Source organism: Pseudomonas fluorescens group sp., assembly GCF_020093335.1.
Taxonomy (GTDB): domain Bacteria; phylum Pseudomonadota; class Gammaproteobacteria; order Pseudomonadales; family Pseudomonadaceae; genus Aquipseudomonas; species Aquipseudomonas petroselini.
The window spans coordinates 57,672-113,615 of sequence record NZ_JAIOKW010000014.1 but is presented as its reverse complement, the minus strand read 5'-3'; the positions used below and the strand labels follow the sequence as shown (position 1 = coordinate 113,615).

General features: G+C 59.7%; 57 protein-coding genes, 2 tRNA genes and 4 pseudogenes (2 of these 63 running past the window's edge). 25 read left to right on the top strand and 38 right to left on the bottom strand.

Annotation, left to right across the window (positions count from 1 at the left end):
* Positions 1-1,118, bottom strand: partial view of an OprD family porin gene (locus K7431_RS16845; RefSeq protein WP_012722078.1) — the 5' portion only. 202 nt of this gene lie to the left of the window's left edge; only the first 1,118 of its 1,320 coding nucleotides appear in the window; the start codon lies at positions 1,116-1,118; its stop codon lies beyond the left edge, outside the window.
* 223 nt (positions 1,119-1,341) lie between these two features.
* Between K7431_RS16845 and K7431_RS16840 the strand changes: the two genes are divergently transcribed.
* The 3 genes and pseudogenes from K7431_RS16840 to K7431_RS31165 all read left to right on the top strand — a co-directional run bounded on the left by K7431_RS16840 (position 1,342) and on the right by K7431_RS31165 (position 3,098).
* Positions 1,342-1,674, top strand: a complete 333-nt coding sequence (locus tag K7431_RS16840) for a DUF2790 domain-containing protein (RefSeq protein WP_012722079.1) — start codon at positions 1,342-1,344, stop codon at positions 1,672-1,674.
* A gap of 107 nt (positions 1,675-1,781) precedes the next feature.
* A pseudogene (locus tag K7431_RS31170) lies at positions 1,782-2,558 on the top strand (PAS domain-containing protein); the annotation flags it as partial.
* A gap of 108 nt (positions 2,559-2,666) precedes the next feature.
* Entirely contained in the window at positions 2,667-3,098 is a 432-nt protein-coding gene (locus K7431_RS31165; RefSeq protein WP_370636111.1) for a methyl-accepting chemotaxis protein, read from the top strand.
* A gap of 115 nt (positions 3,099-3,213) precedes the next feature.
* Here K7431_RS31165 and K7431_RS16830 read toward each other — a convergent pair whose 3' ends face one another.
* Positions 3,214-4,023 (bottom strand): AraC family transcriptional regulator, encoded by an 810-nt coding sequence (locus K7431_RS16830; RefSeq protein ID WP_012722081.1) that lies wholly within the window; start codon positions 4,021-4,023, stop codon positions 3,214-3,216.
* Positions 4,024-4,173: 150 nt separating this feature from the next.
* Here K7431_RS16830 and K7431_RS16825 point away from each other — a divergent pair.
* Positions 4,174-4,254: pseudogene (locus K7431_RS16825) on the top strand (lysine transporter LysE); the annotation flags it as partial.
* A gap of 43 nt (positions 4,255-4,297) precedes the next feature.
* Positions 4,298-5,392, top strand: coding sequence for a D-alanine--D-alanine ligase (gene ddlA / locus K7431_RS16820; protein ID WP_012722082.1), 1,095 nt, complete (start codon positions 4,298-4,300; stop codon positions 5,390-5,392).
* Positions 5,393-5,546: 154 nt separating this feature from the next.
* On the opposite strand, the gene ggt is transcribed toward ddlA, so the two are convergent.
* Complete coding sequence (gene ggt / locus K7431_RS16815; RefSeq protein WP_012722083.1) at positions 5,547-7,376, bottom strand: gamma-glutamyltransferase; 1,830 nt, start codon at positions 7,374-7,376, stop codon at positions 5,547-5,549.
* Between the two features lie 208 nt (positions 7,377-7,584).
* Between ggt and K7431_RS16810 the strand changes: the two genes are divergently transcribed.
* The gene (locus tag K7431_RS16810; protein WP_012722084.1) at positions 7,585-11,910 is read left to right on the top strand and encodes an AvrE-family type 3 secretion system effector; all 4,326 of its coding nucleotides are present in this window, start codon (positions 7,585-7,587) and stop codon (positions 11,908-11,910) included.
* Between the two features lie 84 nt (positions 11,911-11,994).
* Here K7431_RS16810 and K7431_RS16805 read toward each other — a convergent pair.
* Positions 11,995-12,071: transfer RNA gene (locus K7431_RS16805), tRNA-Met, on the bottom strand.
* A 191-nt stretch (positions 12,072-12,262) separates the two neighbouring features.
* Positions 12,263-12,814 carry an RNA polymerase sigma factor gene (locus K7431_RS16800; protein ID WP_012722085.1) on the bottom strand — a complete coding sequence of 184 codons (552 nt, stop codon included), beginning with the start codon at positions 12,812-12,814 and terminating at the stop codon, positions 12,263-12,265.
* A gap of 263 nt (positions 12,815-13,077) precedes the next feature.
* On the opposite strand from K7431_RS16800, the pseudogene K7431_RS16795 reads away from it, so the two are divergent.
* From K7431_RS16795 to sctU, 9 genes and pseudogenes are all read left to right on the top strand, one after another.
* Positions 13,078-13,632 (top strand): annotated as a pseudogene (locus tag K7431_RS16795) (HrpJ domain-containing protein); the annotation flags it as partial.
* Positions 13,629-13,793 (top strand): annotated as a pseudogene (locus K7431_RS16790) (EscN/YscN/HrcN family type III secretion system ATPase); the annotation flags it as partial. The pseudogenes K7431_RS16795 and K7431_RS16790, both read left to right, overlap by 4 nt.
* The gene (gene sctO / locus K7431_RS16785) at positions 13,780-14,208 is read left to right on the top strand and encodes a type III secretion system stalk subunit SctO (RefSeq protein WP_012722086.1); all 429 of its coding nucleotides are present in this window, start codon (positions 13,780-13,782) and stop codon (positions 14,206-14,208) included. The pseudogene K7431_RS16790 and the gene sctO, both read left to right, overlap by 14 nt.
* A 188-nt stretch (positions 14,209-14,396) precedes the next feature.
* On the top strand, positions 14,397-14,663 hold the full coding sequence (locus tag K7431_RS31160; protein WP_327193832.1) for a type III secretion system HrpP C-terminal domain-containing protein: 267 nt from the start codon (positions 14,397-14,399) through the stop codon (positions 14,661-14,663).
* Positions 14,660-15,673 carry a FliM/FliN family flagellar motor switch protein gene (locus K7431_RS16775; RefSeq protein ID WP_012722088.1) on the top strand — a complete coding sequence of 338 codons (1,014 nt, stop codon included), beginning with the start codon at positions 14,660-14,662 and terminating at the stop codon, positions 15,671-15,673. Before K7431_RS31160 ends, K7431_RS16775 begins: the two co-directional genes overlap by 4 nt.
* Positions 15,670-16,323, top strand: coding sequence for a type III secretion system export apparatus subunit SctR (sctR, locus tag K7431_RS16770; RefSeq protein ID WP_012722089.1), 654 nt, complete (start codon positions 15,670-15,672; stop codon positions 16,321-16,323). Before K7431_RS16775 ends, sctR begins: the two co-directional genes overlap by 4 nt.
* 7 nt (positions 16,324-16,330) lie before the next feature.
* A complete protein-coding gene (sctS, locus tag K7431_RS16765; protein ID WP_012722090.1) occupies positions 16,331-16,594 on the top strand; it encodes a type III secretion system export apparatus subunit SctS in 264 nt (87 codons plus the stop codon).
* Positions 16,595-16,604: 10 nt separating this feature from the next.
* The gene (gene sctT / locus K7431_RS16760; protein WP_012722091.1) at positions 16,605-17,393 is read left to right on the top strand and encodes a type III secretion system export apparatus subunit SctT; all 789 of its coding nucleotides are present in this window, start codon (positions 16,605-16,607) and stop codon (positions 17,391-17,393) included.
* Positions 17,390-18,487: a type III secretion system export apparatus subunit SctU gene (sctU, locus tag K7431_RS16755; protein ID WP_012722092.1), complete on the top strand. Its 1,098-nt coding sequence runs from the start codon at positions 17,390-17,392 to the stop codon at positions 18,485-18,487. The genes sctT and sctU overlap by 4 nt, the downstream gene beginning before the upstream one ends.
* Here sctU and K7431_RS16750 read toward each other — a convergent pair whose 3' ends face one another.
* From K7431_RS16750 to K7431_RS16660, 19 genes are all read right to left on the bottom strand, one after another.
* On the bottom strand, positions 18,488-18,838 hold the full coding sequence (locus K7431_RS16750) for a hypothetical protein (RefSeq protein WP_012722093.1): 351 nt from the start codon (positions 18,836-18,838) through the stop codon (positions 18,488-18,490).
* 11 nt (positions 18,839-18,849) lie between these two features.
* Positions 18,850-19,053, bottom strand: a complete 204-nt coding sequence (gene hrpT, locus K7431_RS16745; RefSeq protein WP_012722094.1) for an HrpT family type III secretion system protein — start codon at positions 19,051-19,053, stop codon at positions 18,850-18,852.
* Entirely contained in the window at positions 19,050-21,089 is a 2,040-nt protein-coding gene (sctC, locus tag K7431_RS16740) for a type III secretion system outer membrane ring subunit SctC (protein ID WP_370636107.1), read from the bottom strand. Before sctC ends, hrpT begins: the two co-directional genes overlap by 4 nt.
* 116 nt (positions 21,090-21,205) lie before the next feature.
* A complete protein-coding gene (locus K7431_RS16735) occupies positions 21,206-21,598 on the bottom strand; it encodes a hypothetical protein (protein WP_012722096.1) in 393 nt (130 codons plus the stop codon).
* Position 21,599: 1 nt separating this feature from the next.
* Positions 21,600-21,815 carry a hypothetical protein gene (locus K7431_RS16730; RefSeq protein WP_012722097.1) on the bottom strand — a complete coding sequence of 72 codons (216 nt, stop codon included), beginning with the start codon at positions 21,813-21,815 and terminating at the stop codon, positions 21,600-21,602.
* A gap of 106 nt (positions 21,816-21,921) precedes the next feature.
* Positions 21,922-22,497, bottom strand: a complete 576-nt coding sequence (gene sctL / locus K7431_RS16725) for a type III secretion system stator protein SctL (RefSeq protein ID WP_012722098.1) — start codon at positions 22,495-22,497, stop codon at positions 21,922-21,924.
* Positions 22,497-23,078: a hypothetical protein gene (locus tag K7431_RS16720; protein ID WP_012722099.1), complete on the bottom strand. Its 582-nt coding sequence runs from the start codon at positions 23,076-23,078 to the stop codon at positions 22,497-22,499. Before K7431_RS16720 ends, sctL begins: the two co-directional genes overlap by 1 nt.
* Positions 23,068-23,883: a type III secretion system inner membrane ring lipoprotein SctJ gene (sctJ, locus tag K7431_RS16715; protein ID WP_012722100.1), complete on the bottom strand. Its 816-nt coding sequence runs from the start codon at positions 23,881-23,883 to the stop codon at positions 23,068-23,070. Before sctJ ends, K7431_RS16720 begins: the two co-directional genes overlap by 11 nt.
* A complete protein-coding gene (locus K7431_RS16710) occupies positions 23,868-24,341 on the bottom strand; it encodes a putative type III secretion protein (RefSeq protein WP_012722101.1) in 474 nt (157 codons plus the stop codon). Before K7431_RS16710 ends, sctJ begins: the two co-directional genes overlap by 16 nt.
* Complete coding sequence (locus K7431_RS16705; RefSeq protein WP_043204746.1) at positions 24,341-24,532, bottom strand: hypothetical protein; 192 nt, start codon at positions 24,530-24,532, stop codon at positions 24,341-24,343. Before K7431_RS16705 ends, K7431_RS16710 begins: the two co-directional genes overlap by 1 nt.
* A gap of 187 nt (positions 24,533-24,719) precedes the next feature.
* Complete coding sequence (locus K7431_RS16700) at positions 24,720-25,637, bottom strand: sigma-54-dependent Fis family transcriptional regulator (RefSeq protein WP_012722102.1); 918 nt, start codon at positions 25,635-25,637, stop codon at positions 24,720-24,722.
* A gap of 301 nt (positions 25,638-25,938) precedes the next feature.
* Positions 25,939-27,039, bottom strand: a complete 1,101-nt coding sequence (gene ychF / locus K7431_RS16695) for a redox-regulated ATPase YchF (protein WP_012722103.1) — start codon at positions 27,037-27,039, stop codon at positions 25,939-25,941.
* Positions 27,040-27,060: 21 nt separating this feature from the next.
* Positions 27,061-27,645 carry an aminoacyl-tRNA hydrolase gene (gene pth, locus K7431_RS16690; RefSeq protein WP_012722104.1) on the bottom strand — a complete coding sequence of 195 codons (585 nt, stop codon included), beginning with the start codon at positions 27,643-27,645 and terminating at the stop codon, positions 27,061-27,063.
* A gap of 168 nt (positions 27,646-27,813) precedes the next feature.
* Positions 27,814-28,416 carry a 50S ribosomal protein L25/general stress protein Ctc gene (locus K7431_RS16685; protein ID WP_012722105.1) on the bottom strand — a complete coding sequence of 201 codons (603 nt, stop codon included), beginning with the start codon at positions 28,414-28,416 and terminating at the stop codon, positions 27,814-27,816.
* A 137-nt stretch (positions 28,417-28,553) separates the two neighbouring features.
* On the bottom strand, positions 28,554-29,495 hold the full coding sequence (locus K7431_RS16680) for a ribose-phosphate pyrophosphokinase (protein ID WP_003208392.1): 942 nt from the start codon (positions 29,493-29,495) through the stop codon (positions 28,554-28,556).
* A 46-nt stretch (positions 29,496-29,541) separates the two neighbouring features.
* Positions 29,542-29,616: transfer RNA gene (locus tag K7431_RS16675), tRNA-Gln, on the bottom strand.
* Between the two features lie 36 nt (positions 29,617-29,652).
* A complete protein-coding gene (gene ispE / locus K7431_RS16670) occupies positions 29,653-30,504 on the bottom strand; it encodes a 4-(cytidine 5'-diphospho)-2-C-methyl-D-erythritol kinase (protein ID WP_012722106.1) in 852 nt (283 codons plus the stop codon).
* A gap of 1 nt (position 30,505) precedes the next feature.
* Entirely contained in the window at positions 30,506-31,123 is a 618-nt protein-coding gene (lolB, locus tag K7431_RS16665) for a lipoprotein insertase outer membrane protein LolB (protein WP_012722107.1), read from the bottom strand.
* Between the two features lie 4 nt (positions 31,124-31,127).
* Positions 31,128-32,852 (bottom strand): tetratricopeptide repeat protein, encoded by a 1,725-nt coding sequence (locus tag K7431_RS16660; RefSeq protein ID WP_012722108.1) that lies wholly within the window; start codon positions 32,850-32,852, stop codon positions 31,128-31,130.
* Positions 32,853-33,034: 182 nt separating this feature from the next.
* On the opposite strand from K7431_RS16660, the gene hemA reads away from it, so the two are divergent.
* From hemA to K7431_RS16630, 6 genes are all read left to right on the top strand, one after another.
* Positions 33,035-34,324 carry a glutamyl-tRNA reductase gene (gene hemA / locus K7431_RS16655; protein WP_012722109.1) on the top strand — a complete coding sequence of 430 codons (1,290 nt, stop codon included), beginning with the start codon at positions 33,035-33,037 and terminating at the stop codon, positions 34,322-34,324.
* Positions 34,321-35,403 carry a peptide chain release factor 1 gene (prfA, locus tag K7431_RS16650; RefSeq protein WP_012722110.1) on the top strand — a complete coding sequence of 361 codons (1,083 nt, stop codon included), beginning with the start codon at positions 34,321-34,323 and terminating at the stop codon, positions 35,401-35,403. Before hemA ends, prfA begins: the two co-directional genes overlap by 4 nt.
* The gene (gene prmC, locus K7431_RS16645; protein WP_012722111.1) at positions 35,404-36,234 is read left to right on the top strand and encodes a peptide chain release factor N(5)-glutamine methyltransferase; all 831 of its coding nucleotides are present in this window, start codon (positions 35,404-35,406) and stop codon (positions 36,232-36,234) included.
* Positions 36,228-36,983, top strand: coding sequence for a molybdopterin-synthase adenylyltransferase MoeB (locus K7431_RS16640; protein WP_012722112.1), 756 nt, complete (start codon positions 36,228-36,230; stop codon positions 36,981-36,983). Before prmC ends, K7431_RS16640 begins: the two co-directional genes overlap by 7 nt.
* Positions 36,976-37,770: a glutamate racemase gene (murI, locus tag K7431_RS16635; protein ID WP_012722113.1), complete on the top strand. Its 795-nt coding sequence runs from the start codon at positions 36,976-36,978 to the stop codon at positions 37,768-37,770. Before K7431_RS16640 ends, murI begins: the two co-directional genes overlap by 8 nt.
* A gap of 112 nt (positions 37,771-37,882) precedes the next feature.
* Positions 37,883-38,401, top strand: a complete 519-nt coding sequence (locus K7431_RS16630; RefSeq protein WP_043204758.1) for an acyloxyacyl hydrolase — start codon at positions 37,883-37,885, stop codon at positions 38,399-38,401.
* Positions 38,402-38,537: 136 nt separating this feature from the next.
* On the opposite strand, the gene K7431_RS16625 is transcribed toward K7431_RS16630, so the two are convergent.
* The 12 genes from K7431_RS16625 to K7431_RS16570 form a co-directional block, all read right to left on the bottom strand.
* Complete coding sequence (locus K7431_RS16625; protein WP_043204759.1) at positions 38,538-38,843, bottom strand: YkgJ family cysteine cluster protein; 306 nt, start codon at positions 38,841-38,843, stop codon at positions 38,538-38,540.
* 54 nt (positions 38,844-38,897) lie between these two features.
* A complete protein-coding gene (locus K7431_RS16620) occupies positions 38,898-39,377 on the bottom strand; it encodes a DUF2878 domain-containing protein (protein ID WP_012722116.1) in 480 nt (159 codons plus the stop codon).
* On the bottom strand, positions 39,370-40,641 hold the full coding sequence (locus K7431_RS16615) for an SAM-dependent methyltransferase (protein WP_012722117.1): 1,272 nt from the start codon (positions 40,639-40,641) through the stop codon (positions 39,370-39,372). Before K7431_RS16615 ends, K7431_RS16620 begins: the two co-directional genes overlap by 8 nt.
* Positions 40,628-41,437, bottom strand: a complete 810-nt coding sequence (locus tag K7431_RS16610; protein ID WP_012722118.1) for a DUF1365 domain-containing protein — start codon at positions 41,435-41,437, stop codon at positions 40,628-40,630. Before K7431_RS16610 ends, K7431_RS16615 begins: the two co-directional genes overlap by 14 nt.
* On the bottom strand, positions 41,434-42,681 hold the full coding sequence (locus tag K7431_RS16605) for an NAD(P)/FAD-dependent oxidoreductase (protein ID WP_012722119.1): 1,248 nt from the start codon (positions 42,679-42,681) through the stop codon (positions 41,434-41,436). The genes K7431_RS16610 and K7431_RS16605 overlap by 4 nt, the downstream gene beginning before the upstream one ends.
* Positions 42,678-43,460: an SDR family NAD(P)-dependent oxidoreductase gene (locus K7431_RS16600; RefSeq protein WP_012722120.1), complete on the bottom strand. Its 783-nt coding sequence runs from the start codon at positions 43,458-43,460 to the stop codon at positions 42,678-42,680. The genes K7431_RS16605 and K7431_RS16600 overlap by 4 nt, the downstream gene beginning before the upstream one ends.
* Positions 43,457-43,879 carry a nuclear transport factor 2 family protein gene (locus K7431_RS16595; protein ID WP_012722121.1) on the bottom strand — a complete coding sequence of 141 codons (423 nt, stop codon included), beginning with the start codon at positions 43,877-43,879 and terminating at the stop codon, positions 43,457-43,459. Before K7431_RS16595 ends, K7431_RS16600 begins: the two co-directional genes overlap by 4 nt.
* Positions 43,872-45,317: a deoxyribodipyrimidine photo-lyase gene (gene phrB, locus K7431_RS16590; protein WP_012722122.1), complete on the bottom strand. Its 1,446-nt coding sequence runs from the start codon at positions 45,315-45,317 to the stop codon at positions 43,872-43,874. Before phrB ends, K7431_RS16595 begins: the two co-directional genes overlap by 8 nt.
* Positions 45,318-46,247, bottom strand: a complete 930-nt coding sequence (locus K7431_RS16585; protein ID WP_012722123.1) for a MerR family transcriptional regulator — start codon at positions 46,245-46,247, stop codon at positions 45,318-45,320.
* 3 nt (positions 46,248-46,250) lie between these two features.
* The gene (locus tag K7431_RS16580; protein WP_012722124.1) at positions 46,251-47,210 is read right to left on the bottom strand and encodes a YbgA family protein; all 960 of its coding nucleotides are present in this window, start codon (positions 47,208-47,210) and stop codon (positions 46,251-46,253) included.
* A gap of 111 nt (positions 47,211-47,321) precedes the next feature.
* Positions 47,322-47,537 (bottom strand): TIGR02450 family Trp-rich protein, encoded by a 216-nt coding sequence (locus K7431_RS16575; protein WP_012722125.1) that lies wholly within the window; start codon positions 47,535-47,537, stop codon positions 47,322-47,324.
* Positions 47,534-48,520 carry an NAD(P)/FAD-dependent oxidoreductase gene (locus K7431_RS16570; protein WP_012722126.1) on the bottom strand — a complete coding sequence of 329 codons (987 nt, stop codon included), beginning with the start codon at positions 48,518-48,520 and terminating at the stop codon, positions 47,534-47,536. Before K7431_RS16570 ends, K7431_RS16575 begins: the two co-directional genes overlap by 4 nt.
* A 209-nt stretch (positions 48,521-48,729) precedes the next feature.
* Here K7431_RS16570 and K7431_RS16565 point away from each other — a divergent pair, with 209 nt between their 5' ends.
* Entirely contained in the window at positions 48,730-49,629 is a 900-nt protein-coding gene (locus K7431_RS16565; RefSeq protein WP_012722127.1) for a TIGR01777 family oxidoreductase, read from the top strand.
* Positions 49,630-49,643: 14 nt separating this feature from the next.
* A complete protein-coding gene (gene hemH, locus K7431_RS16560; RefSeq protein WP_012722128.1) occupies positions 49,644-50,669 on the top strand; it encodes a ferrochelatase in 1,026 nt (341 codons plus the stop codon).
* Positions 50,670-50,729: 60 nt separating this feature from the next.
* Here the strand turns inward: hemH and K7431_RS16555 are convergent, their stop codons facing one another.
* Both K7431_RS16555 and algW read right to left on the bottom strand, forming a co-directional pair.
* Positions 50,730-52,826, bottom strand: coding sequence for a TonB-dependent siderophore receptor (locus tag K7431_RS16555; RefSeq protein ID WP_012722129.1), 2,097 nt, complete (start codon positions 52,824-52,826; stop codon positions 50,730-50,732).
* A gap of 112 nt (positions 52,827-52,938) precedes the next feature.
* Positions 52,939-54,093 carry a Do family serine endopeptidase AlgW gene (algW, locus tag K7431_RS16550; protein WP_012722130.1) on the bottom strand — a complete coding sequence of 385 codons (1,155 nt, stop codon included), beginning with the start codon at positions 54,091-54,093 and terminating at the stop codon, positions 52,939-52,941.
* Between the two features lie 101 nt (positions 54,094-54,194).
* Between algW and K7431_RS16545 the strand changes: the two genes are divergently transcribed.
* Together K7431_RS16545 and cysD are read left to right on the top strand one after the other, a co-directional pair.
* Positions 54,195-54,953, top strand: coding sequence for a Nif3-like dinuclear metal center hexameric protein (locus tag K7431_RS16545; RefSeq protein ID WP_012722131.1), 759 nt, complete (start codon positions 54,195-54,197; stop codon positions 54,951-54,953).
* 136 nt (positions 54,954-55,089) lie between these two features.
* A protein-coding gene (gene cysD, locus K7431_RS16540; protein WP_012722132.1) for a sulfate adenylyltransferase subunit CysD crosses the window boundary here: on the top strand, positions 55,090-55,944 show its 5' portion. 63 nt of this gene lie beyond the right edge of the window; only the first 855 of its 918 coding nucleotides appear in the window; its start codon is at positions 55,090-55,092; its stop codon lies off the right edge, out of view.

Here is a 55,944-nt window from a genome sequence, read left to right as displayed (position 1 = left end):
TACACCGCGTTGGCGTTGCTGTAGTCGGCGCCAGTGCCTTTGCCATAGCGGGTCATGAACGACAGGCCGGGGATGCCGAACGCCTGCATGTCCAGGTCGTAGCGCACCATCCACGAACGTTCCTTGGGCGAGTTGAAGTCGCTGTACTGGATCGAGTTGTTCAGGAAGATTGAGTCCGACTGGCGCAGGTAATCGAAGTCGTCATCGCCGTTGTTGCGCTGGTGTGATACGGCCAGGCTGTGGGCACCGACCTTCACCCCAAGCCTTGCGCTCCAGATGTTGTTGTCGAATTCACCCAGGCGTTTCTTACCTTCGTCCACGGCTTTGTAGTAGTTGAAGTCGCCGAACAGCGAGACGTCTTCATTCAGCGGATAACTGGCGGCGCTGCCGACGTAGTACTGGTCCCAGGCATCCTTCAGGCGGCTGCTGTAGAGGCTGACACTGAGGTGTTTGTTGACGCTGTAATCACCGCCGAAATAGCCGACCCAGGGCGAGTCGACCTGCCCCGCGTAGAAGGTCGCAAAGCCTTTGTTCATGCCGCTTTCGGTCGGTTGGCTCATGCCGCTCAAGCGTCCGCCCTGCAGGGTCAGGCCCTCCAGGCTGGTGTTTTGTGCGGTCACGCCACGAAAGCTTTCCGGCAAGACGCGCGAATCGCCGTAAGCCACCACCGGGGTCAGCGGGAATACGTCGCCGGCCTTGATCACGGTATCCAGCACACGCAATTTCGCGGCGCCGCCGAATTTGCTGTAGTTGTCCTCGGGGTGGTTTTCGCTGTCCACCGGTAGAACGCCGAACGAACCCTTGCCGCCGCTGCGACCGGTGCCCGAGTCGAGTTTTACCCCGACCATGGCGAACGCATCCAGGCCGAATCCTACGGTGCCTTGGGTAAAGCCGGATTCGAACTTGCCGATCAAGCCCTGGGCCCAGGCTTCGGAATAGCCATTGCCGGTGGGGCTGGACTGGCCCTTGCGGTCATCGCGGTTGAAGTAAAAATTACGCGCCAGCACGTTGAAGCTGCTGCCTTCGATAAAACCTTCGGGTTTGTCTTCCACGGCCACGGCGGCCAGGGGCAAGGCGGCGCACAGTGAAAGGGGAAGGCTGAAGTGACAGATACGCATGGTTTGCTCCTCGGTAATGGCAGTTATCAGCTTCTTATGAGCGGGCGTTCTTATTGATCTGGCCCGGGCTGATAGTTGCAAACCGTGGATAACGATGAAGTGGCAAGAACATTACAATTCTGGAAGCTCACGCGTATCTAACAAATAAGTAATGTTCTGGTGAAGGTGGCGTCAGGGTCCGCTAGTTAGTCTCGGCACTTAACGATCAGTCGAGGAACTAACCATGAACTTTTATACCGTTGGCCTGGGTGTGTTAACTGCAATCTTGTCGTTCGGCGCATTGGCCGAAGGTGGGGGCGACCGTACGTTTGCGCTGATGATGGAGCGCAATCAAAAAGCCATGGCCGACTACGCGGCCAAGAAAGGCAAGCAGGCACCTGAGGTACAGGCCTATCGCTATGGCATGGCGCTGGACATCGCCAAGGTGGTCAATGTCACGCCGCCGATCCGCTCGTGCAACCCGGTGCCGTCGCGCATGACCTATGAAGACTCCAGCGGCAAGCTCAATACCCTTGAGTATCAAGTGATGGGTGTGTGCCGAAATAACGGCAGTTGATGGATCCAAAAATATAGTTGGGGCCGGGGCTCAAGCCCTCTTAAGAAAATCCTGGAAGCGCCGATGCAGGTCAGATTCATCTCCCCCCATTTGGTCATCGGTGCCCCATGTTTAACACCCGTTTGAAGCAGGAGCTGTCGGCTCTTCGCGAAGAATTGTCCAGCTTGGATCAGGTCAAGGAGAGCCTGGAAAGTGAAATGCTGTGCCTGACGCTGGACGCCGAAGGCCGGGTGGAGTGGGCGAATGCCAACTTCCTGCAGGAATTGGCCTACCAGAGTGGCCACCTGTTGGGGCGCGCGATTGAAGACCTGGTGCCGACGCATGTGCGCCAGGATGAATACCAGCTGCGCTTCAAGAACGCCCTGCTGCGCGGTGAGCATTTCGCCGGCACCGTGCGCCTGATGCGTGGCAATGGCCAGGAAGCCTGGCTGCGCTCGATTGTGCAACCGGTGCGCAGTTCCGATGGGCGCATCAAGCATTTTTCGATGTATTCCAGCGACCTCACCCGCACCATCGAGGCCTCCCGCGAGCATGAAAACCTCATGAACGCATTGGTGCGCTCTACGGCCGTGATCGAGTTCGACCTGAACGGCCACGTGCTGACCGCCAATGACCGTTTTCTCGGCGGCATGGGTTACAGCCTGGCGCAGATCCAGGGCAAACATCACCGGATATTCTGCGAGCCGGAGGAATACAACAGCACCGAGTACCAGGACTTCTGGAAACGCCTGAACGCCGGTGAGTTCGTCGCGGCGCGCTTCAAGCGGGTCGACAGCCATGGCCGTGTGGTGTGGCTGGAAGCGACCTACAACCCGGTGCTGGACGCCAATGACCGGCTGTACAAAGTGGTCAAGTTCGCCACGGTGATCACCGACCAGGTCAACCAGGAACAGGCGGTCGCCGAAGCGGCGAGCATTGCCTACAGCACCTCGCTGCAGACCGACAATAGCGCCCAGCGTGGTACGACTGTGGTGACCCAGGCCGTGGATGTGATGCGCGACCTGGCCAGGCACATGCAACAGGCCGGCGACGGCATCGAGGCGCTGAACGCTCAGTCTCAAGTGATCGGCAGCATCGTCAAGACCATCAGCGGTATTGCCGAGCAGACCAACCTGCTGGCGCTCAACGCTGCCATCGAAGCGGCGCGCGCCGGTGAGCAGGGCCGTGGTTTTGCGGTGGTGGCCGATGAAGTGCGGCAGTTGGCATCGCGGACCAGCAAGGCGACCGAAGAGATCGTCGGCGTGGTACGTCAGAACCAGGACATGGCGCGTGAGGCGGTGGCCCTGATGACCGACGGCCGCCTGCAAGCCGAGCAAGGCCTGGCCCTGGCCGCCGAAGCAGGCACGGTGATCGTGGAAATCCAGGACGGCGCCCAAAAGGTGGTCAGCGCAGTCGGGCAGTTTGCCAACCAACTGTCCACCTGACCCGTGGGGCGCTTGTTTGAGGTTGCGTAGGTTTTTTCCGCGCCGAAAGCCGCCTGCGCTGTTGTGCTCCTGATGCCCTGCGCAGCCCGCACTGAGCGCATTTCACGTCGGGATTTCAGCGCCCGAGCATCTTCACCCAACGCGACGGTGGCATGCCGTAGGTGCTGCGAAATTGCCGGGTCATGTGGCTTTGGTCGGTGAAGCCGGCGGTCAACGCCGCGTCCACCAGCGATTGGCCCTGGGCGAGCAGGCTGCGCACCAGGTCCAAGCGGCGCATGGTCAGGTAGCGGTAGGGGCTGGTGCCGAACAGCAAGCGAAAATCCCGTGACAAGGCCCAGCGGTCGCGGCCGGCGTGGTCGGCCATTTCATCCAGGGTGATGCTGCGGCCCAAGGCGCTGTGGATAAATTCCCTGGCGCGTTCGGCGGCGACGTAATCGAAGGCCTTGCGGCTGACGATCCCACCCGAGACGTTGCTGAGCGCGTGGGCCAGGTCGAACAGGGCGTCCTGCTCCTGCAACGGGTCGAGAGGGTTATCCAGGTTCTGCAGCAGCACTTCGCTGGCACGAAACAGCCTGGGGTCCGTGGAGAGGCCACTGGGGATAAACGGCAACGGCTTGCCGCCGAGGATCTGCTGGATCAGCGACGGCTCTACGTAAATCATCCGGTACTTGAAGCCCTCGTCACTGCCGGCGTGACCATCATGGGTTTCATCGGGGTGCAGCACCATGGTCATGCCGGGCAGGCTGTGGATCATGTCGCCGCGATAGTGAAAGCTTTGCACGCCAGTCAAGGTCCGCCCGATGGCGTAGGTGTCATGGCGATGCGGGTCGAAGGCGAAACCGGCAAAGTACGCCTCGATACGGTCCAGGCCACTGGCATGCGGGGCGCGGTGCAGCCAGTCGAGGGTGGCGGTGGGTTTGCCCATGGTGACTTGTCACAAAAAAGAGGTGGGAACACGTTAACTGAGTCTGCACCCCTTGTCTGCCGGGGTCTTGTACGATTGTGCAGGGCGGGTGCGGGGCCCATGATCGCTGTTCCTGCCTTGTGCTGATGGACCTGCCGCCCATGGAATTCCTCAACACCGCGCAATTGGCTCGACCGCTTTGCCGGCGGTTGCTACGTGCTGTTCGGTGCACATTTGGTAGCGAACCGCTGACGGCCCGTGGTAAGAAGCCTTACTTTCAACAGTGAGGCCGATCATGAGCAAGGTGCGGGTAGGTATTATTTTTGGTGGCCGTTCGGCGGAGCATGAAGTCTCGTTGCAATCGGCGCGCAATATTGTCGATGCACTCGACCGTACGCGCTTCGAGCCGGTCCTGATCGGTATCGACAAGGCCGGCCACTGGCACCTCAACGACACCTCGAACTTCCTGCTCAACCAGGAAAATCCGGCCCTGATCGCGCTCAACCAGTCCAATCGCGAACTGGCTGTAGTGCCCGGCAAGGCCAGCCAGCAACTGGTGGAAACCTCAGGCACGGGCCTGTTGGAACATGTCGATGTGATCTTCCCCATCGTCCACGGCACCCTCGGCGAAGACGGCTGCCTGCAAGGGCTGTTGCGCATGGCTGACCTGCCTTTCGTCGGCTCCGACGTACTTGGCTCGGCGGTGTGCATGGACAAGGACATCAGCAAGCGCTTGCTGCGCGATGCCGGCATCGCCGTTACCCCGTTTATCACGCTGACCCGCAGCAATGCCACGCGCACGTCCTTCGATACGGCGGTGAACACGCTCGGCCTGCCGATGTTCGTTAAACCGGCCAACCAAGGTTCGTCTGTAGGCGTGAGTAAAGTCGGCACCGAAGCCGAGTACCACGCTGCCGTTGAACTGGCCCTGGGCTTTGATGAAAAGGTGTTGGTTGAGTCCGCCGTAAAGGGCCGTGAAATCGAATGCGCCGTGTTGGGCAATGAGCACCCCATCGCCAGCGGGTGTGGTGAGATCGTGGTGAGCAGCGGTTTCTATTCCTACGACAGCAAATATATCGACGACCAGGCCGCCCAAGTGGTGGTGCCGGCCGCTATCAGCCATGACGCCAGCGAGCGCATTCGTGGACTGGCCATTGAGGCGTTCGAGGTGCTGGGCTGTTCCGGTTTGGCGCGGGTCGACGTGTTTCTCACCGACGACGGCAACGTGCTGATCAACGAAATCAACTCACTGCCCGGCTTCACCCGTATCAGCATGTACCCCAAACTGTGGCAGGCAGCGGGCATGAGCTACAGCGAACTGGTGAGCCGCTTGATCGAGCTGGCGCTGGAACGGCATGCGGGGCGCAAGGGGTTGAAGATCAGTCGCTGACCCACCCCGGGGGCCATGTAGTGAGCGGGCTTGCCCCGCGCTGGGCTGCGAAGCAGCCCTAAAACCATCCACCTCAAATTTTACTGACCCACCTCAGCGGTCCTCCTAGGGCTGCTTCGCACCCCCGCGCGGGGCAAGCCCGCTCACTACATGTTCAGTCGCCGACTGCTTCGCCTTCACGTCGAGGGTCGGCGCCGCCGCTCAGCGACACCTTGCCTTGGGCATCCCGCGTGCGGACGATGGCCTGTATGCCGCTGGTCATATCGATCTCGCTGAGCATATGGCCCTTGTCCTTGAGTGCCTGCTTCAACGCTGGGCTGAACATACCGGTTTCCAGCTCGGTCGCACCGTTGCGACTGCCGAAATTGGGCAGGCTGATCGCGGCCTGGGGGTCGAGTTTCCAGTCGAGCATTGCCACCAGGGACTTACTCACGTACTCGATGATTTGTGAGCCGCCGGGCGAGCCTACCGTGGCCAGTAATTCGCCGCTTTTGCGGTCGAACACCAGGGTCGGCGCCATGGCCGAACGCGGGCGCTTACCGGGCTCCACACGGTTGGCAACACGTTGGCCGTCCTCTTCGGGGATGAACGAAAAGTCAGTCATCTGGTTGTTGAGCAAAAAGCCCTGGACCATGACGTGGGAGCCAAACGCTGCTTCCACCGTCGTGGTCATCGAGACGGCCCCGCCCTGGTCGTCCACCGCCACCACTTGCGACGTGGAGATGCGCAGCGGCGAACGGTCCGGCGCGTACGCCACCTGGATGCCTTCAGGCGTGCCCGGCTTGGCGATGCCCATGCTGCGCTCGCTGATCAAGGCGGCCCGTTTGGCCAGGTAGTCCGGGGCGACCAGGCCAGCGACGGGCACAGGGACAAAGTCCGAGTCGGCCATATAAAGCGCGCGATCAGCGAAGGCCAGGCGACCGGCTTCGGCGAGCAGGTGCACGGCTTCGGGTGTGGGTTCCAGGCCTGCGGGTGATGGGCTGTTCACGGGTTGCATCGCGGCGATGGCCAGGCTTGGATCCTGGGCTTGCAGTGCTTGCAAGGTACCCAAGATTTGCGCGATGGCGACCCCGCCCGAGGACGGTGGTGGCATGCCACAGACTTTCCATTGCTGGTAGTCAGTACACAGCGGCGTGCGTTCCTTGGCGGTGTAGCCCTTCAGATCCGCCACGGACAGGCTGCCCGCATTGCGATGGCGCTGCACCTTGCTGGCGATCTCCTCAGCGATCGAACCGTGGTACAGCGCGTCCGGTCCCTCCTTGGCGATGCGTTTGAACACCTCGGCCAACGCCGGGTTTTTCAACAGCGTACCGGTGGCTTTCGGCGTGCCGTCGGCATTCAAAAAGTACGCCGCCATTTCTGGCGATTGCGCGATGTAGCGGTCGGCCGCGATCAAACTGTGCAGGCGCGCAGAGATCGCGAAGCCGTTTTCCGACAGCCGGATTGCCGGTTCGAACAGCTTGGCCCATTGCAACTGGCCCGTCTTCTTGTGTGCCATCTCGAGTGCACGTAGTACCCCAGGCGTACCGACTGAGCGCCCGCCCACCTGTGCGTCGGGAAACGCCATCGGCTTGCCGTCGGCCTTCAGGAACAACCGCTCGGTCGCCCCGGCCGGTGCGGTTTCACGGCCGTCATACGCATGCACGTTTTTGCCGTCCCACAGCATGATGAACGCGCCGCCGCCGATGCCGGATGATTGCGGCTCTACCAGCGTCAGCACCGCCTGCATCGCAATCGCCGCATCAATCGCCGAACCGCCCTGGCGCAACATCTCGCGCCCCGCCTCGGCGGCCAGGGGGTTGGCCGCTGCTGCCATATGGCGCTCGGCGTGTTGGGCCGTCAGGTCGGTACGATAGCCGGAACCCAGCTCGGGTGCCGGCGGCTGTTTGTTGACGGGGGAATGGCAGGCAGTGAGCGCGAGGGCTGCGGCAATCACTGACAGTTGACGGCGGGAAATTGAAAACACGCGCTGAACTCCGTTCATTTTGAGAATGATCTGTTGTCCTTGGGGACTGCGTTTTACCGGTAAATCGTGCCGTGCGGGTTGGCTCCGTGTGGCGGGAAATCACCCGCGTACAGGTGAACGGTTTGTTCGAGTGCATGAAGCTGCCGTCGTGATTAGTCACACGTGGAACCAAATAAAGCCGGGGCCCACTAGACAGCTGTGATTGATTTCGTTCGGGAGCACTACCATGCACATAGAACTCGACCCTCTTAAGAAATTACAGCACGACCTTAGCAAGTTTTTGCCGAGGTGGAGCCAGGAGTCCCACCCGCGCAGCCCCCCGCCATTGTTGCCGAACATGTCGCTGAACCACTATCGAACGCTGCAACCGACCTCGATGCAGTTCGATGTCGGTCTCAAAGACGGGAAGGTACAGGCTGATACGACCCTGGCAGGGCGTGATATTGCCCATCACCTCAACCAACCGAATAAACATTATGTGACCGACGGTCCTTCTGCCGCTGGCAGCCAGACCTTGCGGATGAAGGATGAGCGCCAGTATCTGTTCCATATTCAGTCCACGCCGGCGGTTGCTGCGGTGTTCAAAAGCAGTCTTCCTGATGCTTCCGGCGCTGCCGTCGATAGCCCCGGTCGTGCTCATATCGGGAGTGTCAGCGCTGTTCAAACGACTGTAGAGGGCCAGCAGTTCCGTCTGGAGGGCAGGCGACTGTTTCGCTTTGAACCCCTCACGTTGTCCTGGACGCCCGACGCGGATGCCCGTGCATTCAGCCGTATTGGCCTGACGAAAGAAGGGCAGTTGCTGAAGACCCCCGAGGGGTTTGCAGACAGCAGCGCGCAAGGGCGCATGACGGCGCTGCTGAGTCAGTCCCAGCAGGGTTCGTGCGTGCATCTTCAGGGCGTTGGCGGGCAGGTCCTGCACCCCGTCGATGAGGCTGGATTAGCTGTGCAGCTCACGCGTATTGGGTTGTCGGGAAGCACGTTGTACGGCGCTACCTCGGACGGTGAGTGCGTCTTTGCAGACCTGCGCACGGCGCAAGGTCACGCGCTGCCGATGGTCCCGCAACCGGTCGACTCGCTGGAGCGGGCGTTGAAGGGGGCCGTCAGTGTGGAAGGGTTCTTTCATGATGACGCGGGGCAACTCAATGCCCAGGTTCGCGACGCACGCCAGCAATTGCACAGCGTCCCCTTGAGTGAGGGCAACGCACTCAGCCCGCAATGGAACCTCAGCGATGTGCTGGTCAAGGGGATCGAAAAAGGTCTGCCGCTGCCCAGCCTGCAGGCGCTGGCGGCGGCGGTTGATCTCGGGCAACGGGGCAAGGTTGCGCTGGATGCCGGCAGTCTGCTGACGTGGGATGACGCGGCCCAACGCTGGGAAAACACGGCCCAACCGGATCTCGAGCATCTGGAGCGGGGGCTGGATGGTCGCGCCTATGTACTGCAAGACGGGCAGTTGAAAGCGGTGGCCATCAGTAAAGTGCGCGACCCGTTGATTGAAGGGGCCAGCCATGATCTGGCGGCTCTTCCTGCGCCGCGCCCGCACGTCTCCCTGGACGAGGTACTCGCGGGGGATAGCCACCGGCGCGTGACGGGATTCGCCGTGGCGGATGGCCGTAACTTTGTCACCGTGGACCAGGATAACCAGCTTCAGGTCCATCAAGACGGGGTCTCCAGGCCGTTGCCCCTGTCCCCGCCGATTGACATAAAGACACTGGCGTTGGATCACGAGGGCAATCTTTATGCGCACACCCGGGGTGGCGAGTTGTTCAAGGCGGATCATCAAGCCTGGCAAGGCAATACCGCGATTGCGCAAAGTTGGCGCAAGGTTGAACTCCCGGATCGACAACCTTTGGAGTCGCTGCGGATGGGCGCCGATAAGCACTTGGTGGGCGGGTGGAATAAGCAGTTCCACCGACTGGATACGGCCACCGCCAGTGCGATGGAGTGGGGCCCGATGTTATCGACCACCCCGGCACCGTCACTGGCCGATAAGTTGGCGGGCATGCCGGTGCGTGCACCGTTTTCCGGCGGTGCGCTGACGGTAAGCAGCAACGTCATGGGGCAAACGCGGGAGGGCATGCCGCTCAAGCGCGATTTTTTCCAAGGGGTCAAGGCGCACTTCCACCCTTTGCAATCGCTCAGCCAAATGGGTAGGGATATACAGCAACACTTCAAAGGCCGGCGGGGGCTGGAGCCGGTCTACGCGGACGGTAAGCGCTTGCACGACCAGCTCCAGCCCCTGGCCCAGAGCAAGCCGGTGCCAACTGATCTGGAGGCGCGGCTCACGTCCCTGAGCGGGCCGGGGCCGCGGCAGGCAGTGGCCGGGCAGATCCGCGACGCACTGACCACGGTCGAAAAAAGCAGCCAGTCCAGCGCTCGCCGCCTGGGGGATACACACGGGGTCGCGTTTGACCCTCGGCCCACATTGAGCAGGGCGACGATTAACCCTGGTTCAACGCTGCATCAGCTGTATGAGGCGTTCAAGCGGGCCTCTCCGTCGGCGGAAAAGCCGACCGCTGTGATGTTGGCCAACTTTGAGGGACAGAACCTTGCGCTTCCCGCTTGGCAGCCAGGACGCAAGCGCGACCTGGACCATCCCTCGGCACTTATCGAGGGCGACCTGATTCATCATGCGAACACGCTCAAGCAATTGGCGGACCTGGCTCAAGCGCTTGACGGTATGTCAGGTCATAGCCCAACTGCCCTGGCGCGTATTGAAACGTCGCTGAACGACATCATGCAGGCGTTTAAAGACAGCCCTGTACACACAATGGCCAGCCAGGGTATCGCCAGTTACGGTCAGGCGGAGTCGCTGTACGGTAACTTCAAATTGTTGTCCAAGGACCTTGGAACACCAGGATCGGCTCTTCATTGGCATCTCTCGGGCCTGTTGGGGATGCCCTCCGATGCGTCCATCAAGGAGGCAATGACCCAGCAGGTACAGCAACTGGGCAGTGGCCAGGCACTTGCTCCGAGCCGTACCCAAGGTAAAAGCCTGGGGTTGATGGTGACGGGGATAAAGCCCATGGCATCCGTGGAGTTTTTTTTGGGAGCCTCCAAGGCTCACACCCACGGCGTGAGTATCAGCCGTACCGACAAAGGTGCTCGGGTTGACATCAGTGCGGACGATATGCGGCGACTGGCCGGTTCGGTGGGCTGGGGGCAGACGCTAGGCACCAGGCCGGGGCCGGTGGGGCCTGGTTTCAGGGTCGCTGGTGAACTGACCGCGGCGGTGGCCAAGACCACCGGGGCGAGCATCGAATTTGACGTCAAGGAGGCAGATTTTGGCAAGATGATGTCGATCCTGACCGGCGAGCAGGGCACGGTCTACGACTTGCTGGCGCTGGGTGACGCGCACGCTGCCGGCACGAGTTCGAAGCTCAGTGGTGATGTAAGCCTGGACGCGCTCGCGCAATTACGCCTGATGTACAGCCCAGAGGAAAACATCGCCGAGCTGGACTCAGTGATTCGCGCCGGCATCGGTTGGGTGGGCAACCTCAATCTCGCGCATGCGGACAAGAGTCAGTCCACCACGCACACCGCAACGGGCGCCAGCCAAGCGACGTCAACCAGTGCGCAACTACTCAGGCAGGGCGGCGTGGGGGCCAATTTCGCGCCGGTCAATGTATTGGCGTTAGGCAGTCTCGAAAGCGGTGGGCCGAGCGTGGCTGGGTTTGCGTTGCCGGAGCTCTCGGTCATGGTGAAGTTTGATCGCGGGGAATCGCAGGCCTTCAGCTTTTCTTTCAAGCATCCGGAGCCGGTCACTCAGTCGCAGATTGATGACCTCAAACGCAGCGTCTCGGCCTATTCGTCGACCTTCAAGCATGACTTGGCGGGCATTGATCAGTCGGGCACTACTGTGGATCAACAGTTGGCTACAGTGCAGCGATTTCTCGCGGCCCATCCGCCCATGGCGACCAAGCCGGACGCTTACCATGCCATCAGCCAGTCGTTGGATAAGTTGATGACCCAGCAAGACCTGGTGAAAAACGGGCTGCGCCAACTGGCGTCGGTCGAGTCCTCCGTCACACGCGTGGGGCTACGCGATGATGGGCGTCATGCCTGGCTGGATGATGTGGCGCCGGCCAATAAAGCGGCCATTGAACAGTGGTTAAAGGACGACCCTCAGCTTGCCCAGGTGCTCAATCAATTGCAGCACGGTGAGGGCACCTCGGTGAAGCTCGGCATGGAGCTCAAGCCGCAGGTCCTGCGCACGATAGAGCGTCGCCATCTTGCCGGTGACAATACCGAGCCGCTGATCCGGCAGGCCCTGAGTGATCGTCGCAACCTGCGGGTTAAAAGCATGAGCCTGAGCTACACCGCCACCCAGTCCCATGGCATGTCCATACCCGCTGGGGCGAATCTCAGCTTTTCCAGCAGTGCCGGCTTGAGTTACACCCAGAAGCGTGTGAATGCTGACCTTGAATACGGAGTGGACCCCGATAAACCGTTGCGAATGAACCTGAACGATACGTTGGACAGCTTGCCCAGGCATGACCTGACCATTGACTTGGCAGACCAGCGCGTGAGGACACAAAAACCAGCAGCGATCTGAATCGCCTCCTCTCTACGGCGGCCCCGGCACTTTTCACGAGGCATAAAAAAACGGCTTACCTTTCGGTAAGCCGTTTTTAGTACTTGGTGGCTACACAGGGACTTGAACCCCGGACCCCAGCATTATGAATGCTATGCTCTAACCAACTGAGCTATGTAGCCAAGTGGCGCGCATTATTCGCGTAGAACGGGAATGCGTCAAGTATTTATTTTGAGTTTTTATCTGCGCTTTCAACTGTTTAAGCGAAATCACGGGTTCGGACGACGAGTGGTTCGCGATTCACCCTGTCGCGTACCAGAAAAGCCTGATCGCGTTGGGCAGATATCCCTGCCGCCCAACGCGTGGCCTGACGTTAAGGAGACTTCGGGTTTTGAGTGGCGCGTTTGAGCTGTTCGCGCGCCCTTGATAGGCGCGAGCGAACGGTGCCGATAGGAATGTCCAGTGCGTCAGCGGTGTCCTGGTAGCTGCCGTCGGTTTCCAGTGAGGCGTAGAGCGTCTTGCGCATTTCGATTGGCAGGTGGTCGATGGCACTCAGGGTTTTTTCCAGGCGCCGGTTGATTTCAAACTCCCAATCCAGGTTGTGGTTATCCTCTTGGCCATGCCAGAGCGACTCGTCAAATTCGCAATGCACCGGCTTGGCGTACAGGCGCCTGAAGTGGTTGCGTATGAGGTTTTGCGCGATGCCGCACATCCACGTGCTGAGCGTGGCATTCCCGCTGAAGCGCTCGCGGTTGCGCCAGGCTTCCAGGTAGGTCAATTGCAGAAGATCGTCTGCATCTTCGGGGTTGAGTACGCGTTTGTGAATGAAACGCCGAAGTTTTTTTTGTTGGTCGTCTGTCAGGTGATGCATGAATTGAGGCGAGCTGCCAACGAGGTGCGCTAAGGCTTCAATAGGGATATTCATGGTTTTTTCCTTGGTGTAGACGCAGTCGAAAGGGTGTCGACGGGAACCCCTTTTGCACTGGCTGTGCCAAAGAAAATTTTTTATTAACGTATTGATTTATATAAATAAATATCTTGTATTGATGCGATTTTGTGCAGCGCCTTGCATAGACCATTGAAGGCTTGTGCAAGTCTTTTCAAAATGGCCGTGCAATCGTCTATTGATGGAACCGCCTGGTCGGGTCTTGCCACACAGGGAAACACTCTTCCTGTTCGGGCCTGTCCATGAAAGTTGAATTTTCCCCCGATGTGCAACCGGTCCAACAGCTGGATCAGCCTGCTGTCATCCAGTCCTCCGTTCCTGCGCCCGTCAAGGGCATGGATGAACTCGCTTTGCTGTTCAACCAGGAAGTGGACACTAACAGTCGCACGTTGGGTGAGAGGAAGATTGGCGTGCGCGTGCTCCCATCCGAGCAGCTTGCGCATATCTATGATCAGTTGGGCCATCCAGCCCAGGCGACCCTGGCAAGTTTTTCACGTCGCATCCGCTGGCAATTGCTGCAGCAACCGAATGTCGACAAATTGCTGGAACTCGCGGGCGGGGACCCGGCACGCGCGTTTGTGGTGCTCAAGTATGTGGCGGCCCAGGCGGACACCGAGGTGCGCCCGTCGGAAGCAGCCTTGGCGCGTGATGCGATTGCCAAGTTGGAGGTCCGTTACAAAGGGGAAATCCAGGCGGGCCTGAACATTGCCGTGGCGTTGCAGGCGGCCTCTGTCGACCCTCAGGAGCGCCAGGCGCTACGTACGCTCTACTATGCCAGTGTGGTCACACGTCAATCAAGCTGGGGGAATACCAGCCAGGGAGTGATGCCTTGACCGACCTGGCTGTGGACAGTCGCCAGGCTGTCGATGGTTTCTTGCGCCAGGACTTGCGTGAGCCTGCACCGATGGCGGCGACGCTTGCGCAACTCAAGGAGCTGACCACCTATGTCCCATTCTGATGTGCTGCTCAGTGAAGTGGAGACGCTAAGGCGCCTGCGCCGGCACCGTGCGGATCGGGCCGAGCGCGCCCTGCGTGAGGCTAAGCGTGCCCAGCAGGCCCTGCTTGCGAATATCCAGCAGGCCCAGGATGCGCTTGAGCACACTCGGCAAGAGGAGGCCCTGCAAAGTGCTCGGTTGCTCAGCCAGCACCAGGGGCAGGTACTGACCTTGAAAGCCCTGAAGTCCTGGGGCGGCCAGGAGCGTTCCTTGTCTGCCAATACCCGGCGGGACATGGGGCAGTTGGAGGCCTTGCAGGGGCAGCGCGAAGAGAAGCAAACCCGCGTCGGCACAGCCCAGAAACAGGTCACTGAATGCCTGCGGCAGGTGGAAAAACTTCAGGAGCTATCCCTTTTATTGGCGCAGGAGCCGACATGACCCAGGTTTCAGATAAACCCGCTGAACGTCCACGCCGACGTGATCCGCGAGAGGAGCGAGAACCCGGGGGCGCAGGTGGGGTGCCTGCGGAGCTGACGCGGTTGTTTGCCCAGTGTTGGGCCGCTGACGATGAGGGCTCAGGGGCGCAGGCGTCCCTGTTCGGAACCCGGGCGTCGGGCGATGTTGTCATGATCGGGGCGCTTGCCGAGCAACTGGCGCCGCGTCTGCAGGCCGCGCCCCAGTGGCCGCTCAAGGCGGTCTTGTACTTGCCCCGCCTGGGGCGGATCAACGCGAGTGTGCGCCGCGAACAAGGTGCCTGGAGTATCGACCTGGAAGCGGAGGACGCTGCGACGGCGCGTTGGTTAAGCGGCGTGCGGCAACAGTGTGAGGATCGGTTTGCGGCCACGCTGGGTCAGCCGGTCAGCCTGCATCTGCCCACTGTCGGCTGCGCATGATAGTGCCGCTGCTGACAGTGCCTTTGGTTAAGAGCAGCACGGTTGCCGCGCGACGTCGACTGGGCCGTGGCCTGAGCCTGGCGTTTCAGGTGGCCGGGCAGGGTGGCCAGTTGCGGCTCGAGCCTGGGCGTGCCCCCGCAAGAGGCGAAGCGGTGTGCTTCGAAACGGTGTGTGGCGTGCTGGCGCTCGCCGAAGCCGGTCCGTTGCTCAGCCTGCTGGGCGAGTGCCCTGTGACGTTGGCCCCCTCCGGCAACGATCCGGATTCCTGGTTCTGGGAGCTGTTCCAGCTTCACCTGAGCCCTCAGGTGCGAGCCTTGTTGGGCTATGTGCGATTGCTGGAGACCGACCGAACCAAGGCGTTTGGCTGCCGACTCAGTGTGAGCCTGGGGCAAACCCGGGTCGAGGGGTATGTGTGGCTGAGCCCCGAGAGTTTCCTGGCCTTGTGCGATGCCGGCCCGTGGCGTGGCCGCGCCGGGCCGATGCCCGCGTCGTTTCGACTGGCTATCGCGGTGACCCTTGGGCGTTTGCAGTTACCGATCGCGCAAGCACGCAGCCTGCGGGTCGGTGATGTGCTGGTGCTTGAGCAGAGCTTTTTTCTAGCCCAGGGCAATGGCTACGTACAGGTTGGCACACACCGATTGCATGGGTGCATTGACGATGACAGTGGGCCGTTGTGCCTGACCCTTACTTCAATCGAGGAGACGTCTGTGGACGAAGAATTCATAGCCCCCCACTACGCCGGGGAAGAAGACGATGAACCCGTGACGGACGTATTCGGTCACGAGCCATTCGATGAACTGAGCATGGCGCTGAACGTACGCTGCGGCACGTTGAACCTCACCCTGGGCGAGTTGCGCAACCTCGCGCCGGGCGCGGTGCTGGGCATTGCCGGTTACGCACCGGGCATGGCAGGCCTCTATTACGGTGATCGGCCTATTGGCCAGGGACAGTTGGTGGAAGTCGACGGGCGCCTGGGTTTGCAGTTGTCGCGCGTGATGTTCGGTCGATGATACTGCAAGGGTTGGACCCCTTAGTCCTGGCGGTATTTTTGGCGGCATTGTCGTTGATGCCCATGCTATTGGTCGTCTGTACGGCGTTCTTGAAGATCGTGATTGTGCTGATGATCACCCGCAACGCCATCGGCGTGCAGCAGGTGCCGCCGAGCATGGCTATCAATGGCATTGCGCTTGCGACCACGCTATTTATCATGGCGCCGGTAGGGTATGAAATTGCCGAGAGCGTCAAAGCTTTGCCTCTTGACCTGAGTAACGTGCAAACGCTGCTGCAGACGGCAAATGAAGCCATCAAACCGTTGCGTGCCTTCATGCTGCGCAACATCGACCCGGATGTGCTGACGCACCTGCTGGAAAACACTGCACGCCTGTGGCCCGCGCAAATGGCCCAGGAGGTGCAACGCGAAGACCTTATCCTGCTGATCCCGGCGTTCGTGCTGTCGCAACTGCAGGCGGGGTTCGAGATAGGCTTCCTGATCTACATCCCCTTCATCGTCATCGATTTGATTGTCTCCAACCTGCTGCTGGCGCTGGGCATGCAAATGGTCTCGCCGATGACCATTTCCCTGCCCCTCAAACTGCTGTTGTTCGTGATGGTGTCCGGCTGGTCGCGTTTGCTCGACAGCCTGTTCCTTTCCTATCTCTGAGGGGCTTATGGAACCAATCGTACTGTTCAAGCAGGGCATGTTGCTGGTGGTGGTGCTGTCGGCACCGCCTTTGTTGGTGGCGGTGGTGGTAGGCGTGATGACGTCGCTGGTCCAGGCACTGATGCAGGTGCAGGACCAGACGCTACCCTTCGGCATCAAGCTGGTGGCGGTGGGGATCACACTGATCATGACCGGCCGCTGGATAGGCGTGGAGTTGATCCAACTGATCAACCTGACCTTTGACATGATCGGCCGCTCGGCCCTGAACTGAGGGCCTGCCCGTGCTGCTCTATCTCGAGTATTTGCCCAGCCTGGTGATCGGCATGGCGCGGATCTACCCCTGCGGCATCCTGGTGGCAGCGTTCTGTTTCCAGCATATACGGGGCATGCCGCGCCATACCCTCGTGATGGTCTTGGCATTGATGCCTGCGCCGGGTATCTATGCGGCGTTGGCAGGCCAGGATTACTCCGCGATTCTATTGGGGGCGCTGGTGCTCAAGGAGGTGGCCTTGGGGGTTCTACTGGGCGTGCTGCTGGCGATGCCGTTCTGGATGTTCGAGTCAGTGGGGGCGCTGCTGGATAACCAACGCGGCGCTTTGGCTGGCGGCCAGCTCAACCCCTCGTTGGGGCCGGATGCGACGCCGATTGGACACTTGTTCAAGCAACTGGCGATTTTCCTGTTGATGGTGAGCCTGGGGTTGGGCACGTTGACCCAGGTGATCTGGGACAGCTACCTGATCTGGCCTCCCACCGCATGGTTCCCGCTGCCGGCGGCGAATGGCATGAGCGTGTTCATCGACCTGTTGGGTGACACCTTCACGCACATGTTGCTCTACGCCGCGCCCTTTATCGCAGTGTTGCTGTTGCTGGAGTTCGGCATCGCGCTGCTGGGCGTCTACAGTCAGCAATTGCAGGTCAGCACGCTGGCGCCACCGGTCAAAAGCCTGGCGGGTATCGGCATCCTTCTTCTCTACTTTGCGCTGCTGCAGGACCTGATCGTCGGGCGTATGAGCCTGCTGGGCGACCTGAAACACTCACTCGGGCTATTGATCAAGGTTGCAATCCCATGAGTGACTCGGGCGAAAAAAAGCACCCCGCGTCAGCCAAGAAACTGCGTGACCAGCGCAAGAAAGGCCAGGTCGCCCAAAGCCAGGACGTTGCAAAGCTGCTGGCATTGACGGCCATCAGCGAGATCGCCTTGTTCACCGCCGAGACCAGCCTGCAACGTTTCCAGCAACTGATGCTACTGCCGTTGTCACGCCTGACCCAGCCCTTTACGCGAGCGCTGGAAGAAGTGCTGTTTGAGGGGATGACAGTGTTTTTTTCGTTCGCCCTGTTGATGGTCGGGGTGGCGATTACCACGAAGCTGATCAGCAGTTGGATGCAGTTCGGGTTGCTGTTCGCTCCCGAGACGCTGAAGCTGGATTTCAATCGCCTCAACCCTATCAGCCAAGTCAAGCAGATGTTCTCTGCCCAGCAGTTGATGAACCTGCTGATGAGCATTGCGAAGGCCTGCCTGATTGCTTCGATTCTGTATGTAGTGATCTGGCCCTCATTGGGCACGCTGATCAACCTGGCCACCAGCGATCTGCAAAGTTACATCCTGGCGTTGATTGCGCTGTTTCGTCACTTGCTGCATGTCTGCCTCGGTATGCTGCTGGTGCTGGCGCTTATCGACCTGATCATGGTGAGGCACTTTTTCGCCAAGCGCATGCGCATGACCCAGGTGGAGGTGGTCAAGGAGTACAAAGACATGGAGGGTGACCCCCACGTCAAAGGGCAGCGGCGTTCGCTGGCGTATCAATTGGCCCAGGAAGAACCCAAGGTCAAGCTGCCCAAGCTGGAGGAGTCCGACATGCTGGTGGTCAACCCGACGCACTTTGCTGTCGCCCTGTATTACCGCCCCGGTAAAACGCCGCTGCCGATGCTGGTGAGCAAAGGCACCGACGATGAAGCGCGCACATTGATCCGCCGCGCCAAGGCGGCCGATGTGCCGGTGATCCAATGCGTATGGCTGGCGCGCACGCTCTACACGAAAAAGCTGGGCGCAAGCATCCCGCGCGAGACCTTGCGGGCCGTGGCGCTGATTTACCGCACCTTGCGCGAGCTTGATGATGAGGCTAAGCGCGAAACCCTGGAATTGCCGGAGCTTGAACGGCACTGATCAGCGGATCGAGCTGGTATCCAAGGCTTGCAGGCCGGCCAGTGACAGCATCCGGCTGAGGATCTTGTCGAGCGCGCTGTTGGAGGCAGGCAGTGCGTGCCAGATCACCAGGGCGTACTGGGCGTCGAGGTAAACAAAACACCCATCGAACGCCAGCGCGTGCTCACAGCGAAGCTCCAATACCCGCTGCAATTGCCCGGTCTGCAGCGCTTCGCGAGCAACTTGCAGGGCGAGTCCCGGGCGATCTCCAGCGTGCAGTGCGCTTACCTTGATACCGGGCGCGAGCGGCAGGTGAGCAGCAGTGCCGCTCACCAGGTTGTCCAGAAATACCTTGCGTTGATCGTCGGGCATTTACGAGGACCTCACCGTTCCAGCGATACCGTCTGGTAATCCGCACGTTCGCCGGCGGGGCCCGGCTCAACGCGCATTTGCGGCGGCCACCAGATCACCATCTTGTCCTTGGTCGATTGTGGGCGTGAGCACGAATCGCCCTTACAGGTGGGGGTGCAGCCGGCGACGAGCAGTGCAGCGCCGATCAGCATGACGCACAGTACAGGGTGTTTCATGGCGTGGCCTTCTGAGTGGGAGTGATCAAGGAGGGGCGGGGCACACTGAGGTGTTCATCCTTCACCACGGGGCGCATGGCAATAAACACCTCGGCTTCTTCACCCGGTTTGAGCCAGGCACGCGGCCATACGGTGACTGCCAGGGTCTGCGAGTTGCTGCATTCCTTTTCATCGATACGCACATTGCGTTTGAACTGGTTGCGCAGTACGACCACCGCCACGTTGTAGTCCGGACCGGCGTACCACTGGCTGCGCTCGGTATTCAGCGCCAGCAAGTCACGGGTGCTGCACAAGGTGTTCAGCCCCAGCGGCATCGGCGCGGCGTTGAACGCTTTGGGCACTTCCCCACTGACTAGGCGGGCCAGCGTCGTGATGATGTCACTGCGTTTGATCACCGGCTGATGCGGCGAATAGCGCCTGGCCAGTGGTGTGAGGGCCGCTTGTAACTCAGCCTGGTCGTCCTGTGGCAAGTAGCGCGACGGGTCGTCCTGGTCGCCGATGACGCGGGGTGTCAGGATAAACAAGCGTTCACGGCGATTGTTGTGGCGTTCTGTCGAAGAGAACAGCGTCTTGCCCAGCAACGGAATATCCCCCAGCAGCGGAATCTTCTTTTGCTGGTCGGAACTGTCTGTGACATGGAAGCCACCCACTACCAGCGAACGCTTCTCCTGCATCACGGCCTGGGTGCTGACCTTGCCCCGGCGAACGTCGGGGTGATTGGGGTCTCGCTCGGGATTGGTTTCGTCGAAATTACCGTCTTCGATATCGACGACCAAATGGATCTGGTGAACGCCGCGGCCCGTCGTTACCCGGGGAACCACTTGGAGGCTGGTGCCCACCGTGACAGGCAAAATGGTTGCGTAATCTCTGCCGGGGGAGATGTATTGGGTGCGGTTGAAGTCGATCACCGCCGGCTGGTTTTCCAGGGTGAGCACAGAAGGGTTGGAGACCATGGTTGCCAGGCCCTTGGCCTCCAGTGCGCGGATGTCGGCGTAAAAACGATCACGGTTTTCAATCGACACCTGCGACGAGGTGCCAGGTGCCATGTTGACGCCTCCGCGGAAGCGACTGTTCTGGAAACCCCAGTTCACCCCAAATTCACGCAATTGCGTACGTTCGATATCGAGAATGATTGCGTCGATTTCGATCAACTTGCGCGCGACGTCGAGTTGAGTGATCAGGTCGCGGTACATGGCCTGGCGTTCCGGCAGGTCATAGATCAGCACAGCGTTATTGCGCACATCGGCTTCGACGCGGATCCGGCTCTTGGAGACCGGGGCGCGTGGCGTGACTGTCGGACCCGTGTCCAATTGTCCTGCGTTGCCATTTGCACCGAGCATTTGGCCCAGTAACGGATTGCCCAGCCGAGGTACATTGGGGGTTAGAGGGGACGGCTGGGATGAATCGGGTTGGCTCATCCCCGTTAGCGTCGAGGCTGAGCGGGGCTCCAAGAGTCCCCGCAAAATGTTCGCGACGCCGGGGACAACGAGCTTTTCACCGCGGTAGTCCACTTTGCGGTCTGCGGCATTGGCGAACTTGAGTGGGAAGCTGAGCACGCTCTGTTTTTCATCCGCCGAGCGGCGTTTGCTGCTGAACTGCTTGATCTGGTCGATGTAGGTTTTGGGGCCGGAGACCAATACGACACCGTCTTCAGGCAATTCGCCCCAGCCGAAACGGCTATCAAGCAGGCCGATATCGGTCAGCGCTTGCTTGAGGTCGGAAATAGTCTCCGAGGAGACTTCCAGGCGCGCGGATTCCTGCTGGTCCAGCGTGCTGACGAACAAGGTGTTGTTGTAGAGGTACCACTGAAAACGGTGCTCAACGCCGAGTCTATCCAGCATGGATTGCGGGGTATTCGCGCGGATCTTGCCGTTGACGTCGCCCTCCAGCAAGCCTTCGATTTGCAGTTGCGTGCCAAAGGTCTGGGCGAAGTCTTCGAGCACTTCACGTAGTGGTTTGTGGTCGGCCTCGTAGGCGTAGGCGGTGTTTTTCCACTCGGCGGGGATGGCTGCGAGTAGGTTGTGCGCCGGAGCCATTATGCAGCCTAATAGAACCAGCCATTGCCATTTGGCGCGCCTGGATGAAGTGTCAGGCGGATCAATATGCAAGCAGGTATGCTTAGAGATCTTGTTATGCATAGGAACTTTCCTGATTAATGCCGCAACGCACGTAGTGAAGTTGGTTTGAGCGGATGGGCTGGCTTATTCAGGCGTGCGAACATGGCGCGCCAAGTATCACGTTGGTTGAGCAGCGATTCGACGCTTGCGAGCACGCGAAGCGCATCAGGCGTCCCTTGAAGACTTTGGATAATCCAGAGCGCTCCACTGCTAGGTGCTCGCGCCAATGCGCCTTGAAAGTGGGCCAGGCTCGCGAAGCTGATCCGCATCCAACATTGCAGTTCGGTGTTATTAAAAGAAGTTGAAGACAGACTGACGTACACCAACACCCCACCACCTTGAAGGCTAATTATAATTTCGTCTTGTCCTTCAAGTAGGGTGATTTGTTCTTTGCCGCTCTTCAACCAGTCGATGATAAGGGCTTTCAAATTACTGAAAGCTTTCGAGGGTTGTTTTGATCGTTTCGTGAATGACGCGCCCTTGCTCTAGATAGGCAAAGTTGGCGAAGTCTTGCTGCATTATGAGTGAGTAGAACGCCTGAATGTCTTCCGATGTTTCAGGATCCTCACCCGCGCGCACGACTTTCTGGTTTGCGGTGGTGCTGTTTCTCGCAAGCTGAAGCGATAAGTTGCTTAAAGAGCGCATAGTTATTCCTCGATGTTTTTTGTGTTGTGGTGTGTACTAGTCAATCAGTTCCATGCACAAGAAACTATTTGATACGAGGTGAACCATTGAGCAAGGGCTTTTGATTTTATCGACTCTGTTTAAGAAGCATCTCGAGCATTGAGTTCCAGTTGATAAGAAAATCTCCCTCGTTTGTCCTCAGTGTCAGGGTTTGAGGGAGGGCAGTGGCGTCTGGTTGCAGCTTCCAGAGTGTCGCCCCGTACGAAGCAAGGTACTTCTTTACATGCTCGAATTCGCTTGGGCAGCACAGTAGCGTCGCGTTGACCTGCGGTATTTGACTAGCCAGCAGCTGCTGTATGAGAGCTTGCAGGCGCTGAGGCTCGACAGTCTCGTCAAGGATGCGCTGGATGGCCTGGTTGATGACTAAGGTCGCGTGGTGTTCAAGGCTTGCCAGAATTCCCTCACGCTCATGTTCCCAGCACTTGAGTTGCTTGTCGGCGCGTTGCCAGAATTCTAACGAGGTTTGCTTCTGCATCGCCTCACATTTCTCACCCGCTCTTCTTATCAGCTCGTCAGCCTTCGCTTGTGCATGCGACAGGAGCTGATTGGCGTTTTCGACGTCTGCGAGTACTTCTCGGGGAACCAAGGGGTTTGGAAAACTGGCAGCGTTCTGGTGCAACTCAATTTTGTGTAGTTGAAGCATTATCGATCTCCTGGCTTGTGCATGTCAGGAAGCGTGTCGTGGCTGTTTCTTGATGTGACACGCCAGACCACGGCTTGCCAGAGCGTGATCAATCGGCTGCACGCGTTTTCGAATACGGGAGCTCTTTCTTCCACCGTGAGAACTCGCTCAACGGGAAAACGTAATCGAAGCCGCTGCCAGACAGTGGGCGCGATCCAATTGCACAGTAATTGCAAAGGGTCATCTTCGGGCAGAAGCATGTCAGGTGAGAGGGCTTTGGAAAGGCTCATGCACCATAGATCATCGCCTTCGTTCAAGGAGGGTGCAGATTGAGGCGCGACAGTAAGGTGAATCAATTTGAGCGCGAGGTTGAGTTGGTCCGTTGAGGCAAGCGCCAATCGGAGCACCGCAAACTGAGGTGGAGGAGGCAAGGAGGGAGCAGCACCTGCAAGTCCGTTCTTCATCAGGGCCTCACAGCAATGGATCAAGGCAATTTCAGGGTAAAAAGATGTCCAGCTTTCGTGAGAGGTCTTCCAGGGAAATGCCCACCATTGAGCCCAAGCAAGACGGTCACTCATGGATAGGGAATGGCTAATGATCATGTACAGGACCTGTCGTTACCTCAGGTATCGCCTGCGCCAGCCGCTGTCGCCGGTTCAACAGGAAGAGTGAGCCGGCCACCGTAAAAATCAAACCACCCAGCACACCGACCAAGCAGGTCCACCAAAAGCTGCGGTCATCTGCCGGGATTAAGAAAGGTCCGAAGTAGACCAATCGCTTTTGTTCCTGGTAAGCCACGGCGGGTACAAATATGACGGTAAGTTTTTGTGGATTATCCACAGCGGTGGTCATCCCCGGAATACTGCTTGCGACCATTCTGCGAACCCGGGCTCGGATATTATCGGGATCAAGGCGAGGATCGTGTTTGATGAAAACCGAGGCGGATGCAGGCTGCACAGGTTCTCCTGGCGCAATGCGCTCGGGAAGCACGACGTGCACTCGGGCAACGATGACACCGTCGATGTTCGACAGGGTGGCTTCGAGCTCTTGGGATAAGGCGTAGATGTAGCGCGCGCGCTCTTCCAGTGGCGTAGAGATAACGCCCTCTTTGCGAAACGTATCGCCGAGTGTGGCGCGAGCGAGTTTGGGCAGGCCCACAGCCTCCAGCGTGCGAACAGCTCGGCCTATGTCGTTTGTATCAACACTTACCGTTACACCATCCTTGGTCGGGATCTTTCGAGCTCGAATATGCTTGTCTGCCAGTTCTGCAATGACTTCATTGGCCTCTTGCTCGGAAAGTTGTCGATGCAGTTCGACACGGTCACCGCAACCACTCAACAGAAACAGAAGGGTGAGCGCCAATAGCGTTGGCTGCAGGAAGTACCTGTTCGCTACTGCAGGTTGCATATTTTGTCGATGCACTGAGTTGTTTTACCGAGGGTTTTTACGAGCAAATTCGACATGAGCAATGCGTTGGAAAGATCATTTGGATACTTACGTAATGCCTCTCTGTCGATGTGTTTGCTGAGTCTGCTAAGGTCTCTCGCTATTTTATTTTTTGTTGTATCGAGCGCCATTGCCGCGTTCGTCAGCAAACTCGTCGTTTCAAATTGTACTTCCATAGGATTTGTCGAAAGGGGACGTTCGAGTTGTGAGGTAAAAAAGTCGACATCCGTACTTAAGGGTGAACGATCAGATGATTGAACGGTGCTTTTATGGCTGCTAAGCGCGATTGAGCTATTGTCTTGTACAAGCATCGGTAATCCCAATAGGTGAGCGATGGTACTGTTACGCAGGCTTGAAGGGTCGTCTCTTTTTAATACAAGATGCACCTCCTCGGCCGGTGAGCCGAGGAGGTCTTGCATTAACGCCTTTTCTCAGCAGCGCCTTTGACGTTGGTATCTTGCGTTGCGTCGTTGCTCAGCTTCAGGCCTTGAGCCTGAATTTCCTTCGATCGCTGACTTTCTGCATCAAGGGTGGGGTTTCCAGCGGTATCGCCGGCGCCGTAGGCGGAATTATAGGGGTTGTAGGAACCGTAACCATTAATTTGAGACATGGACCTTCTCCACTTCGCTAGTTTGAAATATAGTGCACTATTCAGCCATCATCTTTTTGCATGGATTTACAATATGATGTCTGACGTTAACTGTGTGGCATTCGCTGTTTAAGTAGTTCCAAGCTGTTGCAAAAAAACTGGAAGCTTCCAGCTTTTTTGTAACGACGTTAGGGTTTAGGCTATTCGTTTAGTCAATCCCAAGTTGTTTCATCCGGTAATAGAATGTACGTTTGGCAACTCTCAAGTCAGCCGCCGCCAGGTCCACATTGCCGTTGTGCCGATGCAGTGATTCCTCAATCAGTGACTTCTCAATACGTTGTAAGCGTTCTTTGAGGCTTGCTTCAGATATCTTAGGATTCTTACCCCTCACTGAGAGTGGAGGAAGGCCTAAAACAAAGCGTTTAGCCGTGGAACTCAGCTCGCGAACGTTGCCAGGCCAGGGATGGCATAACAACTGTTGTAACAAGGAGCTCGGAGGCTGGGGATAAGGGCATTTAAACGATTCCGCTTCTTGGCGGATCATGGTCAAAAAAAGCGGGATTATACGATCTCTGCACTCTCGCAAAGACGGGAGCTGGATGTTGACGACACTCAAACGAAAATACAGGTCTCGCCGGAAAGTCCCGCGTTCAACCATTTCGTATAGCGACTGTTGAGCCGATGCGATAACGCGCATGTCTACAGGAATAAACCGGGTCGAGCCGAGCCGCTCGACACCGCGCGATTCAAGCGTGCGCAGTAGCTTGGCTTGCAAGGAAAGCGGCATGCTGTCGATTTCATCCAGGTACAAGGTGCCTAGATGTGCGGCTTCGATAAAGCCTGCCCTGGACTGTACAGCGCCTGTATAGGCTCCGCTATTGACGCCGAACAGTTGGCTTTCCGCGAGGGTTTCGGGAATGGCGGCACAGTTCACAGCGATGAAACTCCCCCGTCGTCCGGATAAACGATGGATTCGCTGCGCCAAGGTGTCCTTACCGGTTCCGGTTTCTCCCAGCAGCAAAATATCTATATTGAGCTGGGCAGTGCCGCTCAGTATTTCTTCAATGTCGGGGCCTTCAAGCAGTGAAATATCCGCTTCATTGTCCATAGTGTCAGAGGCCGACATTGAATGATTACTCCATAATCGCTATTGCTTCACTATTGGCATGTAGGCTCGGTTCAGTAGATAGAATTTTATAAGTGTTGTCACTTGTTGTTGAGCGTGCGAATTACCAATATCGTGTAGGATAAGTTTGGTTTTAACTTGGATTTATTTTCGGGTAATAAGATATAGCAGTGTAAGTAGGAGACGTCTGAAAATTTTTGATGCTTGGCGTGCGTGTTGTTGAATGCTGATAAACAGCGCCCACAAAAAAGCCGATGCACTGCATCGGCTTTTTATTCGCGGTATAAACCGCAGTTAACGTTTACACGTTAAAACGGAAGTGCATCACATCGCCATCTTTAACAATGTATTCCTTACCTTCCAAACGCCATTTACCCGCTTCCTTGGCACCGGCTTCACCCTTGAACTGGATAAAGTCGTTATAGGCGATCACTTCGGCGCGGATAAAGCCTTTTTCGAAGTCGGTGTGGATCACACCGGCGGCCTGTGGCGCGGTAGCGCCGACCTTGACGGTCCAGGCGCGGACTTCTTCGACACCGGCGGTGAAGTAGGTTTGCAGGTGCAGCATCTCGTAACCGGCGCGGATCACGCGGTTCAGGCCAGGCTCTGTCAGACCCAGGGCCTCAAGGAACATGTCCTTTTCTTCGCCGTCATCCAGCTCGGCAATTTCCGCCTCGATCTTGTTGCACACCGGCACCACGATCGCGCCTTCCTCGTCGGCGATGGCCTTGACCACGTCGAGCAATGGGTTGTTCTCGAAGCCGTCTTCAGCGACGTTGGCGATGTACATGACTGGTTTGGTGGTCAGCAGATGGAAGCCTTTGATCACCGCTTTTTCATCGGTATTCATGCTCTTCATCAGGCTGCGTGCTGGTTTGCCCAAGGTGAAGTGAGCGATCAGCTGCTCCAGCAGGCCTTTCTGGACCACTGCGTCCTTGTCGCCGCCCTTGGCGTTACGCGCGACTTTTTGCAGTTGCTTTTCGCAGCTGTCGAGGTCGGCGAAGATCAGTTCGAGGTCGATGATCTCGATGTCGCGTTTCGGGTCGACGCTGTTGGAGACGTGAATCACGTTTTCGTCTTCAAAGCAGCGGACCACGTGGGCGATCGCATCGGTTTCACGGATGTTGGCCAGGAACTTGTTGCCTAGGCCTTCACCTTTCGACGCGCCGGCTACCAGGCCCGCGATGTCGACGAATTCCATGGTGGTCGGCAGGATACGCTTGGGATTGACGATCGCCGCCAGTTCCTGCAGGCGCGGGTCCGGCATAGCCACGATGCCGCTGTTGGGCTCGATGGTGCAGAAGGGGAAGTTCTCCGCTGCAATACCGGACTTGGTCAGGGCGTTGAACAGGGTGGATTTGCCGACGTTGGGCAGGCCGACGATGCCGCAATTGAATCCCATGGTGTTTCCCCTCGGTAAGAGTCAGGCCTTCTGGCTGTGCAGGTTTTTCATCGCGCGGTTCCATTCACCGGCGAAGATATCCGGCAGCACGCCGAGGACAAAATCGATGCTGGCATCGAGTTTTTCCTGTTCGGCGCGTGGCGCACGACCCAGGACGAAATTTGAAACCATACTGGCAACGCCTGGGTGGCCAATGCCGAGCCGCAGACGGTAGAAATTATTCTGATTACCCAGCTGCGCGATGATGTCGCGCAGGCCATTGTGCCCGCCATGCCCGCCGCCCAGCTTGAGCTTGGCTACACCGGGTGGCAGGTCCAGTTCGTCATGGGCCACCAGGATCTCTTCGGGTTTGATCCGGAAGAAGCCCGCAAGCGCCGCGACAGCCTGGCCGCTGCGGTTCATGTAGGTGGTGGGAATCAGCAGACGAACGTCCTGACCTTGATGCGAGAAGCGTCCGGTCAGGCCAAAATACTTGCGATCGGCCACCAGGTTTATACCCTGGGCGTGGGCGATGCGCTCAACAAAAAGGGCCCCCGCGTTATGCCGGGTCTGTTCGTATTCGGCGCCTGGATTTCCCAGGCCAACGATCAGTTTAATGGCAGTCACGACAGGGGCCCTTCCTTTGGAGTTGTGGATAACATCGCCGCAACCTGCGTGCGGCGAAAGTGGACGACATTACATCATTTACTCAAGAGTAAACGCCGCGTTATCGCCCGCTTTCTCGCTACGTTCCGGTCCGCGATGTTTCCTCAAGCTCCGACGTCACAGAGAGTATTACTCTGCAGCGGTTTCGCCTTCTTCATCTTCAGCTACAACACGTGGCGCGTGGACGTTGGCAACAGCCTTGTCGTCGTTGTGAGCCAGTGCAACGAACTCAACGCCTTTAGGGGCCTTGAGGTCGGACAAGTGAATGATGGTGCCGATTTCAGCGGCCGACAGGTCGACTTCGATGAACTCAGGCAGATCTTTCGGCAGGCAGGTTACTTCCAGCTCGGTAGCAGTGTGGGAAACAACGCCGCCTTTCTTGACCGGAGCGTCTTCACCAACAAAGTGCACAGGCACGATAGCGGTCAGTTTCTGGCCAGCAACAACGCGAACGAAGTCAGCGTGCATGATGAACTGCTTGGACGGGTGACGCTGCATCGCTTTAACGATGACGTTCTGCTTGGTGCCGTCGACGTTCAGTTCGATAACGTGGCTGTAGGCAGCTTCGTTTTCGAACAGCTTGGCGATTTCCTTGGACAGGATAGTCACGGATTCAGCAGGCTTGTTACCACCGTATACAACGGCTGGGATGTTGGCGGCGTGACGCAGGCGGCGGCTCGCACCTTTCCCCAGGTCAGTACGCGCTTGGGCGTTCAGAGTAAAGTCATTCATGTTGTATCTCCAAAATAGCCATCATCGAGCGGCGTTTGCGACCAGCGCCAGACTCGACATGGGCAAAAAAGCCCCGCCCCAACAACATGTCGGGGCGGGGCGCTTTTCGTCAGTGAGATGGACCGAAGGTTTGACCCTTAACGGAACATCGCGCTGATCGATTCTTCATTGCTGATGCGGCGAACCGCCTCGGCAACAACCGGTGCGATATCCAATTGACGGATACGCGAACAGGCTTGAGCAGCAGCGGACAACGGGATGGTGTTGGTCACCACCAGTTCGTCCAGCATGGAATTTTCGATGTTCTCGATCGCTCGGCCAGACAACACTGGGTGTGTGCAGTAGGCGAAGACTTTAGCGGCACCGTGCTCTTTCAAGGCTTTCGCCGCGTGGCACAGGGTGCCGGCGGTGTCGACCATGTCATCAACCAGAATACAGGTACGCCCTTCGACATCACCGATGATATGCATCACTTCAGAGTGATTGGCTTTCTCGCGGCGTTTGTCGATGATCCCGAGGTCCACGCCCAAGGATTTGGCAACGGCCCGTGCACGCACGACGCCACCAATGTCCGGGGACACGATCATCAGGTTTTCAAAGCGCTGGTCTTCGATGTCATCCACCAATACGGGGGAGCCGTAGATGTTATCTACCGGAATATCGAAGAACCCCTGGATTTGGTCAGCGTGCAGGTCAACCGTGAGAACACGGTCGATGCCTACCACGGTCAGCATGTCAGCAACGACTTTCGCGCTGATAGCCACACGTGCGGAGCGCGGACGGCGATCCTGACGGGCATAACCAAAGTAAGGGATTACAGCTGTGATTCGAGTCGCTGAGGAGCGGCGGAAGGCATCAGCCATCACGACGAGTTCCATCAGGTTATCGTTGGTCGGAGCGCAAGTCGGCTGAATAATGAAAACGTCTTTACCGCGAACGTTTTCATTGATCTCGGCTGTAATTTCGCCGTCGGAAAATTTACCGACAGAGATGTCACCGAGAGGGATATGCAGCTGACGTACGACACGTCGAGCCAGATCGGGGTTGGCGTTCCCCGTAAAGACCATCATCTTGGACACGCGCAGTACCTAGAGGCTGAGGGTAACCTGGATGAGTATAGGAAAATGGCAGGGGCGGCTGGATTCGAACCAACGCATGGCAGGATCAAAACCTGCTGCCTTACCGCTTGGCGACGCCCCTGTATCTGTTGCAACGAGTGCCTAACACTCGGTTCCTTTAGAGCAGACTTTGCAGCTTGCGATGCAACATCGAAACGTTGCTTCCCTTTGCTACAAACCCTGTAAGGGTCTCTGTAAGAAGGGCCGAGACTTTATCAGCTTCAGCTTTGCTTGGGAAGCCCCCAAACACACAACTTCCAGTTCCGGTTAATTTTGCTTCGGTAAATTTACCTAACAAATTCAAAGCGTTACGTACCTCTGGATAACGCCTTGCTACAACCGGTAAGCAGTCATTTCGACTGTTTCCCTTGGGAACGGGGCGCACTTTAATGGGAGGAGAGTTACGTGTCAACAGCGGATCTGAAAAAATTTCTGCTGTACTTACAGATACTTGCGGAACAAGAACGACATACCACGGCTCTTCGGGGTATTCCGGGGTGAGTTTTTCGCCCACACCCTCGGCGAAAGCGGCGTGCCCGCGCACGAAAACCGGGACGTCGGCGCCCAGCGTCAGGCCCAGCGCAGCCAGGCGATCATCGTCCCAGCCCAGGCGCCACAAGTGGTTCAGGCCCAGCAAAGTCGTCGCGGCATTCGAGCTGCCGCCACCGATACCGCCGCCCATGGGCAGGATTTTATCGATCCAGATATCGATGCCGAGCGGGCAACTGGATTGCGCCTGAAGTTTTTTCGCCGCCTTCACAATCAGGTTGCTGTCGTGAGGGACGCCTTCGAATTCGGTATGCAGCTGGATCACGCCATCGTCGCGCACGGCGAAGGTCAGCTCATCGCCGTAGTCGAGAAATTGAAACAGCGTCTGCAGTTCGTGATAGCCGTCTTCACGGCGACCCAGAATGTGCAGCATCAGGTTGAGTTTGGCCGGGGAGGGCAGGGTCAATGTTTGTACCGACACGTTATTGCCCCAGTTTGCGCGGTTGCCAGTCCTTGATCACCAGCGTGACATCAAGGTCGGGGCCGTGCAGCTTGATGCGCTCGGGCAGCCAATAACCGCTTTGTTCCACATAGCTCAAATACTCGACTTGCCAGCCATCCTGCTCCAGCGTCGACAGGCGGCTATCGCCGTTCAGGCTCAGGCGACTCTTGCTGTCCGGTGCGGGCAAGCCGCGTACCCACCAGACCAGATGAGACACCGGCAGCTTCCAGCCAATCTGTTGTTCAAGCAGTTCTTCCGGCGAGGTGGCTTCATAGCGACCCTGGTTGGCCACTTCAAGGCTGACGTGTCCCGGTCGACCGGTCAGGCGCGCCGCGCCACGGCCCAGAGGACCCGACAGGCGAATATCGTAGTAGTCCTGGCGTTGCAGCCAGAACAAGGTACCGCTGCCGGAGTCCTTGGGGGCGCGGACGCCGACTTTGCCTTCGATTTGCCAGCCATCAATGCTGCTGAGCTGGTCCTTGTGTTGCTGCCATTGCGCCGGGTTGCCCTGGCCTTCGACGGATTCACGGGAACCGAAGCCTGCGCAACCGGCGAGCAGGGCAATGAAGCTGAAAACGATAACGTGGCGCAAGAACATAAGCTTAAAGGGTCTCGGATCCGGTCAGGCGCTTGATGGTGCCGCGCAGGATAGGGCTTTCGGGTTGTTCCTTGAGGAATTTTTCCCAGATTTGGCGTGCTTCGCGCTGCTTGCCATTGGCCCACAGCACTTCACCCAAGTGGGCGGCGACTTCCTGGTCGGGAAAGCGCTCCAGTGCCAGGCGCAGCAGGCGTTCAGCTTCGTCCAGGTTGCCCAGGCGGTAATTCACCCAGCCCAGGCTATCGAGTACGGCAGGGTCTTCCGGGTTGAGCTTGTGGGCTTGTTCGATCAGCACCTTGGCTTCGGCGTAGCGCGTCGTGCGGTCAGACAAGGTGTAGCCCAGGGCGTTGAGAGCCATGGCATTGTCCGGGTCGCGCTTGATGATCAGGCGCAGGTCTTTTTCCATCTGCGCCAGGTCATTGCGTTTTTCGGCCTGCATGGCGCGGGTGTACAGCAGGTTCAAATCGTCAGGGAACTGCAGCAAGGCTTGTTGCAGCAGTTTCCAGGCACGCTCGCCCTGTTTGTTGGCCGACAAGGTCTCGGCCTGGATCAGGTACAGCTGGATCGCGTAGTCAGGTTCGGCATCCCGCGCAGCGGCCAGGCGTTTTTCCGCCTCGTCGGTACGGCCGTTGCTCATCAGGATATCGGCCTGGCGCAATTGGGCCGGCAGGTAGTCGTTGCCGGGGCCGACTTGTGCGTATTCGAGCAGGGCAGCTTGTGGGTCGTTGCGTTCTTCAGCGATACGGCCGAGGTTCAGGTGGGCCGAGTCCACATGGCTTTCGCGCTGGATCAGCTCTTCCAGATACCCCTTGGCCTCGTCCCAGGCCTTGGCTTCCAGGCATACCAGTGCCAGGGAATAACGCAACTCGTCGTCGTCCGGGTATTGCTGGACCAGGTTGGCGAACTGCACTTTGGCGTCCTCCATGCGGTCCTGTTCCACCAGCATGCGGGCGTAAGTCAGGCGCAGGCGCTTGTCGTCCGGATACTTCTTGATATTTTTTTCCAGCAGAGGAATCGCTTCCTTGCCGCGATTGAGGTTCTGCAACAGGCGTGCGCGCAGCAGGATCGGGGCGATTTCGCCTTCTTCCGGCGGGTTCTGCTCGAGCAGCTTCAGGGCTGCGTCGGCTTCGTCGTCCTGTTGCAGCAGCAGTGCCTTGCCGAACACCAGTTGGCTGTTCTTCGGATGTTTTTGCAGCAGGCGGTCGAAACTCTTCATCAGGCCATTGCGCGTGTCCTGGTCGGTGTCGGCAGCCGACAGCGCGAGGAAGTCGAAATGGGTGTCGCCCTTGCCCTGCAGGACTTTCTCCATATAGACCATGGAGTCGTCATAGCGCCCGGCGCGCGCCAGCTGAATCGCTGCCGCCCGTTGTGCTTCCAGATCGTCCGGGGCGTTTTTCGCCCAGATCATCGACGTGTCCAGCGCAGCCTGGTCGGCGCCCAAGTATTCGGCGATGCGGAAAGCCCGCTCGGAAATGCCCGGATCCTGGGTGTTGATGGCCTGGGTCACGTAGTTATCCAGCGCAATGTCGAAGCGATTGCGTTGGCCGGCCAGCTCCGCGGTCAGCAGGCTGTACACCGTTTCTTCACTGAACGAGGAATAAACCTTGGGCTTTTCAGGGGCGGGGGTGCTGTCTTCCACCGGCGGGGTACCGTCCGGCGACACGGGTGCCATGGCCTGGCAGCCGCTGAGGAAGACAAAAGCAAGGAGCAACGCGGAGGATCTATTCATATAGGAAGAGGACGACTAACCTGCGGTCGGATCATCATGACACAAGCCTTCGGCCAAACATAACCGAGTCTCAATGGGGGCCTTTATAGACACAAGGCATTAGGACAATAGACGACGGTGGTTGTTCTGAATCTTTCGAAGTAGGACAATTGTCGGCTTCCCGACATCATCAGCGATATTGAATGGCCTTCCTCGCACTCGGTATTAACCACAAGACTGCCTCCGTAGACGTGCGCGAGCGCGTGGCGTTTACGCCAGAGCAGTTGGTTGAGGCCCTGCAGCAGCTCTGCCGGCTCACCGACAGTCGCGAAGCAGCGATCCTTTCGACCTGCAATCGCAGTGAGCTTTATATAGAACAGGAACATCTTTCAGCGGATGTGGTGTTGCGCTGGCTGGCCGATTATCACCATTTGGACCTCGATGACCTGCGCGCGAGCGCTTATGTGCACGAAGACGATGCGGCAGTTCGTCACATGATGCGCGTGGCGTCCGGTCTCGATTCGCTGGTGTTGGGCGAGCCGCAGATCCTTGGCCAGATGAAGTCCGCCTACGCCGTGGCGCGTGAGGCCGGCACCGTCGGCCCGCTGCTGGGTCGCCTGTTCCAGGCCACGTTCAACTCCGCCAAGCAGGTGCGTACCGACACCGCCATCGGCGAAAACCCGGTGTCCGTAGCGTTCGCTGCGGTCAGTCTGGCCAAACAGATTTTCAGTGACTTGCAACGTAGCCAGGCCCTGCTCATCGGCGCCGGCGAGACCATCACCCTGGTCGCCCGCCACCTGCATGACCTGGGGGTGAAGCGCATCGTGGTGGCCAACCGTACCCTGGAGCGTGCCAGCATCCTCGCCGAGCAGTTCGGCGCACATGCCGTGCTGCTGGCAGATATCCCGGCCGAATTGGTGCGCAGCGATATTGTGATCAGTTCCACCGCCAGCCAGTTGCCGATTCTTGGCAAAGGCGCGGTCGAAAGCGCGTTGAAGCTGCGCAAGCACAAACCCATCTTTATGGTGGATATTGCCGTTCCCCGCGATATCGAGCCCGAAGTCGGCGAGTTGGACGACGTTTACCTCTATAGCGTCGACGATTTGCACGAAGTGGTCGCCGAAAACCTCAAGAGCCGCCAGGGTGCAGCCCAGGCCGCTGAAGAAATGGTCAGCGCCGGCGCAGACGACTTCATGGTGCGCCTGCGTGAGTTGGCCGCAGTGGACGTGCTCAAGGCGTATCGTCAGCAAGGCGAGCGCCTGCGCGACGAGGAGTTGCTCAAGGCCCAGCGCTTGCTGGCCAACGGCAGCAGCGCTGAAGACGTGCTGGTGCAACTGGCCCGAGGCCTTACCAACAAGTTGCTCCACGCGCCCAGCGTACAATTAAAAAAGCTTACCGCCGAAGGCCGCCTCGATGCGCTGGCCATGGCCCAGGAACTCTTTGCCCTCGGTGAGGGCGCGTCAGATAGCTCTTCGGATAAAAAACTGCAATGAAAGCGTCACTGCTCAATAAACTGGACGTGCTCCAGGACCGTTTCGAAGAACTGACCGCGCTGCTCGGCGATGGTGAGGTCATCTCCGATCAGGCCAAGTTCCGTGCCTATTCGAAGGAATACGCCGAAGTTGAGCCGATTGTGGCGACCTACAAACACCTGACCAAAGTGCAGGCCGACCTTGAAGGTGCCCAGGCACTGCTCAAGGACAGCGACCCGGACATGCGCGAAATGGCCGTGGAAGAAGTCCGCGAAGCCAAGGAAAAACTGGCCGAGCTGGAAGGCGACCTGCAGCGCATGCTGCTGCCCAAGGACCCGAATGACGGGCGCAACGTGTTCCTCGAAATCCGTGCCGGCACCGGCGGCGACGAGGCAGCGATTTTCTCCGGCGACCTGTTCCGCATGTATTCGCGGTATGCCGAGCGTCGCGGCTGGCGTGTCGAGATCCTGTCCGAGAATGAAGGCGAGCACGGCGGCTATAAAGAGGTTATCGCGCGGGTCGAAGGCGACAACGTCTACGGCAAGCTCAAGTTCGAGTCCGGCGCGCACCGCGTGCAGCGGGTTCCGGCGACCGAGTCCCAAGGCCGAATCCACACCTCGGCGTGCACCGTCGCGGTGTTGCCCGAGCCGGACGAACAGGAAGCGATCGAGATCAACCCGGCTGACTTGCGTGTCGACACTTACCGCTCGTCGGGCGCTGGCGGTCAGCACGTTAACAAGACCGACTCGGCGATCCGTATCACCCACTTGCCGTCGGGCATTGTGGTGGAGTGTCAGGAAGAACGTTCCCAGCACAAGAACCGTGCGCGGGCCATGTCCTGGCTGTCGGCCAAGCTCAACGACCAACAGACCAGCGCCGCCGCCAATGCAATTGCCAGCGAGCGCAAGTTGCTGGTGGGCTCGGGCGACCGCTCCGAGCGCATCCGTACCTATAACTTTGCCCAGGGCCGGGTCACCGACCACCGGGTCAACCTCACGCTTTATTCCCTGGACGAGATCCTCGCCGGTGGCGTGGACGCGGTGATCGAACCGTTGCTTGCCGAATATCAAGCGGATCAGTTGGCGGCGATAGGTGAATAAATGACCATTATTGCCAGCCTGCTGCGCGCCGCCGACCTGCCCGACTCGCCTACCGCGCGCCTGGATGCCGAGTTGTTGTTGGCGGCGGCGTTGGGTAAAACCCGCAGCTACCTGCACACCTGGCCCGAGAAAATCGTCAGCAGCGAAGACGCGCTGACGTTCGCCGGCTACCTGCAGCGCCGTCGCGGCGGCGAACCGGTCGCCTATATCCTCGGCCAGCAGGGCTTCTGGAAGCTGGACCTGGAGGTCGCGCCGCATACGCTGATCCCGCGTCCGGACACCGAACTGCTGGTGGAAGCGGCCTTGGAATTGTTGCCGGCCACGCCCGCCAAGGTCCTCGACCTGGGCACCGGCAGCGGCGCCATCGCCTTGGCCCTGGCCAGTGAACGGCCAGCCTGGCAGGTCACCGCCGTCGACCGTGTGCTGGAGGCCGTGGCCCTGGCCGAACGCAATCGCCAGCGCCTGCACCTTAATAACGTGACGGTGCTGAACAGCCATTGGTTCAGCGCGCTGCCCGGTCATACCTATGACCTGATCATCAGCAACCCGCCGTACATCGCCGCCAACGATCCGCACCTGGTGGCGGGCGACGTGCGTTTTGAGCCGGCCAGCGCACTTGTGGCCGGTCATGATGGTTTGGACGACTTGCGCCTGATCATCAAAGAAGCCCCCGCTCACCTGAATGCCGGCGGACGACTGCTGCTGGAGCATGGTTACGACCAAGCCCCGGCCGTGCGCGACCTGCTATTGAGTGAAGGCTTTGAAGAGGTCCACAGCCGCATCGACCTCGGCGGTCACGAGCGCATTACCCTGGGGCGTCGCCCATGCTGACCGACCAGGAGCTGTTGCGCTATAGCCGACAGATTCTGTTGCAGCATGTCGACATCGACGGCCAATTGCGCCTGAAAAACGCCCGTGCGTTGATCGTCGGCCTCGGTGGCCTGGGTGCACCGGTTGCGTTGTACCTGGCGGCGGCCGGTGTGGGCGAGTTGCATCTGGCGGACTTCGACACGGTCGACCTGACCAACCTGCAGCGCCAGATCATCCATGACACCGACAGCGTCGGGCAGGCCAAGGTCGACTCGGCCCTGCGTCGCCTGACCGCCATCAACCCGGCAATCACACTGGTCGCCCATCGCACCGCGCTGGATGCCGATTCCCTGGCCGCCGCGGTAGAAGCGGTGGACGTGGTGCTCGATTGCAGCGACAACTTTTCCACCCGTGAAGCGGTGAATGCCGCCTGCGTCGCCGCTGGCAAGCCGTTGATCAGCGGCGCGGCGATTCGCCTTGAAGGGCAGTTGTCGGTGTTCGACCCGCGCCGCGCCGAAAGCCCGTGCTACCACTGTTTATATGGGCATGGCAGCGATACCGAACTGACCTGTAGCGAAGCCGGCGTGGTGGGCCCACTGGTAGGGCTGGTCGGTAGCCTTCAAGCGTTGGAGGCCCTGAAACTGCTGGTCGGTTTCGGCGAACCCTTGGTCGGCCGCTTGTTGCTTATCGATGCCTTGACCACGCGGTTTCGCGAGTTGCGCGTCAAGCGTGACCCCGGTTGCAGTGTGTGCGGGACGCAACATGGTTAAGGACGCGCCAATCGGTGTGTTCGATTCCGGTGTCGGCGGGTTGACCGTGCTGGACGAAATCCAGCAGCTTTTGCCCCATGAATCGCTGCTGTACGTGGCCGATTGCGGGCACATCCCCTACGGCGAGAAAAGCCCGGCGTTTATTCTCGAGCGTTCGCGGCGGGTGGCGGCGTTTTTCCGGGAGCAAGGCGCCAAGGCCTTTGTGATTGCCTGTAATACCGCCACCGTCGCCGCTGTCGCCGACCTGCGGCTGGATTTTCCCGATTGGCCGCTGGTGGGCATGGAGCCTGCCGTCAAACCTGCCGCCGCGGCTACTCGCAGTGGTGTGGTCGGGGTGCTTGCCACCACCGGTACGCTGCAAAGCGCCAAGTTCGCCGCCTTGCTCGACCGTTTCGCTACCGACGTGAAGGTCGTCACCCAGCCGTGCCCTGGCCTGGTCGAGCTGATTGAAAGCGGTGACTTGAACAGCCCGGCCCTGCGCCAGTTGTTACAGCGGTACATCGAGCCGCTGCTCAGCGCCGGTTGCGACACCATCATCCTCGGCTGCACCCACTATCCCTTCCTCAAGCCGCTCCTCGCGCAGATGCTGCCCCCTAGCATCATCCTCATCGACACCGGCGCCGCCGTGGCCCGTCAGCTCAAGCGTCTGCTCGGCGAGCGCGACCTGCTGGCCGTTGGCAGCCCTGAACCTGCACAGTTCTGGACCAGCGGCGATGTGTATCACCTAAGAAATATCCTACCGACACTATGGAAATATCCGGGCGTTGTGCGAAGCTTTGGTGCGTGAAAATTTCGTGAAATTCCGGCGTTAATCACTGGAACTTCTGACTACACGCCAGCTTCTATAGCGAGATAGCCTGTAAAAAACCATATAACTTCGTTCGGAAAGGATGTTTCTTATGAAGCGCTTGTTCTGTTTGGCTGCGATTGCGGCCGTTGTAGTGGGGCACTCTGTTTCGGCACAGGCCGCTGGCCTGGAATTGGGGGTGGGGAGCACCAGCGATTCGACCATGACCTATCGGCTGGGGCTGACATCGGACTGGGATAAAAGCTGGTGGCAGAGCGATACCGGTCGATTGACCGGCTACTGGAGCGGCGCCTACACCTATTGGGACGGTGACAAGCGTGCCAGCGCCAGCAGCCTGTCGTTCTCGCCGGTATTTGTGTACGAATTTGCCGGCGAATCGGTGAAGCCTTATATCGAAGCCGGGATCGGGGTGGCGGTGTTCTCGCGCACCAAGCTGGAAGACAACAACATCGGCCAGGCTTTCCAGTTCGAAGATCGCCTGGGCTTCGGCCTGCGCTTTGCCGGCGGGCATGAAGTGGGCATCCGTGCCACGCATTACTCCAATGCAGGGATCAGCAGCAATAACGACGGGGTAGAGAGCTACTCGTTGCACTACACCTTGCCGTTGTAACCCTTCAGGACACTGAAAAAACCATGTGGGAGGGGGCTTGCCCCCGATAGCAGTGGATCATTCAGCACATCTGGTACTGATATATCGCAATCGGGGGCAAGCCCCCTCCCACAGTTGATTGCCACAATCTTCAGCATCAGCGGTAGGCGGTAGCGATACCCTGTCGCTCTTCCAGGCACTCGGGCGCGCCCATCTCGAACTCCCGGCAAATCAGCGGACGTCGCTCGTAGATCGTACACATCATCGTGTCCCGATCCAGCGCCGCGCACCAGCCGTCGTCCAGGCGCAGCATCACTTCGCCGCCCCAATCATCGGTGTCGATATAGCGCTCCGGTACGCCCGTATCGGTGATCAGCATGACTTCCAGCTGACAGCAGCAGGCCGCACACGTCGAGCAAGTGACGACGGGTTCGGTGATTTGGGTATGCGGGATGTTGGTCATAGGCGCGCAGTGTAAGGCAAGCGGGTGGCACACGTGTGAAGCGACTGACGGACGTCAGCGCGCCAACCGGTGCAGGCCCACGAATACCGCGGCCCACAGCAGCGCCAGCACGGCCATCGTGGGCGCTAGGCCGAAACCAAACTGCACCCCCGCCAACTGGCTGCCGGCATAGTAAGAGAGCGGGCCGCCCAAGGCGCCCAATACCGCCGCACGCCACCAGGGGCGGGCGCTCCAGGCCAGGCAATGGCGCAGCGTGGTCGCCAGCAACGCCCACAGCAGGATCAACCAGAAAGGAATCAGCGGGCCCGGCTCGGTGAACTGAAACACCCCCAGCGTGCGCAATGCGGTATCCAGTAGCGTGCCCAAGACGGTAATGCTGAGGATCAGCCTGCCGTCTTCAGTCCACGAACTTATCCACAGCAGATGAACCGCCAGCACGGCCAGTCCTACCAGTAACCACCGGCTGTCACCGCCGAGCACGCAGGCAAACCAGCCGCACTGGAAGAGTGCGGCATTGGCCAGCGTCTTAAGCACTGAAACGCCCGAGCAGCGGCGGGTTGATCGCCGACGGCTTGGCCAGCAGCAATTGCGCCGTGCCGATCGTGCGCTCCATAAAGCCGCCTTCGCAGTAGCACAGGTAAAACTCCCACAGACGCAGGAAGTATTCGTCGTAGCCTAATTCTGTGAGGCGGCCGTGGGCGCGGCGAAAATTCTCATGCCACAGGCGCAAGGTGCGCGCGTAGTGCAGGCCGAAATCCTCCATGTGCAACAGGTTCATATCGGTATCGCGGCTGACGATGTGCAGCATGTTCTGCACGCAGGGCAGGGCGCCGCCGGGAAAGATATAGCGCTGGATAAAATCCACACTGCGCTTGGCCTGTTCAAAGCGCTGCTCACGAATGGTGATGGCTTGCAGCAACATCAGCCCGTCATTCTTGAGCAAGTGCGCGCATTGCTTGAAGTAGGTTGGCAGGAAGCGATGCCCCACTGCCTCGATCATCTCGATGGACACCAGCTTGTCGTACTGGCCGGTCAGGTCGCGGTAATCCTTCAGCAGCAGCGTGACCTGGCTTTGCAGCCCCAGGGCCGCGATGCGTTGCTCGGTGTAGGCGAACTGTTCCTTGGACAGGGTCGTGGTGGTGACCTTGCAACCGTAATGTTGCGCCGCGTACAGCGCCATGCTGCCCCAGCCGGTGCCGATTTCGAGTAGATGATCGGTGGGCTTGAGCGCGAGCTTTTGGCAGATGCGTTCCAGTTTGTTCAGTTGCGCCTGCTCCAGGGTGTCCTCAGCAGTTAGAAACTGCGCCGCCGAGTACATCATGGTGGGGTCGAGAAACTCTTCGAACAGGTCATTACCCAGGTCGTAGTGGGCGGCGATGTTTTTCTGCGAGCCCTTGCGCGTGTTGCGGTTGAGCCAGTGCAAGCCCTGGGTGAACGGCCGAGCCAGGCGCGCGAGGCCACCTTCCATCGCGTCGAGCACGTCCAGGTTGCTGACCATCACGCGCACCACGGCGGTCAGGTCCGGACTGGTCCAATAACCGTGGATAAATGCTTCACCGGCACCGATGGAACCGTTGGCCGCCACCAGGCCCCACACGGCTGAATCGAGCACTTGGATCTCTCCCAGCAAGTGCGCTTCCCGTGCGCCGAATACTTGCCGCTCGCCATCCTCGATCACCACCAACTGGCCATGGCGCAATTGGCTGAGTTGGCGCAGCACGCCTTTGCGCAATAGCGCAGTGGTCATGCCATTGACGTTCAGGCGGTTGCCCTTGACCGATAAGCTAGGGGATTTCATGGCGGCGATCCTTGGTATACCCGACTGCGGTGCGTGAGGCGCCATCGGCGGCCTGATGGGAAAAAATCGGTGTGCGTTTGAGTAACAGGCGCGTGGCTTGCCAATAGATGGCCAGGCAGGTCTTGGCGGTCATCCACGGAAAGCGCCACAGGTAGCGGTGCAGGCTGGCGCGGTTGAGCGTTTCTTTTTGCAGACTCAAGGTCGCGTCGAAGACCTTTTGCGTGCCCTGCCAATCGGCCATGTGCACGCCGAGTTTGGCGGCGGGTGGGCTGAAGCTCATGCGGTATTCCAGGTCGCGCGGCAAGAACGGCGACACATGGAAGGCCTTGGCCACGGCGAAATGCTGATGCTCATCCGCACTCAAGGCCTGGGCCGGCAGCACATAGTGATAGCGCTCGCGCCACGGGGTGTTGGTCACTTCACACAGGATCGCGGCCAGACGTCCGTCGGCCTCGAAGCAGTAGAAGAAACTCACGGGGTTAAAAGCCAGGCCCCAACTTCGAGCCTGGGTCAGTAGGCAGATAACGCCCTGGGGTGTACGCCCCAGTGCCTTGCCGACTTCCTGGCGCACGGCATCGCTCAAGCTCATGCCGGTGCGCGTGAATTCACGCAGGTAGTCCTGCTGGCGAAAACCGAAGGGCGCCAAACGGCTGCGCCCCGCCAGAGGTGAAAGCCCGAGCACTTGCTGCTCTTCGCTCAGGTCCAGGTACAGCAGGCCTATGCGGTAGCGAAAGGCATGGGCCTTGGGCGTAAACCGGCGATGGGCTATCCAGCCACTGTACAGGGCGCTGTTCACAGGGTTTCCCCAAAGGCTTCGGCCACGCGCAAGGCGCTGACCACGCCGTCTTCGTGGAAACCGTTGGCCCAGTAGGCGCCACAGTAGAAGGTGTTACGCACGCCAGACACGTCCTCCCAACGACCTTGGGCCGCCACCGCTGCCAGGCTGTATTGCGGGTGGGCGTAGGTGTAGCGGGCCAGGACCTTAAGCGGGTTGATCATCGACGTCTGGTTCAGGCTCACGCAAAAGGTGGTGGCGCTGTCGATGCCTTGCAGGATGTTCATGTCGTAAGTCACCGCCGCCTGCGTGTGCGTGTTGCCGGTCAGGCGATAGTTCCAGCTGGCCCAGGCCAGCTTGCGGTCGGGCAGCAGGCGGGTATCGGTGTGCAGCACCACGTCGTTGTCGGCGTAGGGCATTGCGCCGAGGATCTCCCGTTCGGCCTGGCTGGGGTCCGCGAGCAAGGCCAATGCTTGGTCGCTGTGGCAGGCGAAGACCACACGGTCAAAGGTTTCGCTGCCGGCAGGGCTGTGGATAATCACGCCGTCGTCCGTACGCTCAACTTGATGCACGGGGCAATTGAGGCGGATGTGTTCGCGAAAGCGGCGGGTCAGCGGTTCGATGTAGCGGCTTGAGCCACCTTCGATCACGCACCACTGTGGGCGATTACTCACCGAGAGCAAGCCGTGGTTCTTGAAGAAGCGCACAAAGAACTGCAAGGGGAACCCGAGCATGTCGGCCAATGACATCGACCAGATCGCCGCGCCCATCGGCACGATGTAGTGGCGGATAAACCGCTCGCCGTAATGCCCGGCGGTGAGGTAATCGCCCAGGGTCATCTCGGCGCTGATGCGTTGTTCCTGCAGGTCCAGCGGTGCCTGGCGGTTGAAACGCAGGATATCGCGCAACATGCCCCAGAACCCCGGCGACAAGATATTGCGACGCTGGGCAAACAAGCTGTTGAGGTTATTGCCGTTGTACTCGAACCGGGTGTTCTCGTCGCACACCGAAAAGCTCATTTCGGTGGGTTTGAACGTTACCCCGAGTTGCCCCAGCAGGCGCATGAAGTTGGGGTAGGTCCAGTCGTTGAACACGATGAAACCGGTGTCTACCGCATAGCTTTTACCCTCGACGGTCACGTTGACCGTGTGGGTATGCCCGCCGATGCGGTCGCCCGCTTCGAACACCGTGATGTCATGACGGCGACTGAGCAGGTAGGCACTGGTGAGGCCGGCGATGCCGCTACCGATGATGGCGATCTTCACAGGTCGTCCTTTTTCGGCGGTGGGCTGCGCAACATGCGTTTGCCGATGATCAGTTGTGCGCGGTTCGGCAGTTTCGACAGCGGCCAGAGGGTGGCGATAAACAGGGCGGGAAAGGCAATTTCCAGCGGACGTTTATCCAGCTTGGCGAAGATATGCCGTGCGGCTTTGTCCGCCGACCAACTGAGCGGCATCGGGAAATCATTGCGTTCGGTCAGTGGCGTGTCGACGAAGCCTGGGCTGATCACGGTCACGTCGATATTTTCTGGCGACAGGCTGATGCGCAAGGATTCGAACAGGTAACGCAAGCCGGCCTTCGAGGCGCCATAGGCTTCGGCGCGCGGCATTGGCAGGTAGGTCACGGCGCTGGCGACGCCCACCAGGTGCGGCGTTGATCCTGCGCGCAACAGCGGCAGGGCGGCTTCGATGCAATAGCTGCTGGCCAACAGGTTGGTGCGCACCACGTGCTCGATGATCGATGAATCAAACTGCCGTGCGTCCACATATTCACAGGTGCCGGCATTCAGGATCACGGTGTCCAGCGCGCCCCAGGCCCTGCCGATCTGTTCACCGATCTCGCGCACGGTCTGGCTGTCGGTCAGGTCGCCCGCCACCACCAGTACTTGGCCGGGATAGCGTTGCGCGAGCGCCTCCAAAGGCCCTTTCGTGCGCGAGCTCAGCGCCACATGGGCGCCGCTGTTGAGCAGTTCCACGGCCAGCGAGGCACCGATGCCACTGCTGGCACCTGTCAGCCAGTAACGACGGGGGGGTACTGCGCTCATCCCACTCTCCTTTTCAGCCAACCGACGACTCTGCCCAGCACGGGCAAGTGCTCGTACAGCAGAGCGCCAGCATCGAAATAATCACGGTGGCGGTACACCTTGTCTCGCCACATCAGGTGCGAGCAGCCTTCCACCCGGATGACCTTGCCGTTGGCCAGGCGCGGGTGGCAAAAGCTCATTTTCCAGCGCAGGTAACCTTCACCTTCGGCCACTTGGTCGAAACCGTGGAAGTCGAAACGCAACTGGCTGACATTCCCGTACAGCTCCGCGAAGTAGCGGTGCAGGGCAGGCAGGCCATGCACTTCGTGCAAGGGGTCGGTGAAGGCGATGTCTTGGCTGTACAGGCTGTCCAGCAGGTGCAGGTTGTGTTTATCCAGCGTGGCAAAGGCCTGGGCGAAGCGGCGCAGGAAGTCACTCATATTCGCCCCCTGCGGCCTGGCGCGAGGGCAGGCTGCGGAAGGCTGCCAAGGCACGTTCGCGGGATTTTTTCAGGTCGACAATCGAGCGCGGGTAGTCCGCCACGCCGAACAAACCACCGGCGGCGTCGGGGTTGTGTACGTCCTTTTTGTTCAGCGCGGCCAGTTCCGGCAGCCAGTGCTTGATGAACACGCCGTCACTGTCGAACTTTTCCGATTGGCTCAACGGGCTGAAAATCCGGAAGTACGGCGCCGAGTCGGTGCCGGTGGACGAACTCCACTGCCAGCCACCGTTATTGGCCGCCAGGTCGCCGTCGATCAGGTGGCGCATAAAGAAGCGCTCGCCCTCGCGCCAGTCGATCAGCAGGTTCTTGGTCAGGAACATCGCCACCACCATGCGCAGGCGGTTGTGCATCCAGCCGGTTTCCAGCAGTTGGCGCATGGCGGCGTCGATAATCGGCAGGCCGGTGCGCGCCTCCTGCCAGGCTGCGAGGTCTTTGGGCGCATTGCGCCAGGCCACGGCTTCGGTTTCGGGGCGGAACGCGCGGTGGCGCGAGACCCGTGGGTAGCCCACCAGAATGTGCTTGTAGAACTCGCGCCAGAGCAATTCGTTGATCCAGGTAATGGCGCCCATGTCGCCGCTTTCGAACTCGCCGCCGTTGGTTTGCAGCGCGGCGTGCAGGCACTGGCGCGGCGAAACCACACCCGCCGCGAGGTACGCCGAGAGCTGGCTGGTGCCGGGCTTGGCGGGGAAGTCGCGCTCGTCCTTGTAGTAGCTGATTTGCTGGTCGGCAAAGGCATCGAGACGCCGACGTGCTTCGTCCTCACCCGCCGGCCACAAGGCTCGCAGCGCTTGGCTGGGGGGCTCGAAACCTTCGACGGTTGTCGGTATCGGATCGCTTTTCAGCGTGAGCGCGGCCTGAGCCTTTGGCGCTGCGACGATGCGTGGCAGGGCGCTGTGCAAGCGGCTGTAGCAGACCTTGCGAAACTGGCTGAACACCTGGAAATAAGTACCGGTCTTGGTCAGCACGCTGCCGGGCTGGAAGAACAGTTGGTCCAGGTAGCTGTGGAAGCTGACACCTTGCGCTTCCAATGCCTTGGACACGGCCGCATCGCGACGGCTTTCGTGGATGCCGTATTCCTCGTTGACGTGCACCGACTCAACCGACAGTTCCTGGCACAGCTGGCTCAGTACGCGGGGCGCCTGGTCCCAGGTGGCTGCGGTGCGGATCAGCAGGGGAATGTTCAGCTCGCCCAGGGTGGCGCTCAGTGCGTGCAGGTTGCGCAGCCAGAAATCCACTTTGCACGGCGCATCGTCGTGGGCCAGCCACTGCTCGGGCGTGATCAGGTAAACAGCCGCGATCGGGCCCCGCTGGCTCGCGGCGGCCAGGGCGGTGTTGTCGTGTAGGCGCAGGTCGGTGCGCAGCCAGATCAGATGCATTTAAACAAGTCCACGCTGGATCAGTAGCTGGTGGGCCGCCAATGGCTCTTCGGCGACGAGCAACTCAGGGATGTCATGGGTTAATACGGCCATCTCGGCCTGGTGGATGCATACCGTTGGTCCGACGATCAACTTTGGGCAACTGATGCCGCTCAGAAGTTTTGCGAATGCCGACAAATGGAGCGCCTTGCTTGAATACAGCAGCACGGCGCGCGGTTGCAGATGTTCCACCGCCAGGGCCAGTTCACCAGGGGGCAGCGGCCAGTCGAAGACTTCTACCGGGCAGTCGGCGCTGCTCGCCAGCCAGGCGCTTAGCCACAGATGCGGCTCCAGCGGCAGGTCGGATTGATTCACCAGCAGCAATGGCGCGCCGTGCAACTGGCGGTTGTTGTGGTAGATACGCGCACCGAACTTGCTGCGCAGCCAGGACAGGAAAAACACCCGCTCCATCTGCGCGCCGAATTGACCCTGCCAACGCTGTTCCAGCTCTTGCAGCAGTGGCATCAGCAGTTGCTCGCACAAGGTGCGTGGCGGGTACAGCGCCATGGCCTGGTTGAACGCGTCGTCGACGCGGCGTTCGGCCAATTCGCTGATGGCGTGCACCAGTGTCTGGCGCAGGGTGTGCCATTCGTTTTCCACCGTATCGGGGACGGTCAGGGCCGAGTCGATCAGGCCTTTGACCTGGCTGACCGGTACGCCGCGATTGAGCCAGGTGAGAATGGTGTGGATACGTTGGACATGCTCGGCGCTGAACAACCGATGGCCCTTGGGCGTGCGCTGCGGCACGATCAGGCCGTAGCGGCGTTCCCAGGCGCGCAGTGTCACGGCGTTGACGCCGGTCTGGCGCGCCACTTCGCGGATCGGCAGCCAGCCGTCTTGGAGGGCTTGGGCAATGTCTTCGCCGGGTTCGTCTAGCAGGGCAGCTTTCATGGTCTAGATCGCATTTCGCAGGCTGAGGTTTTCCGGATGCGGTTGCAGGTACGCCTGCTGCGCGATGTAGCGATCCGGGTGTTGGCGAAAGTGGTGTTTGAGCAGGGTCAACGGCACCACCAATGGCACGATGCCGTGACGGTATTGGCCGATGACGGTTTGCATTTCCTGCTTGTCGTCGGCGCTGATGGCCTGCTTGAGATAGCCGCTGATGTGTTGCAGCACGTTGGTGTGGGTGCCACGGGTAGCGCACTTGGTCAGGCCGGTCATCAGGTCGCTGAAATAACAACTGGCCAATTCATCGAGGTTGGCGCCCTTGGTCATGCTGCCCAGCAGGTGGCCGAGGCTTTTGTAGTGCGCGGGGCTGTGGGCCATCAATAAGTATTTGTAGCGCGAATGAAAGGCCAGCAGGCGGTGACGGGTCAGGCCTTCGGCGAGCAATTGCTGCCAACTGGCGTACACGAACACGCGGGTCAGGAAGTTTTCACGCAGCACGGGGTCATTCAGCCGGCCATCTTCTTCCACCGGCAGGTTGGGGTGGCGTGCACAAAAGGCCTGGGCGTAGATGCCGCGTCCGCCGCCGTCGACCGGGGTGCCGTTTTCGCGGTACACCTTGACCCGCTCCAGGCCACAGGACGGCGACTTCTGCATAAAAATGTAACCGCACAGGTCAGTGTGTTCCGCGGCCATCTGCTGGCCGTAATCATCCAAAGGCTGGGTGACGTTCAGCTCGCGGTTCACCGTGCCGACGGCTTGCGGGTGGGCGGGGTCACCCACCAGGCGGATAGGTTCACGCGGGATGCCCAGGCCAATGGCGACTTCGGGGCACAACGGCACGAAGTCGAAATAGTCGGCGAGGGTCTGGCTGCACAGCAGGGATTGTTTATGGCCACCGTTGAAACGCACGTTCTCGCCCAGCAGGCAGGCGCTGACGCCGATCTTCGGTTTGGTGGTGCTGGACATAAACCCATCCTCTGCAAGATTCCTGTACAAGATTTAAATCTTGTACAACTAAATCTCATCATAGGTTCGATGCTGTACAAGTCAAATTATTTGTACAAGTTTATGCGCAGGCTATTTCCAGCCGATTTTCCACGCGTCGACATCTTGCAGGGTTTGCCAGGGCAGGCGTTCGCTGCGGAGGGTCATGACGGCTTGCAGTTCGATTTCCAGCACGGTGCCTTCATCGTCGCGAAACAGCTCTGTGACCAGAAAGTGTTTTTCTTTGTTTCGGGGGCGCGCTGCTGTCCACTTCGACAGCAGCAATTTTGCGGGATTGATACGGTTCATTGCAGGTGTTCGATCAAGCGTCGCGCGGCTTCCTGGCCGCTGAGCCATGCACCTTCCACGCGGCCCGACAGGCACCAGTCGCCACACACATACAGGCCCAAGTCGGCATCGGCCAGCACGCCGAACTCGTGGCTGCTTGACGGTCGCGCATAGAGCCAGCGGTGCGCCAGGCTGAACGACGGCGCGGGCATGGCGCTGTGCAGCAGTTCGGCGAAGGCGCCGTGCAGGTGCTCGATCACCGCCTCCTTGGACAGGTCCAGATGGGCCTTGCTCCATGCGCTGGTGGCATGCAGCACCCAGGTATCGAGGGCGGTGTCGCGCCCCGGTTTGCTGCGATTGCGCGCGAGCCAGTCGAGGGGGCTGTCTTGCACAAAGCAGCCCTCCATGGGCGTATCCAGGGGTTTATCGAACGCCAAGGCGATGGCCCAGGTCGGGTCCATCTTCACGCCGGCGGCGGCACTCGCCAGCTTGGGCGCGGCAGCCAGCAGGGCAGTGGCCTGGGGCGCCGGGGTGGCGATGATGACGTGGCTGAAGGGACCATGGTTTTCGCTGTCTGCATCCAGCAGGTTCCAGTGTTGTTTGCCCTGGAACACTTCGGTGATGCGGCACCCGAACTCCACCGGCAGGTCATCGAGCAGGGCGCGGGTGATTGCGCTCATGCGCGGCGTGCCGACCCAGCGGATTTGTTCATCGGGGGAGGGCGTGAGCTGGCCGGATTTGAAGTTATACAGCTGGGGCTTCCATTGCTCGGCCCAGCCATTGCTTTGCCAACGCTGCACTTCGTTGACGAAGCGCCGGTCGCGGGCGGTGAAGTATTGCGCGCCCATGTCCAGGGAGCCGGCATCGCTGCGCTTGCTGGACATGCGGCCACCGCTGCCGCGGCTTTTATCGAAGAGTTGTACAACGTGCCCCGCGTCTCGTAACGCTCGGGCGGCGGAGAGACCGGCGATGCCGGTGCCGATGATCGCGATGGGAACAGTCATGGGAGGCCTCGTTTTACCGTTGGGTACAGACTACGCCGACACCAATAGCTGTACAATATTGTTTTTTGGTATAAGTTTTGGCTTACCTGTTCTTACGGCGTGACCTATGGTTAAAGCAGAGGCTTAATCCAACGTCATGCCCGTTCAAATGATCCCTGCTTATAAAATAGACCAGTGATGGGCGGCGAACGTTACATGAGGAAGATCCCATGCACATTTTGCTGACCGGCGGTACTGGCCTGATCGGCCGTCAACTCTGCAAGCACTGGCTTGCCCACGGCCATCGCTTGACGGTGTGGAGTCGTCATCCGGACCAGGTCGCCAAACTGTGCGGCGAGCAGGTGTCGGGTGTTGCCAGCCTGCAAGAGGTTATCGGCCCGGTCGACGCGGTCATTAATCTTGCGGGCGCGCCGATCGCCGACCGCCCATGGACCCATAAACGCAAGGCGCTGTTGTGGAGCAGCCGTATCAGCCTCACGGAAACCTTGCTGGCTTGGCTTGAAACCCTCGCGCAAAAACCCGCGGTGTTGATCTCCGGTTCGGCGGTGGGCTGGTACGGCGACGGCGGCGAGCGCGAGTTGACCGAAGCCAGCGGCCCGGTACAGGACGATTTCCCCAGCCAGCTGTGCATCGCCTGGGAAGAAACCGCCCAGCGCGCCGAAGCCCTGGGGATCCGCGTAGTGCTGGTGCGTACCGGCTTGGTGCTGGCGGCCGAGGGCGGCTTTTTGTCGCGGCTGTTGCTGCCGTTCAAACTGGGGCTGGGTGGGCCGATCGGCAAGGGTCGGCAGTGGATGCCGTGGGTGCATATCAAGGATCAAATCGGCCTGATTGATTTTCTTCTGCACAAGCCTGACGCCAGCGGTCCTTATAATGCCTGCGCGCCACACCCGGTACGCAATCGCGAGTTTGCGAAAACCCTGGGCCAGGTGCTGCACCGCCCGGCGTTCATGCCGATGCCGGCCTTTGCGTTGAAGGTAGGCCTGGGCGAGTTGTCCGGCCTGTTGCTGGGTGGGCAGAAGGCGGTGCCCGAACGGTTGCTGGCCGCCGGTTTCACTTTCCAGTTCACTGAGTTGCGTGCGGCCCTGGACGAATTGTCCAGCCGCCTCTAGAGATAGGATGTTGCATGACGGATCACGCGTTGTTACTGGTCAACCTGGGCTCACCGGCGTCCACTTCGGTGGCCGATGTGCGCAGCTACCTCAATCAGTTCCTGATGGACCCATATGTGATCGACCTGCCGTGGCCGGTGCGGCGCTTGCTGGTGTCGCTGATCTTGATCAAGCGCCCCGAGCAGTCGGCGCACGCCTACGCCTCCATCTGGTGGGACGAGGGCTCGCCGCTGGTGGTGCTCAGTCGGCGCCTGCAGCAGCAGATGACCGCGCAGTGGACCCAAGGCCCGGTGGAATTGGCGATGCGCTACGGCGAGCCGTCGATTGAAAGCGTGCTGACCCGCCTCGCCACCCAGGGCATCCGTAACGTCACCTTGGCGCCGCTGTATCCGCAATTTGCCGACAGCACTGTGACCACGGTGATCGAAGAAGCCAAGCGCGTGGTGCGCGACAAAAAGCTCGATGTGCAGTTCTCGATCCTGCAGCCGTTCTACGATCAACCGGAGTATCTCGACGCACTGGTCGCGAGCGCGCGGCCTTATGTTGAGCAGGATTACGACCACCTGCTGCTGAGTTTCCACGGCTTGCCTGAGCGCCACCTGACCAAGCTCGACCCTACCGGCCAGCATTGCTTCAAGGATGCCGACTGTTGCAAGAACGCGTCCGCCGAGGTGCTCAAGACGTGCTATCGCGCGCAGTGTTTCAGCGTCGCTCGCGACTTCGCCGAGCGCATGGGGCTGCCGGAAGGTAAATGGTCAGTGGCCTTCCAATCGCGGCTGGGCCGCGCCAAGTGGATCGAACCCTACACCGAAGCGCGCCTGGAGGCCTTGGCCCAGCAAGGCGTGAAAAAGCTGCTGGTGATGTGCCCGGCGTTTGTCGCCGATTGCATCGAGACGCTGGAGGAGATTGGCGATCGCGGGCTGGAGCAGTTCCGCGAAGCGGGGGGCGAGGAGCTGGTGTTGGTGCCGTGCCTGAATGATGACCCGCAGTGGGCGAAGGCGCTCAATACGCTGTGCGAACGTGCACCGACGGCGCTGTAACCGAACCACGTGAAGATCTAAGTGTGGGAGGAGGCTTGCCCCTCCCACACGTTGGTTGCGTTACAGGCTTAGGGTCAGGCTGACCGTAAGGTTGCGCGGTTCACCGGGGTTGATCCAGTAATTGCTATAGGACCGTTCGTAGTACTTCTCATCAAACAGGTTGTTGAGGTTCAGGCCCACGGTGACATTCTGCGTGGCCTTGTAATGGGCCAGCAGATCGACCGTGTGGTAAGCCGGCAGCTCGAAACGCGTGCCGGCCTCGCCGGAGCGATCCCCCACGTAAGTGAACGCCGCGCCCAGGTCTGAGCCGCGCAACACACCATCCTGGAATTCATACACGCCCAGCAGACTGCCACTGCGCTTGGCCACGCCGAGAATCCGGCTGCCGGCGGGAATGGCTTTATCGCCCTTGGTCACTTCGGCGTCGATGTACGCAAACGCGCCGATCACGCGCACGGCCTCCGTCACTTGCCCTGTCAGTTGCAGGTCGAAGCCTTGGCTGCGTGCCTTGCCCATGGCGCGGCTGGTGTTGGTGGCCGGGTCCAGCGCGAGCACGTTTTCCTTTTCGATATGGAACGCGGCGAGGGTGGCGCTGAGGCGGTCGTCGAACAGCTCGCTTTTGATCCCCACTTCATAACCCACGCCTTCTTCCGGTTTGAAGGTTTTGCCGTTGGCGTCCAGGCCGCTGTTGGGTTTGAACGAGGTGGAGGCGTTGGCGAACACCCCGACTTGTGGGGTGAGCTGGTAAAGCAGACCGGCACGTTGGGTCAGCGCGTCGTGGGTTTGCCGGCTCTTGGCGTGGTTGCGCGCGAAGTCATCGGTGCTTTGCTCGAAATGCTCAAAGCGCGCGCCGACCATGCCGCGCAGGCGGTCGGTGAAAATGATCTGGTCTTGCAGGTTCAGCGCCTGGCTTTTGGTCTGCTCGAAGAAGTCGGTGCCGGAGCGTGTGCCGTTGGGTTTGGGCTGGCCGTAGACGGGGTTGTAGAGGTCGATGGGGTAGCGGCTGCCGCCGATAGCCGTGACGCGTTCTTTCTTGCGGTAGTCCTCGTATTCGGTGCCGATCAGCAGCTCATGCTGCCAACTGCCGATGTCGAACAGGCCGCGCAGTTCCAACTGGGTAATGCTGTCGTGCCAGCCCATGGAGCGTTCACGGTAGCGCCGGTCGAGGGTGTGACCGTCAACATTCAGCGCACGGTTTTCCGAGGCGTCGCCCCACAGGCTGCCTTGTTTGTAGTGGCTGGCGAGGCGCAGTTTCCAGGCGTCGTTGAGGTGATGTTCGAGGGTGGCCTGGATACGGTTGTTGTGGTTGTCGATGTCACCGTCGTTCGGCTCGCCAAGGAAAGTTGAGCGCGAGACGCCCGGGGCGTCGACAACGCCGCGATCGAAGGTGGAGCTGTGGCGAACGAATTCGCTCTCCACCAGCAGGCGGGTGTCCGGGTCCAACTGCCAACTGAACGAGGGGGCGACGAATACCCGCTTGCTCTGCACATGGTCGCGGAAGCTGTGGTTGTCTTCCACCGCCAGATTGACCCGCGACAGCACGTTGCCTTCGCCGTCCAGCGGGGTGTTGACGTCAACAGCAGTGCGATAGCGGTCCCAACTGCCGGCGCTGGTTTGCACGGTGGTGAAGGCTTCCGGTTGGGGCCTCTTGGTGACGATATTCACGGTGCCGCCAGGATCTCCCCGGCCATACAGGCTGGCGGCGGGGCCCTTGAGCACTTCGATGCGTTCGATATTCGCCGCGTCAGGTGTACTCGGGTAGCCACGGTTGGCGCTGAACCCATCCTGGTAGAACTCTGAGGTCGTAAAGCCGCGCACGCTGTATTCGTAGAGGGTGAGGCCGCCGAAGTTGTTTTGTTTGGACACGCCACCGGCAAATTCCAGGGCGCGTTCCACATTGGTGCTGCCCAGGTCCTTGAGCACCGTGGCAGGAATCACACTGATGGACTGTGGGATATCGCGCAGGGCGGTGTCGGTTTTTGTCGCGCTGGCGGAACGGGTCGCGCGGTAGCCTTTGACCGGCCCCGTGGCGGACTCATAGGCGTCGGTGGTGACGCTGATGGTGTCGAGTTCCACGGTGTTTTCTTCGGCGAAGGCGGGATCGAGCAGCAAGCCCAAGGCCAGGCCAGCCAAGGGGGCGATTCTTCGAGACGGCATGATAGAGCGTTCCAATAGCGATATTGAAACAATATAACATGACCAATGAGAATGAATTGCTTTGAAATATAAACTTACAGGTACCCGCGAACGGGTACCTGTATCAGGCCGCTTATTCCTCTTCCTTGACCGGAGCCGGCGGTGGGCGAAGGCCGATTTCCGCCAGCAGCTTGATCTCTTTACCGTTGCGCATCACCTGGATCGCCACCTTGTCGGTTGGCTTGATCCGCGCCACCTGGTTCATCGACTTGCGGCCATCGCCGGCCGGTTCGCCATTGATGCTGAGGATCACATCCCCCAGCTGCAGGCCGGCTTTCTGCGCCGGGCCGTCGCGGAAGATCCCGGCGACCACGATGCCGGGGCGTCCGGTCAAGCCGAAGGACTCGGCCAGTTCCTTGGTCAACGGCTGCACTTCAATCCCCAGCCAGCCACGAATCACCTGGCCGTGCTCGATGATCGACTTCATCACTTCCATCGCGAGCTTCACCGGGATCGCAAACCCGATGCCTTGGGAGCCGCCGGACTTGGAGAAAATCGCCGTGTTGATACCGGTCAGGTTGCCATTGGCATCCACCAGCGCGCCGCCGGAGTTGCCCGGGTTGATCGCCGCGTCGGTCTGGATGAAGTCTTCGTAGCTGTTGAGGCCCAACTGGTTACGCCCGGTGGCGCTGATGATCCCCATGGTCACGGTCTGGCCCACCCCGAACGGGTTGCCGATAGCCAGTGCCACATCGCCCACCCGCAAGCCATCGGAACGGCCGAGGGTGATGGACGGCAGGTTTTTCAAATCGATCTTCAAGACGGCGAGGTCGGTTTCCGGGTCGCTGCCCACCACACGGGCCAGGGTTTCGCGACCGTCACGCAGCGCCACCACAATCTGGTCGGCGCCGGTGGTCACATGGTTATTGGTGAGGATGTAGCCTTCGGGGCTCATGATCACCCCGGAACCCAGGCTGGACTCCATGCGCCGCTGCTTGGGCCCGTTATCACCGAAGTAACGGCGGAACTGCGGGTCTTCAAACAGGGGATGGGCCGGTTTGTTGATGACCTTGGTGGTATACAGGTTCACCACGGCGGGTGCGGCGATCACCACCGCGTCCGCGTACGTCACCGGGCCTTGCACCACCGCGCTGGTCTGCGGCGCCTGTTGCAGGTTCACATCAAGGCTGGGTAGACCCACCAGCTCCGGGAAACGCTGAATAATCAGCATCGCGATCAGCACGCCAGCCAACAATGGCCATCCAAAAAAACGCAGCGCCTTGAGCATCAAGTAAGTCCTGACAGGTTGCAGGGGGCGGGAGAGCGCCCATAATGTCGCGCATTATACGAGGCTGTGACGCCTGCGAACGGGATATTTAGGAGTCTTTTATGGCCGTCCCCCTTACCACCCTCGTCGAGGAAGCAGACCGCTACCTCGGCAGTGCAAAAATTGCCGATTATTGCCCCAATGGCTTGCAAGTCGAAGGGCGCCCGCAAGTGATGCGCATCGTCAGCGGCGTGACCGCCAGCCAAGCCCTGCTGGACGCGGCCGTCGAGGCCCAGGCCGACCTGATCCTGGTGCACCACGGTTATTTCTGGAAGGGCGAAAACCCCTGCATTACCGGCATGAAGCAGCGCCGCCTGAAGACGCTGCTCAAGCACGACATCAGTCTGTTGGCCTACCACCTGCCGCTGGACCTGCACCCCGACGTCGGCAACAACGTGCAACTCGCTCGCCAGCTGGACATCACCGTCGAAGGCCCGTTGGACCCGAGCAACCCTAAAATCGTCGGCCTGGTCGGCTCCCTTGCCGAGCCCCTGTCGCCCCGCGACTTCGCCCGCCGCGTGCAGGACGTCATGGGACGCGAGCCGCTGCTGATCGAAGGCAGCGAGATGATTCGTCGCGTCGGTTGGTGCACCGGCGGTGGCCAGGGCTACATCGATGATGCGATTGCCGCCGGCGTCGACTTGTTTCTGAGCGGCGAGGCCTCCGAGCAAACCTTCCACAGCGCCCGCGAAAACGACATCAGCTTCATCGCCGCCGGCCACCACGCCACCGAGCGTTACGGCGTGCAGGCGCTGGGCGATTACCTGGCACGGCGCTTTGCCCTTGAGCACCTGTTCATCGATTGCCCCAACCCGATTTGAGGGCCAAACCTGGGGGCATATTCATATACCGTTTCGATCTAGCTGGCGCCCTGAATAGAAGCAGGTGCTGTGCTAGCATGCCCCGCTCGAACACGGCCCGCTGGCCGTCCATAAGATCGTTTTTCCGTGAGTAACCATGGTCGACAAACTGACGCATCTGAAACAGCTGGAGGCGGAAAGCATCCACATCATCCGCGAGGTCGCCGCCGAGTTCGATAACCCGGTGATGCTCTACTCGATCGGTAAAGACTCCGCCGTGATGCTGCACCTGGCGCGCAAGGCCTTTTTCCCGGGCAAATTGCCGTTCCCAGTGATGCACGTCGACACCCGCTGGAAATTCCAGGAGATGTACACGTTCCGCGACAAAATGGTCGAAGAGCTGGGCCTGGACCTGATTACCCACGTCAACCCGGACGGCGTGGCACAGGGCATTAACCCGTTCACCCACGGCAGCGCCAAGCACACCGATATCATGAAGACCGAAGGCCTTAAGCAGGCCCTGGACAAACATGGTTTCGACGCAGCCTTTGGCGGTGCCCGTCGCGATGAAGAGAAATCCCGCGCCAAAGAGCGCGTGTACTCGTTCCGCGACAGCAAGCACCGCTGGGACCCGAAAAACCAGCGCCCCGAGCTGTGGAACGTCTACAACGGCAACGTCAACAAGGGTGAGTCCATCCGCGTGTTCCCGCTGTCCAACTGGACCGAGCTGGACATCTGGCAGTACATCTACCTGGAAGGCATCCCGATCGTACCGCTGTACTTCGCCGCCGAACGCGACGTGATCGAGAAGAACGGCACGTTGATCATGATCGACGATGACCGCATCCTCGAGCACCTGTCCGACGAAGACAAAGCCCGTATCGTCAAAAAGAAAGTCCGTTTCCGTACCCTTGGCTGCTACCCGTTGACGGGCGCGGTGGAGTCCGAAGCGGAGACGCTGACGGACATCATTCAGGAAATGCTCCTGACGCGAACTTCCGAGCGCCAGGGC

Coding starts and splice junctions, on each gene's coding strand:
- K7431_RS16840 (WP_012722079.1), top strand. CDS start 1,342: ATGAACTTTTATACCGTTGGCCTGGGTGTGTTAACTGCAATCTTGTCG.
- K7431_RS31165 (WP_370636111.1), top strand. CDS start 2,667: ATGCGCGACCTGGCCAGGCACATGCAACAGGCCGGCGACGGCATCGAG.
- K7431_RS16830 (WP_012722081.1), bottom strand. CDS start 4,023: ATGGGCAAACCCACCGCCACCCTCGACTGGCTGCACCGCGCCCCGCAT.
- ddlA (WP_012722082.1), top strand. CDS start 4,298: ATGAGCAAGGTGCGGGTAGGTATTATTTTTGGTGGCCGTTCGGCGGAG.
- ggt (WP_012722083.1), bottom strand. CDS start 7,376: ATGAACGGAGTTCAGCGCGTGTTTTCAATTTCCCGCCGTCAACTGTCA.
- K7431_RS16810 (WP_012722084.1), top strand. CDS start 7,585: ATGCACATAGAACTCGACCCTCTTAAGAAATTACAGCACGACCTTAGC.
- K7431_RS16800 (WP_012722085.1), bottom strand. CDS start 12,814: ATGAATATCCCTATTGAAGCCTTAGCGCACCTCGTTGGCAGCTCGCCT.
- sctO (WP_012722086.1), top strand. CDS start 13,780: ATGTCCCATTCTGATGTGCTGCTCAGTGAAGTGGAGACGCTAAGGCGC.
- K7431_RS31160 (WP_327193832.1), top strand. CDS start 14,397: ATGATCGGGGCGCTTGCCGAGCAACTGGCGCCGCGTCTGCAGGCCGCG.
- K7431_RS16775 (WP_012722088.1), top strand. CDS start 14,660: ATGATAGTGCCGCTGCTGACAGTGCCTTTGGTTAAGAGCAGCACGGTT.
- sctR (WP_012722089.1), top strand. CDS start 15,670: ATGATACTGCAAGGGTTGGACCCCTTAGTCCTGGCGGTATTTTTGGCG.
- sctS (WP_012722090.1), top strand. CDS start 16,331: ATGGAACCAATCGTACTGTTCAAGCAGGGCATGTTGCTGGTGGTGGTG.
- sctU (WP_012722092.1), top strand. CDS start 17,390: ATGAGTGACTCGGGCGAAAAAAAGCACCCCGCGTCAGCCAAGAAACTG.
- K7431_RS16750 (WP_012722093.1), bottom strand. CDS start 18,838: ATGCCCGACGATCAACGCAAGGTATTTCTGGACAACCTGGTGAGCGGC.
- hrpT (WP_012722094.1), bottom strand. CDS start 19,053: ATGAAACACCCTGTACTGTGCGTCATGCTGATCGGCGCTGCACTGCTC.
- sctC (WP_370636107.1), bottom strand. CDS start 21,089: ATGGCTCCGGCGCACAACCTACTCGCAGCCATCCCCGCCGAGTGGAAA.
- K7431_RS16730 (WP_012722097.1), bottom strand. CDS start 21,815: ATGCGCTCTTTAAGCAACTTATCGCTTCAGCTTGCGAGAAACAGCACC.
- sctL (WP_012722098.1), bottom strand. CDS start 22,497: ATGCTTCAACTACACAAAATTGAGTTGCACCAGAACGCTGCCAGTTTT.
- K7431_RS16720 (WP_012722099.1), bottom strand. CDS start 23,078: ATGATCATTAGCCATTCCCTATCCATGAGTGACCGTCTTGCTTGGGCT.
- sctJ (WP_012722100.1), bottom strand. CDS start 23,883: ATGCAACCTGCAGTAGCGAACAGGTACTTCCTGCAGCCAACGCTATTG.
- K7431_RS16710 (WP_012722101.1), bottom strand. CDS start 24,341: ATGCAAGACCTCCTCGGCTCACCGGCCGAGGAGGTGCATCTTGTATTA.
- K7431_RS16705 (WP_043204746.1), bottom strand. CDS start 24,532: ATGTCTCAAATTAATGGTTACGGTTCCTACAACCCCTATAATTCCGCC.
- K7431_RS16700 (WP_012722102.1), bottom strand. CDS start 25,637: ATGTCGGCCTCTGACACTATGGACAATGAAGCGGATATTTCACTGCTT.
- ychF (WP_012722103.1), bottom strand. CDS start 27,039: ATGGGATTCAATTGCGGCATCGTCGGCCTGCCCAACGTCGGCAAATCC.
- K7431_RS16685 (WP_012722105.1), bottom strand. CDS start 28,416: ATGAATGACTTTACTCTGAACGCCCAAGCGCGTACTGACCTGGGGAAA.
- lolB (WP_012722107.1), bottom strand. CDS start 31,123: ATGTTCTTGCGCCACGTTATCGTTTTCAGCTTCATTGCCCTGCTCGCC.
- K7431_RS16660 (WP_012722108.1), bottom strand. CDS start 32,852: ATGAATAGATCCTCCGCGTTGCTCCTTGCTTTTGTCTTCCTCAGCGGC.
- hemA (WP_012722109.1), top strand. CDS start 33,035: ATGGCCTTCCTCGCACTCGGTATTAACCACAAGACTGCCTCCGTAGAC.
- prfA (WP_012722110.1), top strand. CDS start 34,321: ATGAAAGCGTCACTGCTCAATAAACTGGACGTGCTCCAGGACCGTTTC.
- prmC (WP_012722111.1), top strand. CDS start 35,404: ATGACCATTATTGCCAGCCTGCTGCGCGCCGCCGACCTGCCCGACTCG.
- K7431_RS16640 (WP_012722112.1), top strand. CDS start 36,228: ATGCTGACCGACCAGGAGCTGTTGCGCTATAGCCGACAGATTCTGTTG.
- murI (WP_012722113.1), top strand. CDS start 36,976: ATGGTTAAGGACGCGCCAATCGGTGTGTTCGATTCCGGTGTCGGCGGG.
- K7431_RS16630 (WP_043204758.1), top strand. CDS start 37,883: ATGAAGCGCTTGTTCTGTTTGGCTGCGATTGCGGCCGTTGTAGTGGGG.
- K7431_RS16625 (WP_043204759.1), bottom strand. CDS start 38,843: ATGACCAACATCCCGCATACCCAAATCACCGAACCCGTCGTCACTTGC.
- K7431_RS16615 (WP_012722117.1), bottom strand. CDS start 40,641: ATGAAATCCCCTAGCTTATCGGTCAAGGGCAACCGCCTGAACGTCAAT.
- K7431_RS16600 (WP_012722120.1), bottom strand. CDS start 43,460: ATGAGCGCAGTACCCCCCCGTCGTTACTGGCTGACAGGTGCCAGCAGT.
- K7431_RS16595 (WP_012722121.1), bottom strand. CDS start 43,879: ATGAGTGACTTCCTGCGCCGCTTCGCCCAGGCCTTTGCCACGCTGGAT.
- phrB (WP_012722122.1), bottom strand. CDS start 45,317: ATGCATCTGATCTGGCTGCGCACCGACCTGCGCCTACACGACAACACC.
- K7431_RS16585 (WP_012722123.1), bottom strand. CDS start 46,247: ATGAAAGCTGCCCTGCTAGACGAACCCGGCGAAGACATTGCCCAAGCC.
- K7431_RS16580 (WP_012722124.1), bottom strand. CDS start 47,210: ATGTCCAGCACCACCAAACCGAAGATCGGCGTCAGCGCCTGCCTGCTG.
- K7431_RS16575 (WP_012722125.1), bottom strand. CDS start 47,537: ATGAACCGTATCAATCCCGCAAAATTGCTGCTGTCGAAGTGGACAGCA.
- K7431_RS16570 (WP_012722126.1), bottom strand. CDS start 48,520: ATGACTGTTCCCATCGCGATCATCGGCACCGGCATCGCCGGTCTCTCC.
- K7431_RS16565 (WP_012722127.1), top strand. CDS start 48,730: ATGCACATTTTGCTGACCGGCGGTACTGGCCTGATCGGCCGTCAACTC.
- hemH (WP_012722128.1), top strand. CDS start 49,644: ATGACGGATCACGCGTTGTTACTGGTCAACCTGGGCTCACCGGCGTCC.
- K7431_RS16555 (WP_012722129.1), bottom strand. CDS start 52,826: ATGCCGTCTCGAAGAATCGCCCCCTTGGCTGGCCTGGCCTTGGGCTTG.
- algW (WP_012722130.1), bottom strand. CDS start 54,093: ATGCTCAAGGCGCTGCGTTTTTTTGGATGGCCATTGTTGGCTGGCGTG.
- K7431_RS16545 (WP_012722131.1), top strand. CDS start 54,195: ATGGCCGTCCCCCTTACCACCCTCGTCGAGGAAGCAGACCGCTACCTC.